A 46,004-nucleotide genomic window follows, 5' to 3' on the forward strand; every position below is an offset into this window, starting at 1 on the left:
AACTCCCCTGCGGGAACGTGGAGTTCGCTGCCGACGTAGTGCCGGATCCGGCCGGGGCCCACGCGTTCCGCCACGATGTAGACGGCCGCGGGCAGGGCCGGGGTGCCCTCGGGGACGAACGGGGCGACGCGCTCTTCCTGGTGGATGCCGTTCTGCAGTACCGCGACCGCCGTGCCGGGGCCGCACAGCCGCCGCAACCAGCCTTCGGCGCTCGCCGTGTCCTGCGCCTTCGTGGTCAGCAGCACCCAGTCCACCGGTGTCACCTGAGCCGGGTCGGTGGCGATACGTACCGCCGCGGTCCGGACCTCCTCACCGCTCTCGACGCTGAGGCCGTCCAGAGGGCTGCGCACGCACAGGGTGACATCGAGGCCGGCCCAGTGGGTGAGCGCGGCGGTGTAGCCGCCGATGGCTCCGGCGCCGATGACCGCGATCCGGGCGGGCGCCGCGGCCCGTGTTTCCTGAGGCATACCCATATCATGATCGTAGAGCGCGGCCCGGGCTCCGGCGCCGCGGAGGACGCCGGGGCCCGGGAGCCCGTTCACGCGGTTCGGCTTCGGGCGGCTTCAGCGTCGGCCACGTGCGCCGGGCCGCTGGGCCACCCATGTTCTGACCGTGTCGGCGAACCAGTACGGTCTTCCGCCCTCCACCAGGTCCGGTTCCGGCAGCAGCCCGTTCTTGCGATACGAGCGCACGGTGTCCGGCTGCACCTGGATGTGCGCGGCGATCTCCTTGTACGACCAGAGCCTGCGGTCGGTCATCTCTGTCACCTCCGAAGCGCCGTACGCGGGGTCGGCCCCGGAGGGGGACCGGCCGCGGACCGCGTACGGACTGGTGAGCTCAGCCTGTGCCTGGCCAACGACACCGAGTGACCATCGGAGAGGGGTTGTTGACTGGCTGTGACGGAAGGCCCGCCAAGCTGTGACAGCCGTGATGGGGGACAGACAGCCGTGACAGGAGACAAACAGCCTGACAGGAGACGAACAGCCCGACAGGAGGCAAACCGATTGACTGGGGACGAACAGGTCGTGCCCAGGCAGGCAAGCAGCCGAGCCGCGACCAGAACCTCAGCCTTTCGCCCGGCCCGCCTCGGCCGCCCTCCGCAGTTCCTGTTCCAGATCCTCCAGCGCCAGCCCCTTCGTCTCCGGCGCGTACCGCTTGCAGAAGACCAGGGACAGTACGCACATCACGCCGAAGCACCAGAAGGTCGTACTCGCACCGACCGCGTCCAGCAGCACCGGGAAGACCAGCGCGACCGCGAAGTTGACCACCCACATCACGAACACCGCGGCGCCCATGGCCAGCCCGCGCACCGTCAGCGGGAACATCTCGGCGAGCAGCAGCCATACGCCCGTGTTCAACGTGCCCTGCATGAACGCCATGTACAGCACCATCAGGACGAGGACGAGGACACTGACGGCGGTGGAGTGCGGGAGGTGGAACGACGCGCCGAGCAGCGCCAGCGAGACGGCCATCCCGGCCAGCCCCGCGATCAGCATCGGCCGCCGCCCCACCCGGTCGATCAAGGACATCCCGATCGCGGTGGCGAGGACCGAGACCGCGCCCACGGCGATGGTGGCGGTGATCGAGGCGCCGGTGCCCAGCCCCGTCGACGCCAGGATCTTGGGCGCGAAGTACACCACGGCGTTCACGCCGGTGATCTGCTGGACGGCCGCCAGCCCGATGCCGACCAGCAGCAACCGCCGTACCCACGGTGTGCGCAGCTGCCGCCACGCGCCGCGCTGCGCGTCGGCCTCCAGGCCACGGGCATGGTCGATACGGGCCAGCTCGGCGGGTACGTCCTCGGCCGGCAGCGTACGGCGCAGTACCCGCCCGGCCTCGTCCTGCCGCCCCTTGCTGATGTACCAGCGAGGCGTGTCGGGCAGGAAGAACAGGCCGATGAACAGCGCCACCGCGGGGAGCGCCGCCAGGCCCAGCATCCAGCGCCAGGCCTCCCAGTGCGCCAGGGCGGCGTTGACGAGGTAGGCGAGCAGCTGGCCGCTGACGATCATCAGCGAGTTGAAGGACACCAGCCGGCCGCGGATGTGCGGAGGCGCGATCTCGGAGAGGTAGAGCGGGGTGATCACGGAAGCGCTGCCGACGGCGAGGCCGAGGAGGAAGCGCGCCATCGTCATGACCGGGACGGTGGGCGAGACCGCCACGGCCACCGCGCCGCCGATGAACACGGCACCCGCCCACAGCAGGGAGTTGCGCCGGCCCAGCGCATCGGACATCCGGCCGCCGGCCAGCGACCCGAAGGCGGCACCGATCAGCAGTGCGCTGGTGATGATGCCCTCACCCAGGGAGGTGAGCCCGAAGTGGGCCTCCATGAAGGGGAGAGCGCCGGAGATCACTCCGGTGTCGTAGCCGAAGAGGGCGCCGCCGAGCGCGGCGATGGCGGCGATGCCGACGATGAAGCGCTTGGCGCCGGGGGCCCGCGGACTATCGATACGCGGGCGGGCGGACGCCTCCTGGCTGGTCGGGGCGGCCATCGTCAGCTCCGGCTCCGGTACAGGTCCGGCCGCTCGACCAGTTCGACCGCCACCCGCTCACCGCTCTCCTGGGCGCGCACCCCCGCCTCGCACACCGCGGCCGCCGCATAGCCGTCCCAGCAGCTCGGGCCCTCGACCTCGCCCCGCCGGGTGGCGTTCACCCAGCGCTGCACCTGCCGGTCGTACGCGTCCTCGAAGCGCTCCACGAAACCGGGGGTGATCGAACCGCCCCACTGGCCGGCGGAGTTGACGAACACTCCGTGGTCGTCGCCGATGCGGGCGGTGCCGCTCTCGCCGACCGCCTCGCAGCTGACCTGGTAGCCGAAGGAGCAGTTCTGGAAGAGCTCGGTGTCCACGACCTGCCCGGCGGCGGTCTCGAAGAGGAACAGCTGCGGGTCGCTCAGCCCCTCGGGAGCGTTGCCGCTGGGTGCCGGGCGCAGCACCCGTACCGCCGTGATCTCCTCGTCCAGCAGCCAGCGGGTGGTGTCGATCTCGTGGACGACCGAGTCGTTGACGAGCATGGCGTTGGTGAAGCCGGGCGGGGTGGCGGGGTTGCGGTGCTTGTTGTGCAGCATCAGCGTACGTCCGTAAGTCCCGGCGTCCAGCAGGGACTTGAGCTTCAGGTATCCGGTGTCGTAGCGCCGCATGAAGCCGACCTGTACGCGCCGGTGGCCGAGCGCTTCCTCGGCGCGCAGCACCCGCAGCGCCGACGCCGCGTCGGGGGTCAGCGGCTTTTCGCACAGTACGGGCAGATCGCGCTCGAAGGCGGCGAGCAGGGCGGCCTCGTGGGCCGGTCCGGGGGAGGCGATCAGTACGGCGTCCACGGCCGGGTCGGCCATCGCGGCGGCCGGGTCGGTGCAGGGCGTACAGTCCTCGATCCCGTCGGCGACGGCCTTGACCCGGTCTGCGTCGATGTCGACGACGGCCGCCACCCGCGCCCCGCTGATCACCTCGTTGATCCGGCGCACGTGGTCGGCGCCCATCCGCCCGGTCCCGATGACGGCGACGCCGAGGGTTCCCTTCAGGCTCATGTCCGGTATCTCCTTGCTGCGTGGGGGTGTTGGCTGAGGGGGAGGGGAGTGGGCTCAGGCTCCGCAGGAGCGCAGGAAGCGGCGGGTGCGCTCGGCGATGGGGAACGGCTGGTCGGGCGGGCAGGGGTACATGTCCTGCTCGACGATGGCGAAGAGGTCGACATCCAGCTCCTGCGCGGCCTCCAGCACGGGCGGCAGTGCGGGCACCCCGAGCGGCGGTTCGCACATCACACCCTGCTGGACCGCCGGACCGAACGGCGTGCCCTTGGCGACGACATCGCGGAGGATGTCCGGGTCCACCTGCTTGAGGTGCAGATAGCCGATCCGCTCGCCGTAGGTGCGGATCAGCTTGACGCTGTCGCCGCCGCAGTACGCGTAGTGCCCGGTGTCCAGGCAGAGGTTGACGAGGTCCGGGTCGGTCACATGCAGGAACCGCTCGACGTGCTCCTCGGTGTCGATATGGGTGTCCGCGTGCGGGTGCACGACGATCTCCAGCCCGAACTGGTCCTGTACGCGCTTGCCCAGCCGCTCCATACCGGTGGTCAGGTGTTTCCACTGCTCGACGGTGAGCTCGCGCGGCTCGATCTCCTCGGCGGTCTTGTCGTCGCGCCAGAAGGAGGGGATGACGACCAGGTGCCGGGCGCCCATCGCCCGGGTGAGGGTGGCGACTTCCGAGACGTGCGCCCAGGTCTTGTCCCATACGGACGGGCCGTGGTGCATCGAGGTGAAGATCGTGCCGGCCGACACCTTCAGGTTGCGGCGGGCGATCTCGTCGTGCAGGACGGTGGGGTCGGTGGGCAGGTAGCCGTACGGGCCGAGCTCGATCCACTCGTAGCCCGCCTCGGCGACCTCGTCCAGGAACCGCTGCCAGGGGACCTGCCGGTCGTCGTCGGGAAACCACACACCCCACGAGTCGGGTGCGGAACCGACGCGAAGGCGGTCCAGGGCGGGCGGGGCGGCATGAGGTAGGGACATGCTGCGGCTCTCCTCTCGCCGGTCGACGGTGACCGGGAGGCGCTGGTGCGGGGTTGTGGGCACAGCCTGTCTGTCGCCCCGGGGAGTGTCAAGACTTCGTCCTGACATAAGGACTTAAGGACTTTGTAACCGTGGAGCCGGGTGGGGTGGGCGCGGATGCCGCCGCGGTTGGGGCCATGTGGCCGCCCGGGCGGCGTAGAGGATGACGTCAGGATGTAAGGACAAACTGTTGACAGGGGTTGATGGTCGGGGTTAGACCTTTCCTCAGGGCTGAAGCCGGCGGGTGACCGTCGCGCCGCAGCCGACGAACCCTCCCCGCTCTCGACTCCTCCTGAGCGTCTTGAGCGGGAGGTACCCCCACCGCCGGCCGACCCGAAGGGGCGTAGATGACCGAGCCGTACGACCTGATCACCATGGGCCGCATCGGGGTGGACATCTATCCACTGCAGACCGGTGTGCCGCTGGCGCGGGTGGAGACGTTCGGGAAGTTCCTGGGGGGCTCGGCCACCAACGTCGCGGTCGCCGCCGCCCGCCTCGGGCGCCGTACCGCCGTCGTCAGCCGCACCGGGCGTGACCCGTTCGGCGACTACGTCCACCAGGCGCTGCGCGAATTCGGCGTGGACGATCGCTGGGTGACCCCGGTCGAGGCGTATCCGACGCCGGTCACCTTCTGCGAGATCTTCCCGCCGGACGACTTCCCGCTCTACTTCTACCGTCGGCCGAAGGCTCCTGACCTGGTCATTCACCCGGAGGAGCTGGACCGGGACGCCATCGCCGCCGCGCGGATCTTCTGGATCACCGGGACGGGGCTGTGCGAGGAACCGAGCCGTGGCGCCACCCTCGCCGCCCTGGAGGCCCGGGCCAAGGCCGGCCCGACGGTCTTCGATCTCGACTGGCGGCCGATGTTCTGGGGCGGCGAGGGCGGCGCCTCCAAGGACGGCGGGGCGACCGGCGCCGCGGCGATGGACGCCGCCCGCCCGTACTACGAAGCCGCGCTGCGGTACACCACCGTGGCCGTCGGCAATGTGGACGAGGCCGAGGTGGCGACCGGGCTGCGGGAGCCGAAGGCCTGTGCGCAGGCGCTGTTGGAGCGGGGGGTGGAGCTCGCCGTCATCAAACAGGGGCCGAAGGGCGTACTGGCCGTGCACCGGGACGGGCGCGTCGCCGAGGTTCCGCCCACGCCCGTCGAGGTCGTCAACGGGCTGGGCGCCGGGGACTCGTTCGGCGGGGCGCTGTGTCACGGTCTGCTCTCCGGCTGGGACCTGGAGCCGATGATGCGTTACGCCAACGCGGCCGGCGCCATCGTCGCCTCCCGCCTTGCCTGTTCGTCCGCGATGCCCACGGCGGACGAGGTCGATGCGTTCCTCGCGGAGCACCGTTGACCTCCGGTACCAGCCCGCTGTTGCCGTTGACCTCCGGTACCAGCCCGCTGTTGCCGTTGACCTCCGGTACCAGCCCGCCGTTGCGGAACCGGCCGTCCCGGAACCCGGCAGTCCCCGGCGGCCCCCTGCCGCCCCCGCCGCCCCACCTGTGCACCCAAGAAGGTGAGTTGAGCCTTGAACCCTCGGATCAGTGACCTCGCGACACTGCGGGCCCGGCAGCCCGGAGCCGTCGCGGAGGCCGCCGCCCGCCGCACCCGTCGTCCGCTCATCGGCGACAGCGGCCGGCTGATGATCATCGCCGCCGACCACCCGGCCCGCGGTGCGCTCGCCGTCGGCGACCGGCAGCTCGCCATGGCCAACCGCCTCGATCTGCTGGAACGCCTGGTCCTGGCGCTGTCGCGGCCCGGTGTGGACGGGGTGCTGGCCACCGCTGACATCCTGGAGGACCTGCTGCTGCTCGGCGCCCTCGAGGGCAAGGTGGTGATGGGCTCCATGAACCGGGGAGGCATCGCGGGTTCCTCGTTCGAGATGGACGACCGCTTCACCGGGTACCGGCCGCAGGACCTCGTCCGGCTCGGGTTCGACGCGGGGAAGCTGCTGCTGCGCATCGACTACGACGACGCGGGGTCGCTGTCGACACTGGAGGCCACCGCCCGCGCCATCGACGCCATGGCCGAGCGGGAACTGCCGGTGTTCGTCGAGCCGTTCCTCTCCTCCCGGATGGAGGGCAAGCTCCGCAACGACCTCAGTCCCGAGGCCGTCACCCGCTCCGTCGCCATCGCCTCCGGCCTGGGCGGCACCTCCGCGTACACCTGGCTCAAGCTGCCGGTGACCGACGACCCCGAGGCCATGGCGCGGGTATGTGAGGCCACCACCCTGCCCACGGTGCTGCTCGGCGGCGACGTCGGCAGCACCGTCCGGGACCAGGAAGCCGCCTACGAGAAGTGGCGCCAGGCGCTGCGGCTGCCGACCGTGCAGGGCCTGGTCGTCGGGCGCTCCCTGCTCTACCCGGCCGACGGGGATGTGGCGGCCGCCGTGGACACCGCCGTCGGTCTGCTGTGACCGCCGGGCTGACGGACCGACGGGCCGGTGGACCGGCAGGCTGACGGACCGGCAGGCTGACGGACCGACGGCCGCTGACCATCGGATTTCACTGACTGTCAGTGGCGAGTAGGAGACTTGCAGTTATGAGTGCTGAGATCGCGGACTCCGCGGACTTCACGGACCGCATGAACTTTCATGTCAGGGCGGGGCAGGCGGCCGACGGGCCGTACGCCGTCACCATCGATCCCGAGCGGGCCGGCTGGGGCTACTCCTCGCTGCGCGTCCTGGAGCTGCCGCCCGGTGGTCACCACTCCTTCGCCACCGGCGACAGCGAGTGGATCGTGCTGCCGCTCTCCGGTGGCTGCACGGTCATGACCGACGGCGGGCCGGCCGGCGGCGGCGAGGCCTTCGAACTGGCCGGACGTGAGGGGGTGTTCAGCGGCGTCACGGACTTCGCGTACGTACCGAGGGACGCGCAGGTGCAGATCGCCAGTGCGGCGGGGGGACGGTTCGCGCTGACCGGGGCCCGGTGCGCGCGGCGGCTCCCGGCCCGTTACGGGCCCGCGTCGTCCGTCCCCGTGGAGCTGCGCGGTACGGGCAACTGCTCCCGCCAGGTCAACAACTTCGGGGCGGCGGACGCCTTCGAGTGCGACAAGCTCATCGCCGTCGAGGTGCTCACCCCCGGCGGCAACTGGTCGTCCTACCCGCCGCACAAACACGACGAGTGCCGCCCGGGGGAGGAGAGCGAGCTGGAGGAGATCTACTACTTCGAGATCGAGCCCGCGCACGGTACGGAGGGAGTCGGCTACCAGCGCGTCACGCCCTCGGGGCACGGCCGGGGTACCGACGTCCTCGCCGAGGTGCGGAGCGGCGATGCCGTCCTGATCCCCGACGGCTGGCACGGCCCGTCCATCGCTGCCCCCGGCCACACCATGTACTACCTCAACGTCATGGCCGGGCCGGGGGACGAACGGCAGTGGCTGATCTGCGACCACCCGGACCACGCCTGGATTCGCGGCACCTGGCCCGATCAGCCCGTGGACCCCCGACTTCCCCTCTACGAAGCGCCTTCAGGAGATGCCCGATGAACGCCCCGACGACGCGGCCGGACGCCCCGACGACGCGGCCGGATGCCCCGGCGACCCGCCGTCTGACGGTCGCGCAGGCCCTGGTCGAGTTCCTCGCCCACCAGTACACCGAGCGGGACGGCCGCCGGCACCGGCTGATCAACGCCTGCTGGGGCATCTTCGGCCACGGCAACGTCGCCGGTATCGGCCAGGCCCTGCTGGAGTCCGGCGCCGTGGATCAGGACGGGGCACCCTCCGGGAGCCAGCCCGGGACGCCCCCCGGATCCCCGCGGCTCCCGTATCTCCAGGGCCGTAACGAGCAGGCCATGGTGCATGCCGCGGTCGGCTACGCCCGGCAGTGCGACCGGCTCTCCGCGCAGGCCGTCACCACCTCCATCGGCCCCGGCGCCACCAACCTCGTCACCGGCGCCGCGCTGGCCACCATCAACCGGCTGCCGGTGCTGCTCCTGCCCGGCGACGTCTTCGCGACCCGGCCGGCTGATCCGGTCCTCCAGCAGCTGGAAGTGCCGTACGCGGGCGATGTGTCGGTGAACGACGCGCTGCGTCCGGTCTCCCGCTACTTCGACCGGGTCACCCGGCCCGAGGCGCTGATCCCGGCCGCCCTGCAGGCGATGCGGGTGCTCGCCGACCCCGTCGACACCGGCGCGGTGACCCTGGCGCTGCCGCAGGACGTGCAGGCCGAGGCGTACGACTGGCCGGAGGAGTTCTTCGCCGACCGGGTGTGGCGGGTCCCCCGGCCCGCCCCCGACGCCGGTGCGCTCGCCGAAGCCGTACGTGCCGTCCGCGGTGCCCGCCGGCCGCTGCTGATCGCGGGCGGCGGAGTCCACCACTCCGAGGCGGAGGACGCGCTGCGCGCCTTCGCCGACGCCACCGGCATCCCGGTCGCCTCGACCCAGGCCGGCAAGGGCTCGCTGCGCCACGACCACCCCGCGGATGTCGGCGGGATCGGCCACACCGGCACCGCGACCGCCGACGCGCTGGCCCGCGAGGCCGACCTGGTCATCGGCGTCGGCACCCGCTACACCGACTTCACCACCGCCTCCGCGACCCTGTTCGCCGCGCCCGGTGTCCGTTTCGTCAACCTCAACATCGCCCCGTTCGACGCCCACAAACTGGGTGCGGCCTCACTGGTCGCCGATGCCCGCGCGGGGCTCGAAGCGCTCACCGAGGCGCTGTCCGGCCACCGCGTCGGGGCGGAGTACGAGGCCGGTTACACGGCGGCGAAGGCGGACTGGGAGCGGCGGGTGGACGCCGCGTACGGGGCGCCGGACGACTCCGTGCGGCCGTCCCAGACGCAGGTGCTCGGTGCGCTGGACGCCCTGGTCGACGACACCGACATCCTCCTCAACGCGGCCGGGTCGCTCCCCGGCGACCTGCACAAGCTCTGGCGTGCCCGGTCCCGTCGGCAGTACCACCTGGAGTACGGCTACTCCTGCATGGGCTATGAGATCCCCGCCGCGATCGGTGTGCGGATGGCCGCTCCGGATCGGCCCGTGTGGGCGCTGGTCGGCGACGGCACGTATCTGATGAACCCCACCGAGATCGTCACCGCGGTCCAGGAGGGCATCAACATCAACATCGTGCTCTTCCAGAACCATGGGTATGCGTCCATCGGAGGCCTCTCCGAGCAGACCGGCGGTGAACGGTTCGGGACGGCGTACCGCTTCCGCGCCGGGGACGGTACGTACACCGGGGCGCCGCTGCCGGTGGATCTGGCCGCCAACGCCGCCTCGCTGGGCATGGACGTCCTCCGCGTCGGCACGGTCGGAGAGCTGCGCGCCGCGCTCGCCGAGGCGCGTGGCGCGAACCGTCCCACATGTGTCTACGTCGAGACCGAATCGGCCGACACAGTGCCGGGCGCGCCGGAGGCCCAGGCCTGGTGGGATGTGCCTGTTGCCGAGACCGCGACACGTCCGGCGGCGATCGTCGCCCGGAAGGCGTACGACCGGCAGGCCGCCGGGCGCCGCCGCCACCTCTGACCCGTTGACCCGTTGCCCCGTTCGAAGTCGTCACCCCAGAAAGGCCCCCAGAATGAAGACCATCAGCCACTGGATCGGCGGCAAGTCCGTCGAGGGTGTCTCCGGCAACTTCGGCCCGGTCTACAACCCGGCCACCGGCGCCCAGGAGAAGCAGGTCGCCTTCGCGTCGGCCGAGGAGGTCGACGCGGCCGTCCGCGCCGCCAAGGAGGCGTACCGGACCTGGGGCACCAGTTCGCTGGCCAAGCGCACCACGGTGCTCTTCAAGTACCGCGAACTGGTCGACGCGCACCGTGAGGAGCTGGCCCGGCTGATCACCGCCGAACACGGCAAGGTGCACTCCGACGCGCTCGGGGAGGTCGCCCGCGGACTGGAGATCGTCGAGCTGGCCTGCGGCATCCCCGAGAAGCTCAAGGGCGAGCTGTCCACCCAGGTGTCCACCCGGGTCGATGTGGCCGCCATCCGGCAGTCCCTGGGCGTGGTGGCCGGTATCACGCCGTTCAACTTCCCGGCCATGGTGCCGATGTGGATGTTCCCGCTCGCCATCGCCTGCGGTAACACCTTCGTCCTCAAGCCGAGCGAGAAGGTGCCCAGCGCCGCGTTCAAGCTGGCCGAGCTGGCCGCCGAGGCGGGGCTGCCGGACGGGGTGCTGAACATCGTCAACGGTGACAAGGTGGCGGTCGACGCCCTTCTCACGCACCCGGACGTTGCCGCGGTGTCCTTCGTGGGCTCCACCCCCATCGCCCGGTACATCCACACCACGGGCACGGCGAACGGCAAGCGCGTGCAGGCGCTGGGCGGCGCCAAGAACCACATGCTGGTGCTGCCGGACGCCGACCTCAACCTGGCCGCGGACTCCGCGATCAACGCCGCGTACGGCTCGGCCGGTGAGCGCTGCATGGCCATCTCCGTCGTCGTCGCCGTCGGTGACACCGCCGACCCGCTGATCGGCAAGATCAAGGAGCGCGCCGACCGGCTGCGGATCGGCCCCGGCGACGACCCGGCGTCCGAGATGGGTCCGCTGATCACCAAGGCCCACCGCGACAAGGTCGCCTCGTACGTCACCGGCGCCGCGGCCCAGGGCGCCGACGTCGTCATCGACGGCACCGGATTCACCGTCGAGGGCTACGCGGACGGCCATTGGATCGGCATCTCGCTGCTGGACCACGTCACGCCCGAGATGGACGCCTACCGTGACGAGATCTTCGGCCCGGTGCTGTCGGTCGTCCGCGTGGAGACGTACGAGCAGGCCATCGAGCTGATGAACAACTCGCCGTGGGGCAACGGCACCGCGATCTTCACCCGGGACGGCGGCGCGGCCCGCCGCTTCCAGATGGAGGTCGAGGCGGGCATGGTCGGCGTGAACGTCCCCATCCCCGTGCCCGTCGGCTACCACTCCTTCGGCGGCTGGAAGGACTCCCTCTTCGGCGACCACCACATCTACGGCAACGACGGCGTGCACTTCTACACCCGCGGGAAGGTCATCACCACCCGGTGGCCCGACCCGGCGGACGGCGGGATCAACCTGGGGTTCCCGCGCAACCACTGACGTCCACCGCGATCACGGACGTCCACCGCGACCACTGACGTCCACGCGCCGGGCTCCCCGCCGGGCTCCTCGTCGGGCGGTATCCGGCGGGGAGCCCGGCATGTCCGCTTCGTGTCTGCTTCACGCCTGCTTCCGCGGGTGCGGGGCGCGGGGCGCGGGAGACCGGGCGGCGGCGCGTTGCTACCGTGCTCCTTCGCCGAGCAACGACACAACGGGGGACACAGACGTCATGGCACAACCGATGGCGCTCGCCAAGGGCGCCCGCATCACCGGCGGGGCGTTCTGCCTGCTGTTCTTCCTCTTCATGGCCTACTGGCTGGCCGTCGACCTCGGCGAGTTCGGCCTCGAAGGCGTCTGGAAGTCGTGGACGTTCCAGCGGCCCGAAGGTGTCAACCAGGTCATCGGCCCGTTCCAGTTCGGCCTCGCCCTCCTGCAGTTGGTCGCGGCGCTGGCGGCGTTCACCGGGATCCGGCCGGCCGGCGGGCTGCTGGCGGTCGCCACCACGTTCACCTTCGCGACCGCCCTCCAGGCCCTCGTCAGCGTCGGCAACCACACCAGCGACAACCGGTGGTTCCGGCACGCCGAGCAGTCCGCCGGCACCTTCGACGGTGTCTTCATCAGCAGCGGCCTGCTGTTCCTGCTGGCCCTCCCGGCCGGGATCGTGCTGCTGGCCGGTATGCGCCCGTGGCCGCGCCCCACGCCCAGCGACCCGCCGATGCGCCCGGCCCGTGCGGCCGGTGTGGTGGCCGGTCTGCTGCTCGGCGCGATGGCCCTCGTCAACGTGGTCTGGCAGGTCTACATGCTGGTGGAGGGCGGCACCGGCTCGTTCGAGATGCTCTACCTCGGCAAGGGGGGCGTCCTCGGCACCCTGCTGAGCCTGGCCCCCGGCTGGTCGGCGCTGGTCTTCCTGCTGCTGACCGTGCCGGCCGGGATCAACAGCCTGATGCGCGGCGGTGCCGCCCGCGGCCTGGCCATCGGCCTGTCGATCGTGTCGCTGCCCAGCGCCCTCGTCGCGGTCATCGGGATGGCCGGCGAAGGTGCTCTCTTCTCCTTCGGCGGGCCCATGCCGGGTCTGGCCGTCCTCAACCACATCCAGCTGCTGCTCGACACGCTCGGCTCGGTGGCGCTGCTCGCCCTGATGGCCCGCGGCGAGCCGGCCGCCCCGGCGTGGTACCCGCCGTCCGCGGCCCCGGCCCCGCAGTTCGCCGCCCCCGGTTTCGTCCCGCCGCCCGGTCCCGCTGCGCAGGTCCCGCCGGTCGCTCCCGGCTGGCAGCCGCCGCCCGGGCCGTCGGGGCCTCCTGTGCCTCCCGGACCTCCCATGCCTCCTGCGCCTCCTGCGCCTCCGCAGGGTGGATTCGGGCCGCCGCAGTACTGATCCCCGGCCGCGTCAGCAGGAGCCGGGCGTACCGGGCGGGGGACCGGGCCGCGTACCGCGTCCGTGGTACGCGGCGGGCGGGCCCTACTCCCAGCGGAGACCGTCGGGTTCAGACCGGGGGACGGGCCGATTGTCAGTGGCCGTACCTAGGATTCGCGGTATGAATCTCCGAGGTCTCGGACTGCGCGCGAGCGAGCGCGGCGGGCTGCGTGGCCGGCGACGGTACGCCGTCGTGGGCGCGCTGGCCGCGCTGGCCGTGTTGATCGGGGGTGGCACCTGGGCAGCCGCCTCCTCCGAGGCGGCGCCGCCCGTGCACCGGGAGGACCGGCTGCTGAGCATGCCGGAGCGGCCCGGCGGCGAGCAGCGGGTGCGGATCGACACATCCTTCTTCACCGCGCCGGGCGGCTCCGGCGGGCGGCGGCCCGCGGTGCTGCTCGGGCACGGGTTCGGCGGCAGCAAGGCCGATCTCCGGTCGGAGGCCGAGCAGTTGGCCCGGGACGGGTACGCGGTGCTGACCTGGTCGGCGCGCGGCTTCGGGAAGTCCACCGGGAAGATCGGGCTGAACGACCCGGAGGGTGAAGTCGCCGATGTGAGCCGGCTGATCGACTGGCTGGCGCAACGCCCCGAGGTGCAGCTCGACAAGGCCGGCGACCCCAGGGTGGGTGTCGCCGGCGCCTCGTACGGCGGGGCGGTCGCCCTGCTGGCGGCCGGCCACGACCGGCGGGTCGACGCCATCGCCCCGCAGATCACGTACTGGAACCTCGCCGACGCCCTCTTCCCGAACGGGGTGTTCAAGAAGCTGTGGGCGGGGATCTTCTTCACCACGGGCTCCGACAGAGGATCTGCCGCGGGCTCCGACACCGGATCCGCCGCGGGCTCTGACACCGGATCTGCCGCAGGCCCCGGTACGGGCCCCGGCACGGACTCCGGCACAGGCCCGGCCGGCGCATCCACCGGCGGCTGCGGGAGGTTCGAGCCCGTGCTGTGCCGGATGTACGAGCGGGTCGCGGTCGGCGGCACACCGGACGAGGCGGCCCGCCGGCTGCTGGAGGCCCGCAGCCCGTCCGCCGTGGGCGACCGCATCACGGTGCCGACGCTGATCATGCAGGGGCAGAACGACTCGCTGTTCACCCTCGACCAGGCCGACGCGATGCAGCGGGCGATCCGGAAGAACGGGGCGCCGGCCGACGTCGACTGGATCGCCGGCGGGCACGACGGCGGAGACCGCGAGACGGCCCGCCTCCAGGCCCGTACGACGGCGTGGTTCGACCGGTACCTGAAGGGTGAGAAGGGGGCCGACACCGGGCCGGCGTTCCGGATCAGCCGGACCGGGGGAGTGGACTCCACCAACGGCTCGGTGCGGCTGCGCGGCGCCGGCGCGGACCGCTACCCCGGCCTGGACAACGCACCCCGGACGGTCCGGCTGTCCGGCCGTGCCCAGACGTTCCACAACCCGGCCGGCGGCGGGCCGCCCGCCCTCTCCGCGGTGCCCGGCGCCGGTGCGCTGGGCGGCCTCTCCGCCCTTGGCACCGGCGGTCTGTCGCTGGACTTCCCCGGCCAGCACGCCCGTTTCGAGTCGGCGCCGCTGACCGGCTCCGTCCATGTCACCGGCCGTCCCGCCGTCACCGTGCGAGTACGGTCCTCCTCCCGGGACGCGGTGCTCTTCGCCAAGCTCTACGACGTCGCCCCGGACGGCCGCCGTCAGGTCCTGCCGTCCCAGCTCGTCACTCCGTACCGCGTCGAGGACGCCCACGAGGGCCGGACCGTACGGCTGCGACTGCCCGCCGTCGACCATGACTTCGCGGCCGGACACCGGCTCCGGCTGGTGCTCGCCGCGACCGACCTCGGATACGCCTCACCGGCCGAACCGGCCACGTACACCGTCTCCCTGGAGGGCGGCGAGGGGGGCACCTCCCCTTCCCTTGAGGCGATGGGGAACCTGAGCCTGCCCACCGCACCCGAGGTGCGCGGTGCGGCCGCCCCGCTGCCGGCCTGGACCTGGGCGCTGCCCGCCGGGGCGGCGGTGGTCGCCGCGCTCCTGCTGTTCACCGCCCGCCGCCGGGCCGCGGCACCGGCGCCCGATCCGGCGCTCGCCGCCGTCCCGCTGCAGATCAGTGGCCTGAGCAAGCGGTACGCCGGGTCCGCCGACAGGTTCGCGGTACGGGAGTTGTCCTTCCGGGTGGAGCCGGGGCAGGTGCTCGGCCTGCTCGGGCCCAACGGCGCCGGCAAGACCACCACACTGCGGATGCTGATGGGCCTGATCACTCCGGACGCCGGTGAGATACGGATCTTCGGGGAGGCGGTCCGGCCGGGCGCGCCGGTGCTGTCACGGGTCGGGGCGTTCGTCGAGGGCGCGGGTTTCCTGCCGCATCTGTCCGGCCGCGCCAACCTCGACCTGTACTGGCAGGCCACCGGCAGGCCCGCCGCCGATGCACATCTCGACGAGGCGCTGGAGATCGCCGGTCTCGGTGACGCCCTGGATCGCGCGGTGCGCACCTACTCCCAGGGCATGCGGCAGCGTCTGGCCATCGCCCAGGCGATGCTCGGCCTGCCGGATCTGCTGATACTCGACGAGCCGACGAACGGGCTGGATCCGCCGCAGATACGCGAAATGCGCGAGGTGATGATCCGTTACGCGGCCGCCGGGCGCAGCGTCATCGTCTCCAGCCATCTGCTCTCCGAGGTCGAACAGAGCTGTACGCATCTGGTCGTCATGGACCGCGGGCGGCTGGTGCGGGCCGGACCGGTCGCCGAGATCATCGGCTCCGGCGACACCGTGCTGGTGGGCGTGGCGGAGCCGGTCGGTGACGCCGTCGTGGAGAAGGTCGCCGTGCTGCCGGGGGTCGCCTCGGCGGTACGCGCCGAGGACGGCCTCCTGGTCCGGCTCGACGGTGCCACGACCACCCAACTTCTCACCGAACTCCTGCGGTTGGAGGTCGCGGTGGACCGTATCGGACCGCACCGGCGTCTGGAGGACGCCTTCCTCACCCTGATCGGAGGCGACACGCGATGACCGCGACCGTCGACGCGGCGGCGCCCGGCTATCGGCCGCGCCGCGCCCTGCCGCTGCGGGTGGAGGCCCGCCGTCAGCTGAGGCGCCGCCGCACGCTCGTCGTCGGCGCGATGCTGACGCTGCTGCCGTTCGTGCTGGTGGTGGCGTTCGCGATCGGCGGCGACCCGGACAGCCGCGGCAACGGCCGGATATCGCTGATGGACAGCGCCACCGCGTCCGGCGGCAACTTCGCCGCCACCGCGCTGTTCGTCTCCGCGGGGTTCCTGCTGGTGATTCCGGTGGCCCTGTTCTGCGGTGACACGGTCGCCGCGGAGGCGAGCTGGTCCTCGCTGCGCTATCTGCTCGCCGCGCCGGTGCCGCGGTCCCGGCTGCTGCTGAGCAAGCTCACCGTCGCGCTGCTGTTCAGCGCCGCCGCGATGCTGCTGCTGCCGCTCGTCGCGCTGGCCGTGGGCACCGCCGCGTACGGCTGGGGACCGCTGCAACTGCCCACGGGCGGGGCGCTGCCGGCGGGGGAGGCGGTGGTGCGGCTGGCGGTCGTGGCCGGATATGTCTTCGTCAGCCAGCTGGTGACCGCGGCGCTGGCGTTCTGGCTGTCGACGGTGACCGACGCACCGCTGGGCGCGGTCGGCGGCGCCGTCGGGCTGACCATCGTCGGCAATGTCCTCGACCAGGTCACCGCCCTCGGCGACTGGCGGGACGTGCTGCCCGCCCACTGGCAGTACGCCTGGGTGGACGCCCTGCAGCCCCGGATGGAGTGGTCCGGCATGATCCAGGGCGCGTCGGTGTCGGTGGCGTACGCACTGGTGCTGGGCGCGCTGGCGTTCCGGGGGTTCGCGCGCAAGGACGTGGTGTCGTGAGGGCGATACGGGCCTGACGGCCGTCACGCGGCTTTCACGGCCGGCCGCCCCCCCCGTCACGCGGTCGGCCCCTGCATGTGCGCGCTTACCCAGCGCATGGTGCCCTCGCTCATGCCCCGCACATACGTTGCCGCGCTGTGCGTGCCGCCCGGCACGATCTGCAGCCGGGTGTGCACCGGACCGTGCCCGTACCGCGCGACGAACTGCCGCACCTTCGGCAGCACGGTGCGCTCCTGGGAGCCGTCCTGGAAGGCGAGGTCGACCTCGGGACCGCCGCGTGCGGTCAGCCGGCGGGCCAGTACCTCCGGGTTGTTCGCGCGCTCCGCCGCGGTGTGACCGTTCCACAGCGGCGAGTCGGGCACGATGTCGGGCCCGTTGGGGATCGCCACCCTGAACGTCCCCGGGTTCTGCAGCACGTTCTTCAGCGCCGCGAAACCACCCGAGGAGGAGCCCATGATCGCCCAGGCGTTGCGGGTCCTGAGGGTGCGGAAGTTCTGCCGTACGAGGTCGGGTACGTCCTGGCTGAGCCAGGTGCCGATCTTCGGCTGGCCGGGTATGTCGCTGCCGTCGTAGTACTGCCGGTCATCGGGGTTGAGCACCGGCATGACGACGATGAACGGCAGACTGGTGCCGTTCCTGGACCACTGGGCGAGGCTCTCCTCCAGCTTGAGGCCGGTGCCGATCCAGTAGTTGACGGGGAAGCCGTACGAGCCGGGCAGCGCCAGCATCACCGGGAAGCCCTTGTCCGCGTTCCGCTTCTCGTAGTACTCCGGCGGCGCCCACACCCACACCTTGCCGGTGAAGCCCGACTTCGGGCCGTGCAGGGTGGTCATGCCTATCGGGGTGTTCCCGCCGTCCCCGCCGACCCGGCGCTGCTCGGTGAAGGCGATCGGGTGGGTGGGCCACTGCACCAGCGAGTGCTTCCCGGGCGCCGCGGCGTGCAGCGCGGCACCCGGCCCCCGGCCGCCGCCGAACCGTATGAGGGAGGAGGTCGGGGAGGCATCGTCGGTGCCGCAGCCCGCGGTGGCGGCGAGCACGGTGAGGGTGACCAGCGCGATCACCGAACGGAACAGAGCTCTGCGCACGGACCTTCTCCTTGCCGAACACGCCGCATACGCCGAACATGCCGCGTACGCCGAACACGACGGACTCGCCGACTACGCGGGACGCGGGACGTGGGACGCGTCGGATGCGCCGAACACGCCGGGGGCCCGTCCCGGTCCCGGCCCGCCGGGGCTGTGCTGTCCCGGCCGACCAGCTAGAGGGGGCCGGGGCGGGCCGGGGTTTCTCTCCCAAGGTGTCGGCTTGCTCGCACCGCCCGTCCGGAATTCGATCGTCCCCTTGGTGACCTGGGAGGTTTACGCGCGGAGGAAGGCGGGTTTACCAGGATTTTCCCGGTCGGAACCGGAGCGGATCCGGAAGGGGAACCGGAGCGGGAGTCGGAATGTGTCCGGAAGGGGATCCGGAGCGGGAGCCAGAACAGGAGCCAGAACAGGAGCCAGAACAGGAGCCGGAGACCGGGGCGAAGAGACGGAAGAGGCGGAAGAGGCATACGCACGGCCGCCCCGGAACGCCTGCCTCCGGCCCCGTATCCTCTGGCTATGACCTGGTCGCGAGCGCTGAGAGAGGCCGCCCGCTCCGGGCTGACCATCGAACGGACCAAGCTCACCCCGCTGATCGCGGTGCGCGGCACGGCCGGCGTCGCCATCGTCATCGGGCTGTGCCTGTGGCTCGGTGACGCCGCCCTCGCGGTCTCCTCCGCCTTCGGTGCGTTCTCCTCCGGCCTCGTCACCTTCCAGCGCAGTATGCGGCCCCGCCCGGTGCTGGCGCTGGCGGTCGCCGGTGCGCTGGCGGTCTCCACCTTCCTCGGCTACCTCGCCGCCGCCCATGTCGTCGTCTTCGTCCTGCTGCTCACCGGCTGGACCCTGATGGCCGGGATGGCCTGGGCGATCGGCCCGGTCTCCGGACTGGCCGGCACCCAGACCGTGGCGATGATGCTGGTCACCGTCACCCTCCCGACCTCGGTCCCGGGCGCGCTGGAGCACGCCGCCCTGATCTTCTTCGGCGGCCTCGTCCAGGCCACGCTCATCGTCGTCTTCCCGGTCCGCCCCTGGGGCATCCAGCGCGATGCGCTCGCCGACGCCCTGGCCGCCGAGGCCGACTACGCCCGGCGGCTGCGGCACGACCCCATCGCCCCCTTCGACCCGGTGCCCCTGATGGACGCCCGGAGCGCCGCCACGGTGACACCACGTCAGGCCAGGCACCGGCCCGTCCAGCTGCACGGCCCCCGAGGCCTCGCCGAACGCGTCCGGCCGGTCCTCGCCTCGCTCGCCGACCCGGTCGTCGGCGCTCCCACGGAAGGCCCCGAACGCGACCGCGCCCGCGCGCTGCTGGCCGCCGCGGCGACCGTCCTGGACGCCGTCGCCCACGCCGTACGGCACGCCAAGCCGGTACGGCTGCCCCCGGAGGCGATGGCCACCCTGGAAGTTCCGGCCACCGGGCCGATGCTGAACGGTGCCGCCCGCCGCTCCGCCTACCGGCTGATCTCGCTGCTCGCCGACGCCGTCGAGTTCACCGACGAGCCGGTCCGGGCCACCCGCCCCACCACCGAGGCGGAACGAGGGCAGGGCGGGCGGGAAGAAGGCAGTCATCTGCTGCGCCCCAGCGTGCCCAAGCTAGTACCGGTCGCGCTGCGGGCCCTGCGGCGCGAGACCCGCTGGTCCTCGCACACCTTCCGGCACGCGGTGCGGGTCGCCGTGGTCGCCGCGATCGGCTATCTGCTGGGTACGGGGATGCCGTTCGGGCACGGCTACTGGGCACCGCTCGCCTCCGTGATGGTGATGCGCCCCGATTTCGCCCAGACCTACTCCCGGGGCGTGGCCCGTTTCAGCGGCACTCTCGTCGGCGTCGCCATCGGGGGCACGCTGATGGCCCTCGCGCACCCCGGTGTGTACGCCAGCGCCGCGCTCGCCGTGGTCTGTGTCGGGCTGATGTACCTGCTGATGCGCACCGGCTTCGCGGTGACGTCGGCCTGTGTGACCGCGTACGTCGTCTTCCTGCTCGGCATCGCGGGGGCGGGCTGGGAGCAGACCGTCGCGGAACGCATCGTGCTCACCCTCGTCGGCGGACTGCTCGCGATGCTGTCGTACGCGCTGTTCCCCGCCTGGGAGACGCCCCGGCTGCGGGACCGCCTCGCCGAGTGGCTGGCGGCCAACGGGCAGTACGCGCTGGCCGTGCTCGACCGCTATGCCCGTCCCGCCGAGGGCCGTCCGCGGCAGGTCCGGGAGGCCCTGCTGGACACCCGGGCGGCCCGTGTGGCCTGGGAGGAGAGCGAGGCCCGCGCCGAGAAGGAGCCCGTACGGCACCGCGGCCTGTCGCTCGGTGCGGCGAAGGCGGCCAGCGCCGCGCTGGCCACGATGGGCCGGGTCACCATGATCATGGAGGCCCACCTCCCCGACCGGAACGCCGAACCCGTCATCGGCGCCGCCGCGTTCGCCGGCGAACTGCGTCCCTCCCTGGAGCGCGCCGTGCAGGCCGTACGCGACGGGGGCGACCTGGACTGGAGCGCGCTGCGCACCGTATGGGAGCGGTGGGACGCGGCGGAGGAGAACCAGGGTGTCGCGCTGCGCGCCTCCGATCTGCTGCTCGACGCGCTCGACGAGCTGTCGGAGGCACTGTCGGGCGAGCCGCGTGAGCCGGGTGCGCTGGACGGCGCGTAAGCCGAGCGAGCCGGGTGAGCCGGGCGTATGGGATGCGGTGTGAGCCGGGGCGCAGGACGTTGACACGACGGGGCGCGCAATGCGGCATGAGCCGGGGGCACACAACGGCGCGAAGCCGGGAACCATCTCGCGCCCCCAGTAGTCTTATTAATTGCCCGCATTGAACCCCATTGGTGGCCGATGGGGATTTTCTGCGGCAATCCCACCCCGTCGCGAGAGAGCACACGAACTCCCCATGGCGTCCAGCACTTCGTCCGGTACGTACGACATAGGCATCGACCTCGGCACCGCCAACACCCTGGTGTACGCTCGCGGCAAGGGCGTGGTGCTGAACGAGCCGTCCGTCGTCGCCGTCAACGCCTCCGGGGACGTCGTCGCCGTGGGCCTGGAGGCCAAACGGACCATCGGCCGCACGCCGTCCGGGATCACCGCGATGCGCCCCCTGCGGGAGGGCGTGATCGCCGACTTCGAGGCCGCCGAGCAGATGCTGCGCGCCCTGATGAAGAAGGCCCTGCCCAGCCGCCGGTTCAGCCGCCCGAGGGTGGTCATCTGCGTTCCCTCCGGGATCACCGGTGTCGAACGGCGCGCGGTCATCGACTCCGCCCGAGGAGCCGGCGCCCGCGAGGTGCACCTGATCGAGGAGCCGATGGCCGCCGCGATCGGTGCCGGCCTCCCGGTGGACGAACCGGTCGGCTGCATGGTGGTGGACATCGGCGGCGGTACGACCGAGGTCGCCGTGGTCTCCATGGGTGGCCTGGTCACCTCCCAGTCCGTACGGGTCGCCGGTGACGCCATGGACGCCGCCATCTCCGGCTACGTCAAGAAGAAGCACTCCCTGGCCATCGGCGAACGCACCGCCGAGGACATCAAGATCGCCGTCGGCTCGGCGGCCTGGACCCCCGTCGACGTCGACGAGGACGGCGAACCGGAACGCCCCGGCTCCTACACCGTCCGCGGGCGTGACTACGTCAACGGCCTGCCCCGGATCCAGGAGGTCACCGAGGAGGAGGTCCGCGAGGCCCTCGCCGAACCGGTCGAGGCGATCGTCCAGGCCGTTCACCGCACCCTCGACGAGTGCCCCCCGGAGCTGTCCGGCGACATCATCGAGCGCGGTATCGCGCTCACCGGAGGCGGTGCGCTGCTGCGCGGTCTGGACCGGCGACTGCGCCAGGAGATGGGGGTGCCGGTCTCCGTCGCCGACGAGCCCCTGGACTGTGTGGTCAACGGCACCGCCAAGTGCGTCGATGAATTCGCCACGCTGCACGGGCTGTTGACGGGGGCGAAGGAACAACCGAGGAAGAGCGTGCGTTTGTAGAGGGAAGGCCGGAGGGGGGAAGGCCGGAGCAGGCCGGGGCGGCCAGCGAGATGATGAACCACCCGCAGCGCCACCCGTCCCGTCCCGTCCCGTTCGGCCACCATCCCGTTCGGCCACCGGCCCGCTGGGCCGCGAGGTCCGACTCCCGAGGAGGACGCATGCCGCAGTCGCCCGCCACACCACCGTCCCGGCACCGGCCCACGCCCCGGCCCCAGGAGCCCGTGCCGGACGCCACCCACCGCACGGTGGAGGTCACCGACGGCCGTATCCATCTGGTGGAGCAGGGCACCGGGCCGCTCGTCCTCATGGTCCACGGCTTCCCCGAGTCCTGGTACTCCTGGCGCCACCAGCTGCCCGCGCTCGCCGCCGCCGGCTACCGGGCGGTCGCCATCGACGTCCGCGGCTACGGCCGCTCGTCGAAGCCCCACGACATCACGGCCTACCGGATGCTGGCCCATATCGGCGACAACGTCGGGGTGCTGCGCGCCCTCGGCGAGGAGACCGCGATCATCGTGGGCCACGACTGGGGCGCGCCCATCGCCGCCCATTCGGCGCTGCTGCGCCCCGACCTCTTCACCGCCGTGGCGCTGCTGAGTGTGCCCTACTCACCTCCGGGCGGCCCCCTGCGGCCCACCGAGGTCTTCCGGCAGCTCGGCGGTACCGAGGAGTTCTACGTCAGCTACTTCCAGGAGCCGGGCCGGGCCGAGGCGGAGATCGAACCGGACATCCGGGGCTGGCTCGCGGGCGCCTACGCCGGCCTCTCCGGCGAGGCCAGGTCCGCGTCGCTCACGAGCAGCGCCAACGACGCATCCGGCCAGGGCGATATTCCCGTCCTGACCGTCCCTCCGGGCGGCAAACTCTCCGACCGCTTCCCGGCCGATACCGGCCCGTTCCCCTGGCTCACCGAGGCCGACCTCGACTTCTACGCGGCCGAGTTCGAGCGGACCGGCCTGACCGGCGGCCTCAACCGCTACCGCAACGTCGACCGCGACTGGGCCGACCTGGCAGCCTGGCACGGCGCCCCGATCACCCAGCCCTCCCTCTTCATCGGCGGCGAACTCGACGCCCCCACCGCCTGGTTGGCCGACGCCATCAAGGCGTTCCCGACCACCCTTCCCGCCCTGTCCGGCTCCCATATCCTCGACGGCTGCGGCCACTGGGTCCAGCAGGAACGCCCCGAAGAGGTCAACCACCTCCTGCTCGACTGGCTGGGCTCACTCACCCACCGCTGACCGCCCCGTCACTGGCCGGTCCCGGACCGCCTGCCGGCCATACAGACCTCCAGACCGTCCAGGATCCGCTCCAGCCCGAACTCCCATGCCTGGTTGCGCGCGGCCTCCTCCGCCCCGGCGGACGCGACGGCCGCGGCAACCGCCGGGAAGCGGTCGCTACGGCCGACGAGCAGCTCGTTCAGCGCCGCGCTCACGACCTGCTCAGGGTCCTTCGCCCGGGAACTGCCCAGCCCCATGGAGACCGACACCTGGGCGATGGCGCGGATATGACCGCTCACCACGACCACGGCGTCGAGCTGTTCGCCGCCGCTCAGTCCCGTGCCGGCGAGCGCGGCCACCGCATACTCCGTCCAGCCCAGTTCGTTGGGCCCCATGACACGGGGCCCAACGGCTGCGCTCAGCAGCCAGGGGTGCCGGCGATAGACGTCCGCAAGCGCTTCCGCCCAGGCCCGCAATGCCCCCCGCCAGCCCCCCGAATCCTCGCCGTGGCCTGCCGCATCGGGCGCTGCCGGGGCCCCCGGCGGCGCCCCCATCGCCGCATCGATCATCAACGCGACCAGCTCGCTCTTGCCCGGCACGTAGCGGTACAGGGACATCTTCGTGAAGTCCAGCTCGCCCGCGACCCGTTGCATGGAGACCGCCCCCAGCCCGCCGGCATCGGCGAGGGCGATGGCCGTACGTGTGATCCGCTCCAGGCTCAGCGCAGGCTTGGGCCCCCGGCTCGGCCGCCCGCGCCCGCCCCACAGCAGCTCCACACTGCCAGCCTGATCCCCGAACACATCGGTCTTCCCGCCATCTCCTGCCATGTCCGCATCCTAAAACCGGCCCCAAAACAGTGTCCGGGGTACACAAATCAGTGTCCGCCGGATACAGTTTCCGTAGGTGGTTTGCGGACGGCCGACGGGCGGTCTGCGAGCGGTCCGACGGCAAACGGTCCGACGACGTATCACGATGGGGGGCGTGCGCAATGCCGCACGGAATCACACGTCAAGACACGCACCAAGACACGCACCAAGACGTACAGCTGGACGCTCACCGAGGCGATCGCCAAGCCGCTTGTGGCAACCGCGACGTGCTCATCTCCGGCGCCAGCGTGGCCGGCCCGGCTCTGGCGTACTGGCTGCGTCGCTACGGCTACCGAGTCACGGTGGTGGAGGTGGCCCCGGCCCTGCGTGGCGGCGGCTTCGCGGTCGACTTCCGTGGGGCGGTCCAGTTGGCCGTCCTGGAACGAATGGGCGTCCTGGAGGTCATCGAGAGCCACGCCACATGCGCCGGTACTGCCGATGCCGGCGATGCCGCCATGAGATTCATCGATGCCGAGGGTGGACAACTGGCCGTCCTGCCACCCGAATTCGCAGGCGGCGAGCTGGAGATTCTCCGCTCGGACCTCTCCCGGCTCCTCCATGCGCACAGCCTGGCCCCGGCGCATGGAGGACCGGCTCCCGAGTACCTCTTCCGCGACTCTCTCACCTCCCTCACCCCGACCGCCGAAGGCGTCCATGCCACCTTCGAACGGAGTGCACCGCGCACCTTCGCCCTCGTGATAGGCGCCGACGGCCTGCACTCCACTATGCGTCGGCTGGCCTTCGGTCCGGAGTCCGATTACCTCAGCCACCTCGGCTACTACGTCGCGGGCTGGGACCTTCCCCGTTCCGCCGGCGACCTCGCGGCCCACCCCGTCGGCTACAACGAACCCGGCCGAGTCGTCACCGTCGGCCGTACGCCCCGCCGGGCCGCAGAGCCCGGCTACGCCGGCGAGGTCTTCTGTGTCTTCGCCTCCGACGCCGAACTCTCCTACGACCGACGGAATCCTCACTCCCAGAAGCAGGCGATAGCCCATGCCTACCAGAGCGGCGGCTGGCGCACCTCCGAGCTGCTCGCGACCCTGTGGGACGCCGACAACCTCTACTTCGACTCCATCAGCCGGGTCGATGTCCCGTGCTGGTCCACGGACGGGCGCATCGTCCTCCTCGGCGACGCCGCCTACGGCGCCACCCTCGGAGGTATGGGCACCGGCTCGGCAGTCATCGGCGCCTATGTCCTCGCCGGCGAACTGGCGGAGGCGGACGGCGACGCCGCAACGGCCTTCGCCCGCTACGAACGGATACTCCGCCCGTACGTCACCCCATGCCAGCAAGGCGGCCGAGGTGCGGGCGAATTCCTCGCCCCTCTCACCCAACAGGCAATAGAAGACCGCAATACGACCCTCAACGACCCCGCCGCCGTCGCCGCCATGCTCCAGCGGGGCTACGACATCTCGGCAGCCATCACCCTGGAGGACTACCCGTCACACTTCCCCGCCCGGAGCCGCTGACGTGGCTCGGCCCGCGCGGCGGGCCCGATGTCGGCGCACCGCGTCGCGGTTGGCGCAGCCCTGCGAGCAGTAGCGCTGCTGGCCCGCACGGCTGAAGTCCACGTAGGCATTGCCGCATTCGGCCAGCGTGCACCGTCCCAGACGGTGCATTCCCAGCTCGGTCAGATGCAGCGCGGTGCCCACGGCGCCGATCGTCCTCAGGACGCCGCCCAGCCCGATCCCGTCCTCCCGGTAGTGAATGTGCCAGCCGATACCGGCATGGTCCGTGACCCGGGGGTGCGTGGACGCCTCGGAGAGCAGCGCATTGAGCAGCTCGACGCGTCTTTCGTGGGTAGGGGCGTCCACCACCTCGGCCCAGCGCTCGACGAACGCCAGTACCTGTGCGAGGTCTTCCTCGTCAGCGGGCCGGTCGAGCGCCATTCCCGCGGCAAGACACCGATCCACGAGCTCGGAGACGCTGGTCGGCGGGGTGTTTGTGAGGTCTGCCACAAGCCGGAGCCGGTCGTCCCCGTAAGGGTTCAGCTGCATAAGACCATTACAGCAGGGTGCAAGCATGGACAAGCATTCATTGCCGCGCCGCGCCCGCTCCGCCGCCGTGGCGGACACGGGAACGGGATCGCCCACCGCATCGGCACCGGCAGCGGTACGGGCCTCGGGGCAGGCTCCGGGACCGTACGCATCCGGCCTCCGCAAGTGGCTTCCGCTGGTGGCTACTTGCCTGGGTACCTTCATGTTGCTGGTCTACGCGACGATCGTGACCGTGGCCCTGCCGAGCATGGCCGACGACCTCCACGCCGGTTTCGGCTCGCTCCAATGGATCGTCGACGTCTATACCCTTGCGCTCGCCGGGCTGCTCCTCGGTATGGGTTCGCTCAGCGACAGCCTGGGCCGTAAACGCCTCTACGTACTCGGGCTGGCCTGCTTCACGGCCGCCACGCTCGTGTGTGGTCTGGCCCCCAGCGTTCAGGTGCTCATTGCGGCCCGCGCGGTCCAAGGGGTGGCCGGTGCGGCCATGTTCGCCACGCTGCTGCCGTTGATCGGTCTCACCTACACCGGCCGCGACCGGCCCAAGGCGTTCGCCGTCTGGGGCGCGGTCGCCGGTGCCGCGGGCTGTGCCGGGAATGTCGCCGGCGGCATCCTCACCCACTTCCTGTCCTGGCAGTGGATCTTCTACGGTGCGGTCCCTCTGTGCGCCGTCACGCTCGCCCTCTCCGTCAAGGTGCTGGCCCGTGACGCCGGCAATCCCACTCCCATCGACTGGTGGGGTGTCACCACCTTCACTCTGGCCGCTCTCAGCCTCACCTTCGCCGTCATCCAGGGCGGCGAGAGCACCTGGTCGTCCCCCGCGACCCTGCTCGCCTTCACCCTGGCCGCCGTCCTTCTCGCGGCTTTCCTGCTCATCGAGCGGGCAATCGCCCACCCCATGCTCCCCCTCTCCCTCTTCCGCAAGCCCGCCGTCAACGGCATGCTCATCGCCGCGGGCGTCTACTACTTCTCCGCCTTCGGTTTCCTGCCCGTTCTCGCCCTCTGGCTCCACGACGCCGCCGGCCTCGGCTCCTTGGGCACCTCGCTGGTCATCACCGTCCAACCCGCCGCCTTCTTCGTCACCTGCGCACTCGTCGGCAGCTCACTGCACCGCATTCCCGCCCGCTGGTCCCTTGGCGGCGGCACCCTCGTCGTCGCCCTCGGCAATCTAGCCTTCCTCACCCTTGACCCCGCCTCCTCCTGGCCGGCCCTCCTCCCCGGCCTGGTGCTCACCGGCCTCGGCGCCGGTCTGGTCTCACCGGTCCTCCCCGCCATCGCCATGTCCTCAGCACCCGCCACCCACACCGGAACGGCCGCCGCCGCGGCCAACAGCGCCCGCCAACTGGGCCTGGCCCTGGGTATAGCCCTCCTGGGCACCGTCTTCCACCAGCACGCCGCAACCACCGCAACCACCGCAACCACCTCGCACACGGCGTACGCCGACGCCCTGCGCGCCGTCTTCCTCACCGCCGGAGTCGTCGCCCTGGCCGGCGGCCTGGCCGCCTTCCTCCTCCTGGGCCGTCACGGCGGCCGCACCCCTCAACCACCCACCACCCTCAGCGGACTTCGCCGTCCTCGCACTCCTTGAGCCCCGCGACCGCCAGTGCGTGCTCCTGCGGGTGCACGTCGGCTCCGGGCACGGCGAGCGCGGCCCGGAACTGCTCCCGCGCCTCGGCGAAGCGGCCTGCCGTGGCGTAGGTGCGGCCCAGCCGGCAGCGAATGTGCATCTCGAGCCGGTCGCGCTGGGGTTCCGTCACCGGGGACAGCGCCTGGTGCCGGGAGAGCGCCTGGCGGTGGAGGGTTTCGGCGGCGCGCAGGTTTCCGCCGCCCTCCTCGGCCGTGCCCAGCCGGGTCAGGATGAGCGCGTGCAGGAGGACGTCCCCGACCCGCTGGGCCAGGTCGGCCGCGTGGCGGTACAGGGGGCCGGCTTCGCCGAACCGGCCGAGGCCGAGGTGGACGTCGCCGGCACAGGACAGGACCCTGCTGATCATGCGAGGTCTGCCGTTCTTCTCTGCGTGGACGAGCGCTTCGGACAAGCAGGCCAGCGCCTCCACGCCATGCCCTTGTGTGTGGTGGACGATGCCGAGTGTGCAGAGCCCCGCCGCGGCGAGCCAGTTGTCGTCGGACCGCTGGGCCAGCTCCACCGCGGTGGTCAGCGGCGGGATGGCCGACTCGGCCCGGCCGACGTTGAGTTCGGCAGCCCCGAGTCCGGCCAGGGCCCGCGCCTCCTCGCCCTGGTCCGCGTGGCGGCGGCTGAGGTGAAGTGCCTCGGTGAACCAGGCGCGCCCATAGGGGTGGCGGCCCTGGTAGAGGTCGTTGAGGCCCATGCAGTTCCGCAGTGCGGAGGCCATCCGCCGGTCGGTGGCCTCGTCCGCGTGCGCGAGCGCGATCTCGAGGGCCGTCCGGCACTCGTGGTAACGGCCCTGACGGGTGAAGTAGTCGCTCAGGGCCTCGGCGAGCCAGCACGCGTAGTCGGCTTCGCCGAGTGCTGCGGCGTGCCCGACGACATCGACGAGCTCTCCGCCGGCCGTGTCCAGCCAGCCGTCCGCGTTCTCCCAGTCCGTGAACGGCGCTCCGGCGGGCTGCGGCCCCGTGGGGAAGCCGCCCGCGCCCACATCGCTGGTGGTCCGGGCCGCGTCCAGATAGAGGCGGAGTGCGGCGGTGCGGACCGCGCCGGCTTCGGCGGGGGCGGCTTCCGCGAGCCGACGCGCGTGCATCCGCACCAGGTCGTGCAACCGGTAGCGGCCCGGCCGCGGTTGCTGGAGCAGACTCGCGTCGACCAGGCTCTCCAGGATCCACTCGGCGTCGCGGACCGGCCACCCCAGCATGGCCGCCGAGGTCAGCGGATCGAACTCGACCGTCGGCGACAGGCCCAGGGTGCGGAACCCGAGCTGCTGCTCCGGCGTCAGCTGTTCGTACGACAGACGGAAGGCCGTCTCCACGCTGCGGTCCCCGGCGCTCAGCTCGCCGAGCCGCTGCTCGTCGCACGCCATCCGGTCCACCAGGTACCCCAGTGTCCAGGCAGGGCGGGTCTGCAGCCGTGCTCCGGTGATACGCAGTGCCAGCGGCAGCCCGTCACACAGCCGGACCAGCGCACGCGTCGCCTCCGGCTCCCGGTCCGCGCGGTCCTCTCCCACGATGTGCCGGAGCAGGGACAGCCCCTCGCCGGTCTCCAGGGGCTCCAGGGTGACGCGCCGGACGGTGTCCAGTCCGGCCAGCCGCCGTCGGCCGGCCACCAGCACCGTGCTGCCCGGCCCAGCGGGCAGCAGCGGCCGGATCTGTCGCGCGCCGGCCACATCGTCCAGGACGAGGAGCAGCCGCAGTGCGCTGGTCGCGGCCCGCCATACCGCGGTGAGCTCGTCGAGGTCGTCGGGCACCTGGTTGTCGGCCGCGCCGACCGAGCGCAGCAGCCGCCGCAGCACTCGCTGCGGTGAGAGCCTCCGCCGCTCCGTGCCGTGCGTACGCAGGTCCACGAACAGGCAGCCGTCCGGGTGGTGGGCGCGGAGGGCACGGGCCGCGTGGACGACGAGTGCGGTCTTGCCGACCCCGGCGGTGCCGTCCACCGCCACGATGGATACGGATCCGGGCGACGGGGGCGCGGTCAGCAGCGCCAGTTCGTGCTTCCGCCCGATGAGGTGGCCGGTGTCGCCCGGCAGTTCATTGACCGGGTGGCGAGGCCGGAGATGGGGCTGTGGCTGCGGATCCGGCTCTGGTTGGGGCTGGAGTTGGGGTTGGGGATGCGGCTGCGGATCCGGCTCTGGTTGGGGTTGCGGCTGCGGCTGTGATCGGGGCCGGGGCTGTGGCGGAGGAGCGGCTGAGCGTGCCGCGGCCGGGCCGAGGAGTTGCTCGTCGTCCCGGCGCAGCACCGCCTGGTGCACCCGACGGAGCTCCTCCCCGGGACTGACACCGAGTTCGTCGCGCAGCCGCGCGCGCATGTCCTGATAGGCGCTCAGCGCAGCCGCCTGGTGTCCGCTGCCGTACAGGGCACGCATCCGCAGCGCGGTCAGCGGCTCGTCGTACGGATCGGACGCGGCTAACGCGGCGAGCTCGTCCAGGGCATCGGCGGACCGGCCGAGACGTACCAGGCATTCGACCCGCTCCTGCTGGAGTGCGCACTGCCGCCGCGCCAGCCGCTGCCGCTCGCCCTGTGCGTACGGCCCCGGGAGCCCGGCCAGGGGCTCGCCCCGGAAGAGGGCGAGCGCCTCGGACAACCCGTCCAGGGCGGTGGCCGGGTCACCGGATGCCCGCGCGCGCCGTGCTGCATCGACCTGCTCGGCCAGTTCCGCCACATCGAGCCGTACACCGTCGCTGACGAAGCGGTACCCGCCCGGGCCACTGCGGATCAACGACCTCGCCGCCGTCCCCGTGCGTGCCCCCGACCGTCCGGCGCCTTCCGCGTCGAGCGCCTTTCGCAACGGATAGACGTAGCTCGGCAGCACGCGGCGACCGGACCTCGGCGGCTGTGCGTCCCATACGTCGGCGAGCAGCTGCTCATGACTGACCAGCGTGCCCCGCCGCAGCAGCAGCGCGGTCAGCACCGCCTGGCGCCGTACCGGCCCCAGGTCCAGTGGCGTCCCGTCACGCCAGGCCCGCACCGGCCCGAGCAGCGCGATCCGAAGCCGCTGCGAAGATCCCCCGTCCATCCCGAAGCCTCCGCTCCCACCCACACGATGCTGTCGGCATCATCGAGATGTCACGCGCATTCCAGCGCCTCCCTCCGGGGCTTGGCAAGTCACCACCGAGAACCGCCCGAACCGTCGCTGATGCCGGGTTCGCCGACGAAAACGGGGTGATGTGACGTTCGCGTCCGCTCGGCCGGCGCTCGGCCGGGCTTCCGTACGGCGCCGCTCGCCGCTCCGTCCTTGCCCGCCTTGCCTGCCTTGCCCCGCCCGATGCCCGGAAGGCGCCGCCCACTGCTGTGCCCGGGTGCCCGGATGGTGCCGCCCGCTGCCGCGCCGGCACCCGGGTGGTGTCACCGTGGTGCCATGAGCGCCATTGTGGTGCCATTGGGCCTTGCGTTGGCGTCACCGTGATGCCATAGTGGCGTTATGGACCTCACGCCTTACGTCGACAATCTCCGGCACGAGCTCGCGGTCGCCGCGGACGCGGGCGGGGACGAAGCTCGAGCCCTGGCCGAGCGGCTGACCACACCACTGGAGTCGGCCACCCGACTGATCTTGCTCAACGCGCTGTCCGCCGCCATGGGGGAGGTCACCCAGGACCTGGCGCCGGGCTCGGTCGACGTACGGCTACGGGGGCTCGATCCCGAGTTCGTGGTGACACCGCCACCGGTGGCGGTGGTGTACGAGGACGCCGGGGAGCGGGAGGGCGCGCCGAGCGGTGCGCCGATGCCCGTGCCCGTGCCCCTGGCTCCGGCGGAGGGCGAGGAGGGGGGCGGTACGGCGCGGATCAACTTCCGTCTGCCCGCCCACCTCAAGACCCGGGTCGAGGACGCGGCCGGACAGGAGGGCCTGTCGGTCAACGCCTGGCTGGTGCGGGCCGTCGCCGCCGCCCTGGAGGGGCCCGGCGAGCGCGGTGGCCGGACGCCCGTCCGCAGCCGCCACCGCGGCCAGCAGGGCTATACGGGCTGGGTCCGCTAGCCGCGCCTCCCGCCCGTGAGCTCAGACCTCACACCCTCAGGCCTCACACCCTCAGGCCTCACACCCTCAGGCCTCACACCCTCAGGCCTCACACCCTCAGATCTCACGCCCTCAGACCTCACACGCTCGCACACGTCACCATCCACTTCGCTCATCTACTTCACTCACCCACCGTCAGCACCCGCTTGACCAGTGGGAACACACTTCACAGCCAAGAGGACGGCACAGCCATGCCACATTTCGACACTCCTGAACCGATCTCCGTCACCCTCGAATTCGATATGGGCTCCGCCCGGATCATCGCAAGCAAGCGCGCGGACACCGTCGTCGAGGTGCTGCCGACCAACGACGCCGAGGACATCGACGTACGGGCCGCACAGCAGACCAAAGTCACTTGCTCGGAAGGGAAGTTGCTGATCAAGGGGCCGAAGAAGCGCTCCCTGTTCGGCAAGAGCGGCTCGGTGGAGGTGAGTATCGAGCTGCCGGCCGGTTCGGACCTCCGAGGCAGCTCACCCATGGCGGACTTCACCTGCGAAGGCCGCTTCGGCGACTGCCGCATCAAGACCTCTCTCGGCGACATCCTGATCGACGAAGCGGCGGCGGTGGATCTGCGGACCAGCCTCGGCACCGTCCGCGTGGACCGGGTGACCGGGGACGCGGAGGTCGTCGGGGCGGGCCGGATCGACATCGACGTGATCGGGGGCGCGGCAACGGTCAAGAACGCCAACGGCGAGACCGTGATCGGGGAGGTCACGGGTGAGCTGAAGGCGAACTCGTCCAACGGTCGTATCTCCGTCGATATCGCCCATGCCGGAGTCGACGCCAGGTCCGCCAACGGCGGTATCAGGATCGGTGACGCGGCGCGCGGTCAGATGGTGCTGCAGGCCGCCGCCGGCGATATCGAGATCGGCATCCACGAGTCGTCCGCCGCCTGGCTCGACGTGCGCACCGACGTCGGCAGCGTACGCAACTCCCTTGGTGCGGCCGAAGGCCCCGGCGACTCCGACGAGACGGTCGAGGTGCGCGCCCGCGCGGGGGTCGGCGACATCATCGTCCGGCGCCCCTGACCGTACGGCCCACTCGCCACCCGTCCCTGAGGGCCGCCACCCTGCCCCCGCCTCCACCCCACCTTCCTTCGCGCCACCGCACTTCTCCGCACCGCACCTCTCCGCGCCGCACCGCACTTCTCCGCACCGCACTTCTCCGCGGCAACAGCCCGTTGCCCGTCCACGACACAACCAGCACTCCGACAGGACTGTCATGATCATGACTTCAGCGTCGCCCGCTGTCGCGTCGGCGATTTCCGCCACAGGCCTTTCCAAGTCCTACGGCGACAAAGTGGTGCTCGACGGCATCGACCTGCATATCCCCGAAGGCACGATCTTCGCGCTGCTCGGTCCCAACGGCGCGGGCAAGACCACCACCGTCCAGATCCTCTCCACCCTCATCTCCGCGAACTCCGGCCAGGCGCGGGTGGCGGGCCATGACCTGACCCGTGAGGTGGCCGGCGTACGTGCCGCGATCGGTGTGACCGGTCAGTTCGCGGCGGTGGACAACCTGCTGACCGCCCAAGAGAACCTGATGCTGATGGCGGACCTGCTCCATCTGCCCCGCCGTGAGGGCCGACGGCGTGCCCACGAGCTGCTGCGCCGTTTCGAGTTGGCGGAGGCGGCCAAGAAACCCGTATCGACTTTCTCAGGTGGGATGCGGCGCAAGCTCGACCTGGCGATGACGCTGGTCGGCAGGCCGCGTGTCATCTTCCTTGACGAGCCGACGACCGGTCTGGATCCGCGGAGCCGTCGCACGATGTGGGAGATCATCCGCGGTCTGGTCGCCGATGACGGCATCACCATCTTTCTGACGACGCAGTACCTGGAGGAGGCCGACCAACTCGCGGACCGTATCGCCGTCCTGGATCGCGGGAAGCTGGTGGCGGAAGGCACGGCGGACGAGCTCAAGCGCTTGATCCCCGGCGGTCATATCCGTCTCCGGTTCGGTGACGGAAGCGGCCTCGCCTCGGCTGCCGCCCTGTTCGGCTCCGCAGTGGACGGCTTCGGCTCACCGGTGACCGACGGCGAAGAGTTCACCCTGCACATTCCCAGTGACGGCAGTGTCCCGGCTCTGCGGGCCGTCCTCGATGCCCTGGACGATGCGTCGATCAAGGCCGAGGCGCTGACCGTGCACACCCCGGATCTCGATGACGTCTTCCTCGCCCTGACCGACCGGTCCCGGTCCGGCCCCGGGCTCACCTCTCCGAACTCTCCGAGCTCCCTGAGCTCCCTGAGCTCCCCGAGCTCGAACTCGCTGAACTCTCCGAACTCGCTGAACTCCCAGAAGGGTCAGGCCCGATGAGCACTCTGTCGTACGCCGTCCGCGATTCGACGACGATGGTGCGGCGCAATCTCAAGCATGCGCTGCGCTATCCGTCCATGACGGTCTCGGTCGTCGCGATGCCGCTCGTGATGCTGCTGCTGTTCAACTACGTCTTCGGCGGCGCCCTGGGCAGCGGCATCGGCGGTAGACCCACCGGCGGCGGCGAGCCGGGCGCTGCGTATATCGACTATGTCGCACCCGGCATCATCCTGATGGCCGCCACCTCCGGGGCCCTGTCCACCGCCATCAGCGTCTGCTCCGACATGACCGAGGGCATCGTCAACCGGTTCCGTACGATGTCGATCTCCCGCGCCTCCTTCCTGACCGGGCACGTCGTCGGCAGCGTCCTCCAGACCCTGGTCAGCATCGCGCTCGTCGTCGGTGTCGCTCTGCTGATGGGCTTCCGCCCCACCGCCACCCCCGTGGAGTGGCTCGCCACCGTCGGCGTCCTGACCCTGCTCATCCTGGCGCTCACCTGGCTGGCCGCCGCCATGGGCCTGATAGCCAAGAACGTCGAGACCGCCAGCAACATGCCCATGCCGCTGACCTTCCTGCCCTTCCTGGGCAGCGCCATCGTCCCGCCGGAGTCCATGCCCGCCGGGCTGCGCTGGTTCGCCGAGTACCAGCCCTTCACGCCCATCATCGAGACACTGCGCGGCCTGCTCATGGGCACGCCCATCGGCAACAGCGGACTCATCGCCCTCGCCTGGTGCCTCGGCCTCACCCTGGCCGGCTACCTCTGGGCCCGAGCCGCCTTCCACCGCGACGCCAGGCGCTGACCGGCCGTCGCGCGAAGTCAGCCCACCCGTACGGCACTTCACCCATACAGCACTTCGCCCGTACCGCACTTCACTCATACAGCACGTCGCCGTTCCACCGCACTGTTCCACCCCGCTGCTCAACTGCACCGCGCAACTGCACTGTTCCACCGCACCTCACCGTGCGTCAGCCCACGGCTCACGGCACATGGCCCACGGCATTCAGCACTCAGCACCGGAGGACACCATGCACAACGAACCGTCGACCCGCTCCACCCACTCCACCCACTCCGCCCACGACACGACGCGGCACCCCGAGCCGGTCACGTTGCCGACCGAGCGCCACACCGGCTGCCCCTTCGACCCGCCCGCCGAGCTGACGAGGATGCGCGAGGAAGCGCCCTTGCGCCGGCTGAGCTTCCCTGACGGGCACATCGGCTGGCTGGCCACCGGCTACACCGCGGTCCGGTCCATACTCTCCGACCAGCGCTTCAGCTCACGCTACGAGCTCGCGCACTACCCGCTCGCAGATATCGGCGAGCTGCCCCCGGCCCCCCTCGGTGACCTCACCGGGATCGACGCCCCCGAGCACACCCGCTACCGGCGTCTGCTCATGGGCAAGTTCACCGTGCGCCGGATGCGCCGGCTCACTGAGCGCGTCGAGCAGATCACCACCGAGCACCTGGACGCCATGGAGCGCCGAGGAGGCCCGGTGGACCTCGTCGAGGCGTTCGCCCAGCCCATCCCCGCGCTGATGATCTGCGAACTCCTGGGTGTGCCCACCGCCGGACGGGAGGTCTTCCATCGTCATGCGACGACCCTGCTCGACCAGAAGGCCACCGACGAGGAGAAAGGCGCCGCCGGCACCGCACTGTTCGAGACCATCCACGCACTCGTCCTGGCCAAGCGCACCGAACCCACCGACGACCTGCTCAGCGACCTGACCAGCACCGATCTCACCGACGAAGAACTCTCCGCCCTCGGCGCCTTCCTGCTGGGCGCCGGCCTGGACACCACCGCCAACCAGCTCGCGCTGGGCACCTTCGCCCTGCTGCGCAACCCGGACCAGTTCGCCGCCCTGCGCGACGACCCGGGCCTGGCCGACCAGGCCGTCGAGGAACTGCTGCGCTATCTGAGCATCGCCGATCCCATGGTGCGCGCGGCGCTGGAGGACGTCGAGGTGGAGGGCCAGGTGATCAAGGCCGGGGAGACGGTCGTCTGCTCGGTACAGGCCGCCAATCGCGATGCCCGGCGGTTCCCCGACCCCGACTCCCTCGACCTGCACCGCAAGGCCACCGGTCACCTGAGCTTCGGCCACGGCGCCCACCAGTGCCTGGGCCAGCAACTGGCCCGCGTCGAAATGTGCGTCGCCTTGCCCGCGCTGGTGACCCGCTTCCCGACGCTGCGGCTCGCCGTCGCGTCCGATCGGATCCCGCTGCGCGAGCAGATGAACATCTACGGGGTTCACAGCCTCCCCGTCACCTGGGACAAGGAGTAGCCCGATGCCCCTCATCAGCACCGATCGCGACCGCTGCGTCGGCGCCGGGATGTGCGTACTGACCGCCCCGGACGTGTTCGAGCAGGACGACGAGGACGGACGGGTCCTCCTCCTCGACGCCGCCCCGGGACCCGACCAGCACGCCGCGGCCCGCCAGGCCGCCGGCTTCTGCCCCGCCGCGGCCATCACCGTCACCGAACGGTAGGAACACCGAGCCGTAGGAACACCGAACGGTAGGAGCCCAGCACCGCAGCTCCCCGTACGCCCCGCCAACCCGCCAACCCGCCAACCCGCCACTACACCGCCGGACATGGAGGTCAGTCGATGATGTTCACGAAGATGATGTTCCCGGAATCGGCAGCACGCCATGTCCGGCCGAGAGGGCTCGTCTCGGCTCCCTGTGACCCCGGGGAGTGGCTGCGCGGCGGCCGCCGTGACGATCTCTCCGTGCCCCCGGGCACCAGACCCAGCCCTATGTCTGGACCCCTGTACCTGTACCTGGACCTAGACCGACTCGAAGGTGCGGGTCGGTGACGGTGTCCGGTCGCCTTCCGCGGTGCCGGGCGCGGCGGGCGTATGAGGTGCGGAACGCTGGGCGGGCTTGCGCCGCGGTGTGACGTGCCGGCGGACATCGTCGATACCTCGGCGCATGGTGGCGCGGAGCCACTTCCCGAAGGGGCGTTCGATGAGGCGGTGGATGAGCCAGGCGGCGACCAGCATGAGCGCGGTCACCGAGGTCACCAGGACCGGGGCGGGGACGCTGTTCCGGTAGTGGTGGATGAGGGTCATGCCGATGTTCAGGTGGATGAGGTACAGCGGATAGGTGAGCGCTCCCGCGGTGGTGAGCCACTTCCACTGGATCCGGTCGAAGGCGCCGAGCGCGATCGCACCGATGAGGGCGAAGGCGGTGATGATGATCAAGCGGGCGGGCCAGGTGGGCAGAGCGTCCACGGCGTCCTTGCCGAGGTTGACGGCCAGGCGGTAGTCGATATAGCGCTGGGCCAGCAGCAGCTGAAGGATCACGATCGCCCACAGGACCGCGTTGGACCGGTGACGGTACATCAGGTAGAAGGCGATGCCCGCGATGAAGAACGGTGCGTACTGCGGCATGGCGAATGCGGTGAGCAGGGGGGTCTTCAGGACCGGTGCGAGGGCGGCGGCCGCGGTCCACACCCCGCACAGGATCAGGCAGTTGCGGTAGGTGACGCCGAACAGCATGACCACAGCCATGATCAGGTAGAACTTCAGCTCCACGAAGAGCGTCCAGTACACCGGGTCGACGTCGGGGGTGTCGTCACCACCCTGCAGCATGGTCAGATTGGTGATGACGGTGCCCCAGCTGCGTGGGGAAGCAGCCTCCGGCCAGATCTTCACCACCACCGTGGTGAGCAGGAGGCCGGCCCAGTACGCGGGGAACAGGCGGGAGACGCGGGAGACGGCGAACTCGCCCACCGTACGGCCCCATACGCTCATACAGATGACGAAGCCGCTGATCAGGAAGAAGACCTCCACCCCGAGCCACCCGTACTGGGCTGCCAGGTGGGCGGTCGGGAAGATCGTGTCCGGGCCATGGCCCCACGGCCGGGCCAGCGCGATGTAGTGGTAGAAGACCACCATGAGCGCGGCCAGCAGCCGCAGCCCGTCGAGTGTGGCCAGCCTGTTCCCCGAGCGGCGCTCGGCCATCGTGCAACCTCCAGGCGCCCGGGTCAGGAGCGCTGCGTATCGGAAGCGGCTCACAGACCGCAAGGAACTGTGAGCAACTTGTGCGCCGTTCAAGTGTTCACGGCAGGTGAACGGCCGGCCCTGCGGCGGGTGGCGATACCCACGGTCGGCGGGTGGCGATACCCACAGTCGGGATCACGAGCGAGAGCCCGGCTGTTTCGGCCCGGCCCGCGGACCGCTGTCCCCCCTCCTCCCTATCAGCCGACACCCACGACACGGGGAACACGCTAAGCAGTTCAGCCGCATCCGGCGCAACCGGTACTGGACGTTCTGTGCCGCACGCCCCTATGCCACACGCTCCTGTGCCGCACGCTCCTGTGCCACATGCCCCTGTGCCGCACGCCCCTGCGTCAGCCGCGTCCGGTGAACTTCTGGCCTACCCCGAGCCGACGCAGACCGGCGAGGACCTGCGGGTCCTGCGCGTCGAGCCAGTCGCAGAGCTGCCGGAAGGAGACCATCCGGACGTCCTTGTGCTTGCTGTCGGCGATGTGCTTGATCGTCTCCTCGATGGCATCCATGTAGATGCCGCCGTTCCACTGCTCGAAGTGGTTGCCGATGAAGAGCGGGGCGCGGTTGGTCTCGTACGCGCGCTTGAAACCGGCGATGTACGCCTCGGTGGCCTGCTTGCGCCAGCGCGGGTAGTTGGCCGGCGGGCCCTTGGTGGAGTTCTTGGACTGGTTGTACATCATGTTGAAGTCCATCGAGAGGACATCGGTGGGAAGGCCGGGGAACGGTACCCCCTGGAGCGGGAAGTTCCACAGCCCCTGCTTCTTGTCGGGCCAGACCTGGAGGCCGCCGGGGGAGCTGGCGTCGTACCGCCAGCCGCGCTTCTTCGCGGTCGGCAGCAGGTTGTCCTGGCCCTTCAGGCAGGGCGTACGGCCGCCGACCAGTTCCTTGGAGTAGTCGAACGGCAGCGGTTCGAGGTCGGTGAAGCCGGTGTTCGTACGCCACTTGGTGACGAAGTCCATGGCCTGGTCGATCTCGGAGTCCCACTGGGCGGGGGTCCAGTGCTCGACCGAACCCTTGCCGTCGCAGAAGTGGCCGTTGAAGTGGGTGCCTATCTCGTGGCCTTCCAGCCAGGCCGCGCGCAGGTTCTTCAGCGTCTCCCTGATGTGGGGATCGGTGAGGTAGCCGATGGCAGAGTTGCCGACGGGGTTGTTCGGCGGCCGGTACAGGCGCTTCTTCGACTCGGGCAGCAGATACAGCCCGGAGAGGAAGAAGGTCATCGAGGCGTTGTGGTCGCTGGCGACTTTACGGAACCGCGGGAAGAGGCCGTTGCCCACCTCGCCCGCCCCGTCCCAGGAGAAGACCACGAACTGCGGCGGCTTCTGGCCGGGCTCCAGCCGCTCCGGCTTGGGCGGCTGTTTCGGCTGCTTGCCGGTATAGGCGGTCGAGCCGTCACCGATCGGCTTCGCCTTCTCCGTCTGCCCGGGCTTGGCCGCCACCCTGTCGGAGTCCGATGTCCCGGGGAAGGAACAGCCGGCGGAGAGCGCCGCTGCCGCTCCTGCTCCCATACCGAGTCCGAGCATGCCCCGTCGGCTGAGTTCGCGCACCGCGTCCCCCATCGCACATCGCATTCGTTTGGCCTGAAGTCATCGCAGGTTGCCCAGAGAGAGGGGCGAACGGATGCCCGGGTTCCGTCGCGATGGGGAAAAGTCGCGGACCGGACGGAGGGTCGACAGCTGGTCGACGCAGGGTCGTCGACACCGATCCGGAGGGTCGCGGAGCGATTACCCACCGACGGGGCGCGGTGGCTACAAGGTGCTACATGCCTTGATGAGGAGGAGTGCCTGAATATGCAGGATATTTCAGGCAAGGAGCTGTGCGGCGAGGTGCCGTACTGCGCATGTCCGCTCATGACTGCTTATGACTGCTCATGGCTGCTCATGCGCGCGCACCGCACCGCCCGGCAGTACCCCGCCCCGGCGGCGCGGCGCGGAGCCGCTTCGCTCAGGCCTCGTGCCCGCGACGCGCTTCCCGGTCGAGTGAAATATCCGTGATATTCCTGATGCCCCTGATGTTCGGTCTGACGGTCTGGTGGTATCGCCCGGGAATCACCCGGGAATCGCCCGGGAGGGGTGAGCCGACGATGAGCTGGTCATCGGCGATATGGCCGATTTCGGCTATCGGCATCGGCTATACCGGCTATATCGGGAATCCCGTAACGGCTGGAACCCCGACGTCTGGAACTGGAACCCCGACGGCTGGAAGACGTCTTGTCCCTTGTGAACAGCTTGTCCCTGCGACGCCGCTCCCGCGTGGCGGGTGTGGCCGCGCTGCTGGTGGCCGCTGTGCCGGCGGCCGGGTGTGCCGCCGGCGGGGGAGCGGTGAACGCCGTGTCCGCCCCGCCCTTGGCCGGGCCGAAGCAGTTGTGGCCCGACCGTCTGGTGATGCCCTCGCCCTCTCCCGAGCCCGTTCAGCCGGCGGAACAGCCGGTTCGGCTGCGCGGGGTGCCCGGCGCCGCCGCCGGTATCCGCGCCGTGAACCCGGCAGATGTGGTCGCGGCCGACTTCCGGGCCCAGCGGCCGCCGGAGGACTCGTACGAGCCCGGCGCGGCAGTCGTCGACAAGATCCGCAGCTGTACGGCCGGGAAGCCGGACTGCCCGCTGCGCACGCCCATCCACCAGGATCTGACCGGTGACGGCAAGGAGGAGCTCGTCCTGGCCATCGACGCGTCCCCGGGCACGCTGACGCTGCGCGTGTACGCCCTCCTGGACGGGGTGGTCACCCGCATCCTGAACGCGGTGCACAGTCCGTTCTCGGTGGAAGTGGCGGGCAGGGACCTGATCGTGCGGGAACCGGTGGCCCAAGGAGGGTACGAAGCGCGCACGGTCTACTCCTGGGATGCCGGCACCCGCACCTTGGCCCAGCGGACCAGCGAGGTCCGCCAGGTCCCGGCCGGTACCGGCGCCCCGAGCTCCACCACTCCAGCCCCGAGCTCCACCACTCAGGCCCCGAGCCCCACCACCCCGGTCCCGGCCGGTTCTCCGGGAGCCCGGCGATGAGCGGCGGGCGTTGGCGTACGGGCGGTGCCCCGTGGTGGCCGCGGGGCGCGCGGTCCCCGGGCGTGCGGTCCAGAGACACAAGCTCCAGAGACACGAGGCCCAAACGCACAAGGCCCCAAGGCACAAGGCCCCAAGGCACAAGGCCCAGAAGCGCACCGTCCAGGGGTGCCTGGCTGCGCACGCTGTCCGGGAAGTTCTCCCTCTTCCTCGTCGCCACCTGCTGCATCGTCGCGCTGGCCATCGGCGTCCTGGTGCATGTCCTGGTGAGCCGGCAGGTCGTCGACAACGCCCGCACCGAGGCGCTGCGCCGCCTCGACTCCGCGGCCCGCTCCTACGTCGCCGGGGAACCGCTGCCCGGCGATGCGGCCGTGGACCCTCCGCAGCTCCCGCGTGCGCTGCGCGAGCGGGCGCTGCACGGTGCGCGCGGCACCCAGTTGGGCGAGTTCGAGGGCGCGCCGACGATGTGGGCCGCCGTCGGCGCGGACGACAACGTCCTGGCCGCCCGCTTCGACTACCGCCCCAGCGCCCGTACCCTCGACGGGCTCGACCAGGCGATCGTGATCTCGGCGGGTGCGGCCATCACCGGCACGCTCCTGGCCGGGCTGTTCGCGGTCTCCCGCGTCACGCGCAGGCTGCACCACACCGCCGCCGTGGCCGACCGGATCAACGAGGGCGACCTGGACGCCCGGGTCGCCGACCCGGAATCCACGCGTGACGCCCGCTATCAGGACGAGGTCGCTGCCGTCTCCCGCGCCCTGGACGCGATGGCCACCACCTTGCAGCGCAAGCTGCACAGCGAGCAGCGGTTCACCGCCGATGTGGCCCATGAGCTGCGCACCCCGCTCGCCGGGCTCCATGCGTCCGCCGAGCTGCTGCCGCCGGGCCGCCCCACCGAGCTGGTCCGCGACCGGGTGCAGGCGCTGCGCCGCCTCACCGAGGATCTGCTGGAGATCTCCCGGCTGGACTCCGACACCGAACGGGCCGATCTCGCCGCCCAGGATCTGGGGGAGCTGGCCCGGCAGACGGCACGGGCCAGTGGGCTGCCGACCGAGGTCGTCGTCGTACACGACCAGTGTGTGATCACCGACCGTCGGCGTCTGGAGCGCGTACTGGGCAATCTCGTCGCCAACGCCCACCGGCACGGCCGCCCACCCGTGTCCCTGACGGTGGACGGCCTGGTCATCACGGTCCGTGACCGCGGCGACGGGTACCCCGATTCTCTCCTCGCACAGGGACCGCAGCGCTTCCGCACCGAACCCCGCAGCGGCGGTGGTGGCGGCAAAGGCCACGGCCTGGGGCTGACCATCGCCCTCGGCCAGGCCCGGATCATCCAGGCCGACCTGTCTTTCACCAACGCACCCGACGGCGGCGCCGTGACCACCCTCACCCTGCCCGCCGCCTGCGCCGCCCTACCGGACGCCGGATCGCCCTAGGCGTATCGCCCTGTCCGATGAGTCGGCCCGGTGGGTCAGCCCGATGGGGCAGCCCAAGGGACGCCACCAGGCCACCCAGATCGAGGACGCCGGTCCCGCCGTAGGACTTCAGGACGCCGGTCCCGCCGTAGGATTTCAGGACGTCGGTCCCGCCGTAGGACTTCAGTAGGCCGGTGACGGTCTCTGAAGCGCGCGGCCGGTGGCAGCCACCCGGCGGTCCACTCCAGCCGATCGGGCGAACCCCGGCGCTGCCCGGCGGAATGAAGCCCCTGAGGGGGCAACGGGGCCGGTGTCATGGAGAGCGGCTCTGCTCGTCGACCGTGCTCTGACCGTCCTCCGGAGAAGACACCCGCCATGCGTACGCACTCTCTCCTCCGCCTCCTCCGCCTCCCCCGCCTCCTCCGTCGTGCTGCGCAGCCCAACGTGCTGTTCGGGGGTGTGTACGGCGCGGTCCTCGCGAGTTCGATGGTGGCCGCGCTCACCCAGTACCCCGAGACGGGGCGCGCGGATCGCCTGTACGACGCCCAGTGGCTGCTGGTCACGGCGGTCGCCTCGGCCCTGGCCCATGGGTACGCGCACTTCATCGCCCGGCGCGGCGCCCCGGCACATCCCGGTGGCTGGCGGTCCCTGCGGATCCTGCTCGACGAGTGGCCGCTGGTGGCCGCCACCCTGCCCACCGTGCTGCTGATGTACGGAGCGGGGTTCGGCTGGTGGGGGTCGAAGGACATCGAGTACGCCGTGTTCGCCGTCAACATCGCGCTGCTCTTCGGCTGGGGCCTGCTGGCCGCACGTGTGGCGGGCCGCGCTTGGCGCTCGGCCGTGAGGCTCGGCGTGGCGGACGCGCTGCTCGGCGTGATCGTGGTCGTCGCCAACGCGGTCATCAAGTAGCCGCCCCGCGGGGCGACTCCAGCGCTTCCACTTCGCCCTGGCTTTAGTTCACTGCGCCCTGGCTCTCGTTCACTGAGCCCTGCCCTCGTCCTCAGGCGGGGTACCGCGGCGGTGGGACGGCCGATAGCCTCCGGTGCGGCCCGCCCGAGCCGGCTTCGGCAGGCCGCGGCAGAAGTGGCTGATCAGGTAACGCAGATGCGCGGGCATCGCTTGAGGACGCGGCACGCCGATTGATCCCGCAATGTTCCAGATCCTGTTTGCGGATGGTCGGAGTCCGGTCTGTCGGCGGGGTGATCCCGCTGGTCGGGGGAGTGAGGGCAGTGAGGGAGCCGCGAGGGGACGGAGCCGAGGCCCGGACCACAAGGAACAGGCAAGGGAACAGGCAAAGGAACAGAGCGCGGCCCAGGGCCGGGGCCGCGACAGCGCTGGCGATCGCCCTGGCGGCCGTCTCCGGGACCGCGCCGACCGCCACCGCCGCTGACACAGGGGCCATCAGGACCATCAGGACCATCAGGGCCATCAAAGCCACCAATGCCACCAATGCCATCAGGGCGGACATTCGCGCCGATGTGAACCGTGACGGTGCCGTCGATGTCACCGGCGCGTCCGATGTCGCGGGCAAGACGACATGGCACAGCGGGCGGGGCGCGATCTTCCTGCCGAACATCGGCGACAAGCAGCGGCGCTGCAAGACAAGGACGCCGGACGGGCGATGGTTGTCCAACGCCCGGCTCCAGGCGTGCAACGACGCTCAGGACAACGTCGTGCGAGCGCCCGAGTACCTGGCCCCCTTGCGCACCATACCCATGAAGAACGCCTCGGACGCTGCCACCGGCAGGCTTGAGCTGGTCGGCTCGGGCAAGTCCAGGGTCCGGCTCTTCCTCAAGCGGAACGGCACCTGGAGGTACGCCACCGACACCACCCGCATCACCCCCGCAGAGCTGCGCAAAGGCCTCGAACTCGGCCTGGACGGAAGGGACGTCATACGCACGGACTGGGATGGCTGCATCACCGTCCGGTTCACCGCCACCGACGGCGCGCGCACTTCCACGGACGAGGTGATGCTGCGCGCCGCCCCGGTCCTGACGCAGCACCACCTGCAGCGCGCCGAGCAGGCACTGGTCGTGGACGGCGGCAGCCACCAGGACCCCAACCAGCGGTCCTTTGCACGGCAGTTCGCCGAGGAGGTGCGAAAGGCCGGCATCACCAAGCCGACGTACACATTCCGGGACGGCACGGACATCTGGGCGCAGGACTTCATCGAGCCCGGTTACGTCAGCATGCCCGGTCCGGACGGCAAGCCGAGGGTCCTGCGGGTGATGATCCGGTCCGCGCAGATGGACCGTGACCCGGGCAAGCAGGTCTTCGCACTGCGCGGGCCCGGGGTCGGCGTCGCGCAGATCAACGAGGGGACGTCCGACCAGGTCAACTCCACCGGCAACCTGGAGACCATCCCGCCGTACAGCCACAACGGCAGGTCCTACCCGGCAGGCCGGATCATCACCGGCAGGTACGGCTCCCGGCTGCCCGCGCACACGGCCTTCCTCAGGGCTCAGGGTGCTCAGGACCCGCTGGTGCTGGAGACCGGCTGGCTCGCCGTGGGCCACGTGGACGAGTTCGTGCAGTTCCTGCCCGCGAACACCCCGCGCGGCTGGAAGATCGGCATCGCCGATCCGGAGGGCGGGCTCGCGCTGCTGCGCACGGCCCAGCGCGAGGGGCACGGCCACACGAAGGCCTTCTCCATCCCCCGCTCCTACGCGGAGCATCCCGTCCCCACGATCGATCAGGTCCTGTCCGACCGGCAGTTGCTCAAGGACAACGCCCTCGCGGCCCGGAAGATCGAGGAGAACCTGGCGCTGCTGAGGACCGAGACCGGTGTCACGGACGCCGAGATCGTGAAGATCCCGGCGATGTACGACAGCAACCTCGGCGGCTTCCCCGGGCCGCGTGCCGCGCGGGCACAGAACCGTCCGGTCATCGCCTCCTACCCTGGCGCCGTCAACGGCGTCGTCCTGAGCCCCACGACCTATCTCGCCCCCAAGCAGTGGGGCCCGGTCGTGGACGGCAAGGACCTCCTCGCCGAGGCGGTGACCGGCGCGTACGCCAAAGCCGGCATGCGGGTGCGCTACCTGGACGACTGGCGCACCCACCACGTCCTGGGCGGTGATGTGCACTGCGGCACCAACATGATCCGCGCCCCCGCCCCGCCGTGGTGGCACTCTCCCCGGCAGGACCGGAGCCCCTCCCCCCAGGTAGCACCGGACTCCCGAGCCGACATCCCTGCCCCCGCCCGGCGTACGGCACCGGGCGGAGAAGGGAATCCGTAGAGCCGGGGGCACCCGCCACTGCTCGGCCCCTGCCACCCGCCCACGTTCGGGCTCGAACCATCGCGGACGAGCCCCCAGCCGTGCCGCACTCATAGAATCGTGTAAGATCTTCGAGTTGCCATGGAGCCGTCGGGTTCCACGGCAGTCATTTCCGCCGCACTTCAGTGGCACACCACTACCGAACGGCTCGCTGCCGGGAACAATTTCGGCATGCCGAAATTCGGACCGGGACTCGATTATGAGTCGCCAGGGAAAGCCGCTAAAGTAGTGACCGCCGAAAGGGCAGCGAATAAGCCGCTCCGAGGCAAACCTTCCGACGAAAATCGGAGCCGGATCCGAACGGAATCCGGATCTGCTAAAGTCGGAATCGCGAAGAGGTCGGAAGGCTGAATCGCACCGGCGAAAATCGGAGCCGCGAGGATCTGATAGAGTCGGAAACGCAAGACCGAAGGGAAGCGCCCGGAGGAAGCCCGAGAGGGTGGCCGAAGGAAGCGTCCGTTCCTTGAGAACTCAACA

34 protein-coding genes (1 of these 34 cut by a window edge) are annotated in these 46,004 nt (G+C 70.9%); 23 read left to right on the forward strand and 11 right to left on the reverse strand.

All coding sequences use genetic code 11. The features are described 5' to 3' along the window. The 5 genes from ACFY12_RS29205 to ACFY12_RS29225 form a co-directional block, all read right to left on the reverse strand. Positions 1 to 467: the 5' portion of a 2-dehydropantoate 2-reductase gene (locus ACFY12_RS29205; protein WP_390718897.1), read on the reverse strand. Its footprint begins 460 nt before the window's first position; only the first 467 of its 927 coding nucleotides appear in the window; the start codon lies at positions 465 to 467; its stop codon lies beyond the left edge, outside the window. A gap of 96 nt (positions 468 to 563) precedes the next feature. Continuing rightward, on the reverse strand, positions 564 to 758 hold the full coding sequence (locus ACFY12_RS29210; protein WP_390718898.1) for a helix-turn-helix transcriptional regulator: 195 nt from the start codon (positions 756 to 758) through the stop codon (positions 564 to 566). Between the two features lie 306 nt (positions 759 to 1,064). After that, positions 1,065 to 2,489, reverse strand: a complete 1,425-nt coding sequence (locus tag ACFY12_RS29215) for a sugar porter family MFS transporter (RefSeq protein ID WP_390718899.1) — start codon at positions 2,487 to 2,489, stop codon at positions 1,065 to 1,067. Positions 2,490 to 2,491: 2 nt separating this feature from the next. Continuing rightward, positions 2,492 to 3,520 carry a Gfo/Idh/MocA family protein gene (locus ACFY12_RS29220; RefSeq protein ID WP_390718900.1) on the reverse strand — a complete coding sequence of 343 codons (1,029 nt, stop codon included), beginning with the start codon at positions 3,518 to 3,520 and terminating at the stop codon, positions 2,492 to 2,494. 54 nt (positions 3,521 to 3,574) lie between these two features. Further along, entirely contained in the window at positions 3,575 to 4,495 is a 921-nt protein-coding gene (locus ACFY12_RS29225) for a sugar phosphate isomerase/epimerase family protein (RefSeq protein ID WP_390718901.1), read from the reverse strand. A 386-nt stretch (positions 4,496 to 4,881) separates the two neighbouring features. Between ACFY12_RS29225 and iolC the strand changes: the two genes are divergently transcribed. From iolC to ACFY12_RS29265, 8 genes are all read left to right on the forward strand, one after another. Continuing rightward, positions 4,882 to 5,877: a 5-dehydro-2-deoxygluconokinase gene (gene iolC / locus ACFY12_RS29230; RefSeq protein WP_390718902.1), complete on the forward strand. Its 996-nt coding sequence runs from the start codon at positions 4,882 to 4,884 to the stop codon at positions 5,875 to 5,877. Between the two features lie 174 nt (positions 5,878 to 6,051). After that, the gene (locus ACFY12_RS29235) at positions 6,052 to 6,939 is read left to right on the forward strand and encodes a deoxyribose-phosphate aldolase (RefSeq protein ID WP_390718903.1); all 888 of its coding nucleotides are present in this window, start codon (positions 6,052 to 6,054) and stop codon (positions 6,937 to 6,939) included. A gap of 167 nt (positions 6,940 to 7,106) precedes the next feature. Continuing rightward, positions 7,107 to 8,009 carry a 5-deoxy-glucuronate isomerase gene (iolB, locus tag ACFY12_RS29240; RefSeq protein ID WP_390718949.1) on the forward strand — a complete coding sequence of 301 codons (903 nt, stop codon included), beginning with the start codon at positions 7,107 to 7,109 and terminating at the stop codon, positions 8,007 to 8,009. Then, positions 8,006 to 9,988, forward strand: a complete 1,983-nt coding sequence (gene iolD, locus ACFY12_RS29245) for a 3D-(3,5/4)-trihydroxycyclohexane-1,2-dione acylhydrolase (decyclizing) (protein WP_390718904.1) — start codon at positions 8,006 to 8,008, stop codon at positions 9,986 to 9,988. Before iolB ends, iolD begins: the two co-directional genes overlap by 4 nt. Positions 9,989 to 10,040: 52 nt before the next feature. Further along, a complete protein-coding gene (locus ACFY12_RS29250; RefSeq protein ID WP_390718905.1) occupies positions 10,041 to 11,534 on the forward strand; it encodes a CoA-acylating methylmalonate-semialdehyde dehydrogenase in 1,494 nt (497 codons plus the stop codon). 229 nt (positions 11,535 to 11,763) lie between these two features. Further along, a complete protein-coding gene (locus ACFY12_RS29255) occupies positions 11,764 to 12,909 on the forward strand; it encodes a hypothetical protein (RefSeq protein WP_390718906.1) in 1,146 nt (381 codons plus the stop codon). A 160-nt stretch (positions 12,910 to 13,069) separates the two neighbouring features. After that, positions 13,070 to 15,922 carry an alpha/beta fold hydrolase gene (locus ACFY12_RS29260; protein WP_390718907.1) on the forward strand — a complete coding sequence of 951 codons (2,853 nt, stop codon included), beginning with the start codon at positions 13,070 to 13,072 and terminating at the stop codon, positions 15,920 to 15,922. Beyond that, on the forward strand, positions 15,919 to 16,779 hold the full coding sequence (locus ACFY12_RS29265) for an ABC transporter permease (RefSeq protein WP_390718908.1): 861 nt from the start codon (positions 15,919 to 15,921) through the stop codon (positions 16,777 to 16,779). Before ACFY12_RS29260 ends, ACFY12_RS29265 begins: the two co-directional genes overlap by 4 nt. Before the next feature lie 56 nt (positions 16,780 to 16,835). On the opposite strand, the gene ACFY12_RS29270 is transcribed toward ACFY12_RS29265, so the two are convergent. Then, positions 16,836 to 17,864, reverse strand: a complete 1,029-nt coding sequence (locus tag ACFY12_RS29270) for an alpha/beta hydrolase (RefSeq protein ID WP_390718909.1) — start codon at positions 17,862 to 17,864, stop codon at positions 16,836 to 16,838. Positions 17,865 to 18,380: 516 nt separating this feature from the next. On the opposite strand from ACFY12_RS29270, the gene ACFY12_RS29275 reads away from it, so the two are divergent. From ACFY12_RS29275 to ACFY12_RS29285, 3 genes are all read left to right on the forward strand, one after another. After that, positions 18,381 to 20,498 (forward strand): FUSC family protein, encoded by a 2,118-nt coding sequence (locus tag ACFY12_RS29275; RefSeq protein ID WP_390718910.1) that lies wholly within the window; start codon positions 18,381 to 18,383, stop codon positions 20,496 to 20,498. 235 nt (positions 20,499 to 20,733) lie between these two features. Continuing rightward, on the forward strand, positions 20,734 to 21,813 hold the full coding sequence (locus ACFY12_RS29280; protein WP_390718911.1) for a rod shape-determining protein: 1,080 nt from the start codon (positions 20,734 to 20,736) through the stop codon (positions 21,811 to 21,813). 158 nt (positions 21,814 to 21,971) lie between these two features. After that, complete coding sequence (locus ACFY12_RS29285) at positions 21,972 to 23,045, forward strand: alpha/beta fold hydrolase (RefSeq protein WP_390718912.1); 1,074 nt, start codon at positions 21,972 to 21,974, stop codon at positions 23,043 to 23,045. An 8-nt stretch (positions 23,046 to 23,053) separates the two neighbouring features. On the opposite strand, the gene ACFY12_RS29290 is transcribed toward ACFY12_RS29285, so the two are convergent. Then, complete coding sequence (locus tag ACFY12_RS29290; protein WP_390718913.1) at positions 23,054 to 23,851, reverse strand: TetR/AcrR family transcriptional regulator; 798 nt, start codon at positions 23,849 to 23,851, stop codon at positions 23,054 to 23,056. Positions 23,852 to 24,117: 266 nt separating this feature from the next. Here ACFY12_RS29290 and ACFY12_RS29295 point away from each other — a divergent pair, with 266 nt between their 5' ends. Then, positions 24,118 to 25,359 carry an FAD-dependent monooxygenase gene (locus tag ACFY12_RS29295; protein WP_390718914.1) on the forward strand — a complete coding sequence of 414 codons (1,242 nt, stop codon included), beginning with the start codon at positions 24,118 to 24,120 and terminating at the stop codon, positions 25,357 to 25,359. Here the strand turns inward: ACFY12_RS29295 and ACFY12_RS29300 are convergent. Then, positions 25,333 to 25,887 (reverse strand): CGNR zinc finger domain-containing protein, encoded by a 555-nt coding sequence (locus ACFY12_RS29300; protein ID WP_390718915.1) that lies wholly within the window; start codon positions 25,885 to 25,887, stop codon positions 25,333 to 25,335. The genes ACFY12_RS29295 and ACFY12_RS29300 overlap by 27 nt on opposite strands. A gap of 25 nt (positions 25,888 to 25,912) precedes the next feature. On the opposite strand from ACFY12_RS29300, the gene ACFY12_RS29305 reads away from it, so the two are divergent. Next, complete coding sequence (locus tag ACFY12_RS29305; protein ID WP_390718916.1) at positions 25,913 to 27,472, forward strand: MFS transporter; 1,560 nt, start codon at positions 25,913 to 25,915, stop codon at positions 27,470 to 27,472. Here the strand turns inward: ACFY12_RS29305 and ACFY12_RS29310 are convergent. Then, the gene (locus tag ACFY12_RS29310) at positions 27,441 to 30,527 is read right to left on the reverse strand and encodes a BTAD domain-containing putative transcriptional regulator (RefSeq protein ID WP_390718917.1); all 3,087 of its coding nucleotides are present in this window, start codon (positions 30,525 to 30,527) and stop codon (positions 27,441 to 27,443) included. The two genes, ACFY12_RS29305 and ACFY12_RS29310, sit on opposite strands and share 32 nt — an antisense overlap. A 405-nt stretch (positions 30,528 to 30,932) precedes the next feature. Between ACFY12_RS29310 and ACFY12_RS29315 the strand changes: the two genes are divergently transcribed. The 6 genes from ACFY12_RS29315 (at position 30,933) to ACFY12_RS29340 (ending at position 36,318) form a co-directional block, all read left to right on the forward strand. Continuing rightward, positions 30,933 to 31,484, forward strand: coding sequence for a hypothetical protein (locus ACFY12_RS29315; protein WP_390718918.1), 552 nt, complete (start codon positions 30,933 to 30,935; stop codon positions 31,482 to 31,484). Between the two features lie 230 nt (positions 31,485 to 31,714). Then, complete coding sequence (locus ACFY12_RS29320) at positions 31,715 to 32,551, forward strand: DUF4097 domain-containing protein (protein WP_390718919.1); 837 nt, start codon at positions 31,715 to 31,717, stop codon at positions 32,549 to 32,551. Positions 32,552 to 32,744: 193 nt separating this feature from the next. After that, positions 32,745 to 33,836 carry an ATP-binding cassette domain-containing protein gene (locus ACFY12_RS29325; RefSeq protein ID WP_390718920.1) on the forward strand — a complete coding sequence of 364 codons (1,092 nt, stop codon included), beginning with the start codon at positions 32,745 to 32,747 and terminating at the stop codon, positions 33,834 to 33,836. After that, positions 33,833 to 34,636 carry an ABC transporter permease gene (locus tag ACFY12_RS29330; RefSeq protein ID WP_390718921.1) on the forward strand — a complete coding sequence of 268 codons (804 nt, stop codon included), beginning with the start codon at positions 33,833 to 33,835 and terminating at the stop codon, positions 34,634 to 34,636. Before ACFY12_RS29325 ends, ACFY12_RS29330 begins: the two co-directional genes overlap by 4 nt. Before the next feature lie 226 nt (positions 34,637 to 34,862). Beyond that, positions 34,863 to 36,113, forward strand: a complete 1,251-nt coding sequence (locus ACFY12_RS29335) for a cytochrome P450 (protein ID WP_390718922.1) — start codon at positions 34,863 to 34,865, stop codon at positions 36,111 to 36,113. Between the two features lie 4 nt (positions 36,114 to 36,117). After that, complete coding sequence (locus ACFY12_RS29340) at positions 36,118 to 36,318, forward strand: ferredoxin (RefSeq protein ID WP_390718923.1); 201 nt, start codon at positions 36,118 to 36,120, stop codon at positions 36,316 to 36,318. 299 nt (positions 36,319 to 36,617) lie between these two features. On the opposite strand, the gene ACFY12_RS29345 is transcribed toward ACFY12_RS29340, so the two are convergent. Beyond that, the gene (locus ACFY12_RS29345; protein ID WP_390718924.1) at positions 36,618 to 37,796 is read right to left on the reverse strand and encodes an acyltransferase family protein; all 1,179 of its coding nucleotides are present in this window, start codon (positions 37,794 to 37,796) and stop codon (positions 36,618 to 36,620) included. A 389-nt stretch (positions 37,797 to 38,185) separates the two neighbouring features. Then, positions 38,186 to 39,388: a hypothetical protein gene (locus tag ACFY12_RS29350; protein ID WP_390718925.1), complete on the reverse strand. Its 1,203-nt coding sequence runs from the start codon at positions 39,386 to 39,388 to the stop codon at positions 38,186 to 38,188. Positions 39,389 to 40,060: 672 nt separating this feature from the next. Here ACFY12_RS29350 and ACFY12_RS29355 point away from each other — a divergent pair. From ACFY12_RS29355 to ACFY12_RS29370, 4 genes are all read left to right on the forward strand, one after another. Further along, entirely contained in the window at positions 40,061 to 40,840 is a 780-nt protein-coding gene (locus ACFY12_RS29355; protein ID WP_390718926.1) for a hypothetical protein, read from the forward strand. A gap of 173 nt (positions 40,841 to 41,013) precedes the next feature. Then, positions 41,014 to 42,273: an ATP-binding protein gene (locus tag ACFY12_RS29360; protein WP_390718950.1), complete on the forward strand. Its 1,260-nt coding sequence runs from the start codon at positions 41,014 to 41,016 to the stop codon at positions 42,271 to 42,273. Between the two features lie 354 nt (positions 42,274 to 42,627). Continuing rightward, positions 42,628 to 43,161, forward strand: coding sequence for a hypothetical protein (locus ACFY12_RS29365; RefSeq protein WP_390718927.1), 534 nt, complete (start codon positions 42,628 to 42,630; stop codon positions 43,159 to 43,161). Between the two features lie 569 nt (positions 43,162 to 43,730). Next, positions 43,731 to 45,488, forward strand: coding sequence for a protein-arginine deiminase domain-containing protein (locus ACFY12_RS29370; RefSeq protein WP_390718928.1), 1,758 nt, complete (start codon positions 43,731 to 43,733; stop codon positions 45,486 to 45,488). The last annotated feature ends 516 nt before the right edge of the window (positions 45,489 to 46,004 follow it).

It is taken from the genome of Streptomyces sp. NPDC001339 (assembly GCF_042895955.1).
Classification (GTDB): domain Bacteria; phylum Actinomycetota; class Actinomycetes; order Streptomycetales; family Streptomycetaceae; genus Streptomyces.

Coding starts and splice junctions, on each gene's coding strand:
- ACFY12_RS29340 (WP_390718923.1), top strand. CDS start 36,118: ATGCCCCTCATCAGCACCGATCGCGACCGCTGCGTCGGCGCCGGGATG.
- ACFY12_RS29315 (WP_390718918.1), top strand. CDS start 30,933: ATGGACCTCACGCCTTACGTCGACAATCTCCGGCACGAGCTCGCGGTC.
- ACFY12_RS29305 (WP_390718916.1), top strand. CDS start 25,913: ATGGACAAGCATTCATTGCCGCGCCGCGCCCGCTCCGCCGCCGTGGCG.
- ACFY12_RS29250 (WP_390718905.1), top strand. CDS start 10,041: ATGAAGACCATCAGCCACTGGATCGGCGGCAAGTCCGTCGAGGGTGTC.
- ACFY12_RS29260 (WP_390718907.1), top strand. CDS start 13,070: ATGAATCTCCGAGGTCTCGGACTGCGCGCGAGCGAGCGCGGCGGGCTG.
- ACFY12_RS29285 (WP_390718912.1), top strand. CDS start 21,972: ATGCCGCAGTCGCCCGCCACACCACCGTCCCGGCACCGGCCCACGCCC.
- ACFY12_RS29325 (WP_390718920.1), top strand. CDS start 32,745: ATGATCATGACTTCAGCGTCGCCCGCTGTCGCGTCGGCGATTTCCGCC.
- ACFY12_RS29265 (WP_390718908.1), top strand. CDS start 15,919: ATGACCGCGACCGTCGACGCGGCGGCGCCCGGCTATCGGCCGCGCCGC.
- ACFY12_RS29335 (WP_390718922.1), top strand. CDS start 34,863: ATGCACAACGAACCGTCGACCCGCTCCACCCACTCCACCCACTCCGCC.
- ACFY12_RS29210 (WP_390718898.1), bottom strand. CDS start 758: ATGACCGACCGCAGGCTCTGGTCGTACAAGGAGATCGCCGCGCACATC.
- ACFY12_RS29290 (WP_390718913.1), bottom strand. CDS start 23,851: ATGGCAGGAGATGGCGGGAAGACCGATGTGTTCGGGGATCAGGCTGGC.
- ACFY12_RS29220 (WP_390718900.1), bottom strand. CDS start 3,520: ATGAGCCTGAAGGGAACCCTCGGCGTCGCCGTCATCGGGACCGGGCGG.
- ACFY12_RS29300 (WP_390718915.1), bottom strand. CDS start 25,887: ATGCAGCTGAACCCTTACGGGGACGACCGGCTCCGGCTTGTGGCAGAC.
- ACFY12_RS29280 (WP_390718911.1), top strand. CDS start 20,734: ATGGCGTCCAGCACTTCGTCCGGTACGTACGACATAGGCATCGACCTC.
- ACFY12_RS29365 (WP_390718927.1), top strand. CDS start 42,628: ATGCGTACGCACTCTCTCCTCCGCCTCCTCCGCCTCCCCCGCCTCCTC.
- ACFY12_RS29345 (WP_390718924.1), bottom strand. CDS start 37,796: ATGGCCGAGCGCCGCTCGGGGAACAGGCTGGCCACACTCGACGGGCTG.
- ACFY12_RS29330 (WP_390718921.1), top strand. CDS start 33,833: ATGAGCACTCTGTCGTACGCCGTCCGCGATTCGACGACGATGGTGCGG.
- iolD (WP_390718904.1), top strand. CDS start 8,006: ATGAACGCCCCGACGACGCGGCCGGACGCCCCGACGACGCGGCCGGAT.
- ACFY12_RS29225 (WP_390718901.1), bottom strand. CDS start 4,495: ATGTCCCTACCTCATGCCGCCCCGCCCGCCCTGGACCGCCTTCGCGTC.
- ACFY12_RS29275 (WP_390718910.1), top strand. CDS start 18,381: ATGACCTGGTCGCGAGCGCTGAGAGAGGCCGCCCGCTCCGGGCTGACC.
- iolB (WP_390718949.1), top strand. CDS start 7,107: ATGAACTTTCATGTCAGGGCGGGGCAGGCGGCCGACGGGCCGTACGCC.
- ACFY12_RS29255 (WP_390718906.1), top strand. CDS start 11,764: ATGGCACAACCGATGGCGCTCGCCAAGGGCGCCCGCATCACCGGCGGG.
- ACFY12_RS29215 (WP_390718899.1), bottom strand. CDS start 2,489: ATGGCCGCCCCGACCAGCCAGGAGGCGTCCGCCCGCCCGCGTATCGAT.
- ACFY12_RS29310 (WP_390718917.1), bottom strand. CDS start 30,527: ATGGACGGGGGATCTTCGCAGCGGCTTCGGATCGCGCTGCTCGGGCCG.
- ACFY12_RS29320 (WP_390718919.1), top strand. CDS start 31,715: ATGCCACATTTCGACACTCCTGAACCGATCTCCGTCACCCTCGAATTC.
- iolC (WP_390718902.1), top strand. CDS start 4,882: ATGACCGAGCCGTACGACCTGATCACCATGGGCCGCATCGGGGTGGAC.